Source organism: Luteimonas terricola (assembly GCF_004352845.1).
GTDB lineage: Bacteria > Pseudomonadota > Gammaproteobacteria > Xanthomonadales > Xanthomonadaceae > Luteimonas > Luteimonas terricola.
The window spans coordinates 506,240-560,686 of the sequence record NZ_SJRX01000002.1 but is presented as its reverse complement, the minus strand read 5'-3'; the positions used below and the strand labels follow the sequence as shown (position 1 = coordinate 560,686).

General features: G+C 71.7%; 55 protein-coding genes (1 of these 55 running past the window's edge). 22 read left to right on the top strand and 33 right to left on the bottom strand.

All coding sequences use genetic code 11. The annotated features are described in order from the left end of the window. Positions 1-600: the 3' portion of a malonyl-ACP O-methyltransferase BioC gene (gene bioC / locus E2169_RS07330; protein WP_132985944.1), read on the top strand. It extends 303 nt beyond the left edge of the window; only the last 600 of its 903 coding nucleotides appear in the window; its start codon lies beyond the left edge, outside the window; the stop codon is at positions 598-600. A 127-nt stretch (positions 601-727) separates the two neighbouring features. Further along, entirely contained in the window at positions 728-1,345 is a 618-nt protein-coding gene (locus E2169_RS07325) for a hypothetical protein (protein ID WP_132985943.1), read from the top strand. Between the two features lie 52 nt (positions 1,346-1,397). On the opposite strand, the gene E2169_RS07320 is transcribed toward E2169_RS07325, so the two are convergent. Both E2169_RS07320 and E2169_RS07315 read right to left on the bottom strand, forming a co-directional pair. Beyond that, the gene (locus tag E2169_RS07320; protein ID WP_132985942.1) at positions 1,398-2,012 is read right to left on the bottom strand and encodes a YdcF family protein; all 615 of its coding nucleotides are present in this window, start codon (positions 2,010-2,012) and stop codon (positions 1,398-1,400) included. Beyond that, positions 2,009-2,965 (bottom strand): pyridoxal-phosphate dependent enzyme, encoded by a 957-nt coding sequence (locus E2169_RS07315; protein ID WP_132985941.1) that lies wholly within the window; start codon positions 2,963-2,965, stop codon positions 2,009-2,011. The genes E2169_RS07320 and E2169_RS07315 overlap by 4 nt, the downstream gene beginning before the upstream one ends. A 122-nt stretch (positions 2,966-3,087) precedes the next feature. Here E2169_RS07315 and E2169_RS07310 point away from each other — a divergent pair, with 122 nt between their 5' ends. Beyond that, positions 3,088-3,900: a hypothetical protein gene (locus E2169_RS07310; RefSeq protein ID WP_132985940.1), complete on the top strand. Its 813-nt coding sequence runs from the start codon at positions 3,088-3,090 to the stop codon at positions 3,898-3,900. 410 nt (positions 3,901-4,310) lie between these two features. Continuing rightward, on the top strand, positions 4,311-6,200 hold the full coding sequence (gene mnmG, locus E2169_RS07305; RefSeq protein WP_132985939.1) for a tRNA uridine-5-carboxymethylaminomethyl(34) synthesis enzyme MnmG: 1,890 nt from the start codon (positions 4,311-4,313) through the stop codon (positions 6,198-6,200). 28 nt (positions 6,201-6,228) lie between these two features. Here the strand turns inward: mnmG and E2169_RS07300 are convergent, their stop codons facing one another. The 5 genes from E2169_RS07300 to E2169_RS07280 all read right to left on the bottom strand — a co-directional run bounded on the left by E2169_RS07300 (position 6,229) and on the right by E2169_RS07280 (position 11,318). Next, a complete protein-coding gene (locus tag E2169_RS07300; protein WP_132985938.1) occupies positions 6,229-7,149 on the bottom strand; it encodes a cation diffusion facilitator family transporter in 921 nt (306 codons plus the stop codon). 83 nt (positions 7,150-7,232) lie between these two features. Further along, entirely contained in the window at positions 7,233-8,054 is an 822-nt protein-coding gene (locus E2169_RS07295) for a TlpA disulfide reductase family protein (protein WP_229659074.1), read from the bottom strand. 36 nt (positions 8,055-8,090) lie between these two features. Further along, entirely contained in the window at positions 8,091-8,273 is a 183-nt protein-coding gene (locus E2169_RS07290; protein ID WP_132985936.1) for an oxidoreductase-like domain-containing protein, read from the bottom strand. 138 nt (positions 8,274-8,411) lie between these two features. Next, positions 8,412-10,808 carry a Tex family protein gene (locus tag E2169_RS07285; protein ID WP_132985935.1) on the bottom strand — a complete coding sequence of 799 codons (2,397 nt, stop codon included), beginning with the start codon at positions 10,806-10,808 and terminating at the stop codon, positions 8,412-8,414. Positions 10,809-10,904: 96 nt separating this feature from the next. Then, positions 10,905-11,318 carry a putative signal transducing protein gene (locus E2169_RS07280; RefSeq protein ID WP_132985934.1) on the bottom strand — a complete coding sequence of 138 codons (414 nt, stop codon included), beginning with the start codon at positions 11,316-11,318 and terminating at the stop codon, positions 10,905-10,907. A 27-nt stretch (positions 11,319-11,345) separates the two neighbouring features. Between E2169_RS07280 and E2169_RS07275 the strand changes: the two genes are divergently transcribed. After that, entirely contained in the window at positions 11,346-12,635 is a 1,290-nt protein-coding gene (locus E2169_RS07275) for a sialidase family protein (RefSeq protein WP_132985933.1), read from the top strand. A 7-nt stretch (positions 12,636-12,642) separates the two neighbouring features. On the opposite strand, the gene E2169_RS07270 is transcribed toward E2169_RS07275, so the two are convergent. The 5 genes from E2169_RS07270 to glyQ are packed head-to-tail and all read right to left on the bottom strand — an operon-like array spanning position 12,643 to position 21,806. After that, positions 12,643-16,566: a translocation/assembly module TamB domain-containing protein gene (locus tag E2169_RS07270; protein WP_132985932.1), complete on the bottom strand. Its 3,924-nt coding sequence runs from the start codon at positions 16,564-16,566 to the stop codon at positions 12,643-12,645. A gap of 2 nt (positions 16,567-16,568) precedes the next feature. Then, the gene (locus E2169_RS07265) at positions 16,569-18,476 is read right to left on the bottom strand and encodes an autotransporter assembly complex protein TamA (protein WP_165942356.1); all 1,908 of its coding nucleotides are present in this window, start codon (positions 18,474-18,476) and stop codon (positions 16,569-16,571) included. Positions 18,477-18,527: 51 nt separating this feature from the next. Further along, the gene (glyS, locus tag E2169_RS07260) at positions 18,528-20,642 is read right to left on the bottom strand and encodes a glycine--tRNA ligase subunit beta (protein ID WP_132985931.1); all 2,115 of its coding nucleotides are present in this window, start codon (positions 20,640-20,642) and stop codon (positions 18,528-18,530) included. After that, positions 20,639-20,878, bottom strand: coding sequence for a hypothetical protein (locus tag E2169_RS07255; protein WP_132985930.1), 240 nt, complete (start codon positions 20,876-20,878; stop codon positions 20,639-20,641). Before E2169_RS07255 ends, glyS begins: the two co-directional genes overlap by 4 nt. Positions 20,879-20,894: 16 nt before the next feature. Continuing rightward, positions 20,895-21,806, bottom strand: coding sequence for a glycine--tRNA ligase subunit alpha (glyQ, locus tag E2169_RS07250; protein ID WP_132985929.1), 912 nt, complete (start codon positions 21,804-21,806; stop codon positions 20,895-20,897). Positions 21,807-21,915: 109 nt separating this feature from the next. Here glyQ and E2169_RS07245 point away from each other — a divergent pair, with 109 nt between their 5' ends. Next, complete coding sequence (locus E2169_RS07245) at positions 21,916-22,644, top strand: glutamine amidotransferase (RefSeq protein WP_132985928.1); 729 nt, start codon at positions 21,916-21,918, stop codon at positions 22,642-22,644. 81 nt (positions 22,645-22,725) lie between these two features. Then, positions 22,726-23,631 carry a hypothetical protein gene (locus E2169_RS07240; RefSeq protein ID WP_132985927.1) on the top strand — a complete coding sequence of 302 codons (906 nt, stop codon included), beginning with the start codon at positions 22,726-22,728 and terminating at the stop codon, positions 23,629-23,631. A gap of 10 nt (positions 23,632-23,641) precedes the next feature. Here E2169_RS07240 and E2169_RS07235 read toward each other — a convergent pair whose 3' ends face one another. The 5 genes from E2169_RS07235 to E2169_RS07215 all read right to left on the bottom strand — a co-directional run bounded on the left by E2169_RS07235 (position 23,642) and on the right by E2169_RS07215 (position 26,746). After that, entirely contained in the window at positions 23,642-24,358 is a 717-nt protein-coding gene (locus tag E2169_RS07235; protein WP_132985926.1) for an RDD family protein, read from the bottom strand. Next, positions 24,358-25,110, bottom strand: a complete 753-nt coding sequence (gene tatC / locus E2169_RS07230) for a twin-arginine translocase subunit TatC (protein WP_132985925.1) — start codon at positions 25,108-25,110, stop codon at positions 24,358-24,360. The genes E2169_RS07235 and tatC overlap by 1 nt, the downstream gene beginning before the upstream one ends. Next, positions 25,097-25,477, bottom strand: a complete 381-nt coding sequence (gene tatB, locus E2169_RS14535) for a Sec-independent protein translocase protein TatB (protein WP_132985924.1) — start codon at positions 25,475-25,477, stop codon at positions 25,097-25,099. The genes tatC and tatB overlap by 14 nt, the downstream gene beginning before the upstream one ends. Positions 25,478-25,504: 27 nt before the next feature. Further along, a complete protein-coding gene (tatA, locus tag E2169_RS07220) occupies positions 25,505-25,729 on the bottom strand; it encodes a Sec-independent protein translocase subunit TatA (protein WP_132985923.1) in 225 nt (74 codons plus the stop codon). Between the two features lie 78 nt (positions 25,730-25,807). Continuing rightward, a complete protein-coding gene (locus E2169_RS07215; protein WP_132985922.1) occupies positions 25,808-26,746 on the bottom strand; it encodes a lipid-binding SYLF domain-containing protein in 939 nt (312 codons plus the stop codon). A gap of 180 nt (positions 26,747-26,926) precedes the next feature. On the opposite strand from E2169_RS07215, the gene hemH reads away from it, so the two are divergent. Both hemH and E2169_RS07205 read left to right on the top strand, forming a co-directional pair. Beyond that, positions 26,927-27,892 (top strand): ferrochelatase, encoded by a 966-nt coding sequence (gene hemH / locus E2169_RS07210; protein WP_132985921.1) that lies wholly within the window; start codon positions 26,927-26,929, stop codon positions 27,890-27,892. Then, a complete protein-coding gene (locus E2169_RS07205; protein WP_370465086.1) occupies positions 27,883-28,749 on the top strand; it encodes an alpha/beta fold hydrolase in 867 nt (288 codons plus the stop codon). The genes hemH and E2169_RS07205 overlap by 10 nt, the downstream gene beginning before the upstream one ends. 15 nt (positions 28,750-28,764) lie before the next feature. On the opposite strand, the gene E2169_RS07200 is transcribed toward E2169_RS07205, so the two are convergent. The 4 genes from E2169_RS07200 to ttcA form a co-directional block, all read right to left on the bottom strand. Next, on the bottom strand, positions 28,765-29,271 hold the full coding sequence (locus E2169_RS07200) for a hypothetical protein (protein WP_132985920.1): 507 nt from the start codon (positions 29,269-29,271) through the stop codon (positions 28,765-28,767). 48 nt (positions 29,272-29,319) lie between these two features. Then, positions 29,320-30,123 carry a M48 family metallopeptidase gene (locus tag E2169_RS07195; protein ID WP_132985919.1) on the bottom strand — a complete coding sequence of 268 codons (804 nt, stop codon included), beginning with the start codon at positions 30,121-30,123 and terminating at the stop codon, positions 29,320-29,322. 67 nt (positions 30,124-30,190) lie between these two features. Then, positions 30,191-31,096: a recombination-associated protein RdgC gene (locus E2169_RS07190; protein ID WP_132985918.1), complete on the bottom strand. Its 906-nt coding sequence runs from the start codon at positions 31,094-31,096 to the stop codon at positions 30,191-30,193. Between the two features lie 109 nt (positions 31,097-31,205). Further along, positions 31,206-32,108: a tRNA 2-thiocytidine(32) synthetase TtcA gene (gene ttcA, locus E2169_RS07185; protein ID WP_132985917.1), complete on the bottom strand. Its 903-nt coding sequence runs from the start codon at positions 32,106-32,108 to the stop codon at positions 31,206-31,208. Positions 32,109-32,211: 103 nt separating this feature from the next. Here ttcA and E2169_RS07180 point away from each other — a divergent pair, with 103 nt between their 5' ends. Next, on the top strand, positions 32,212-32,427 hold the full coding sequence (locus E2169_RS07180; RefSeq protein ID WP_132985916.1) for a YdcH family protein: 216 nt from the start codon (positions 32,212-32,214) through the stop codon (positions 32,425-32,427). Positions 32,428-32,457: 30 nt separating this feature from the next. Here the strand turns inward: E2169_RS07180 and E2169_RS07175 are convergent, their stop codons facing one another. The 5 genes from E2169_RS07175 to E2169_RS07155 all read right to left on the bottom strand — a co-directional run bounded on the left by E2169_RS07175 (position 32,458) and on the right by E2169_RS07155 (position 37,948). Continuing rightward, positions 32,458-33,039, bottom strand: coding sequence for a hypothetical protein (locus tag E2169_RS07175; protein WP_132985915.1), 582 nt, complete (start codon positions 33,037-33,039; stop codon positions 32,458-32,460). A 156-nt stretch (positions 33,040-33,195) separates the two neighbouring features. After that, positions 33,196-35,862 carry a glycerol-3-phosphate 1-O-acyltransferase PlsB gene (plsB, locus tag E2169_RS07170; protein WP_132985914.1) on the bottom strand — a complete coding sequence of 889 codons (2,667 nt, stop codon included), beginning with the start codon at positions 35,860-35,862 and terminating at the stop codon, positions 33,196-33,198. A gap of 49 nt (positions 35,863-35,911) precedes the next feature. Continuing rightward, positions 35,912-36,844, bottom strand: a complete 933-nt coding sequence (locus tag E2169_RS07165) for a hypothetical protein (RefSeq protein WP_188726128.1) — start codon at positions 36,842-36,844, stop codon at positions 35,912-35,914. A 69-nt stretch (positions 36,845-36,913) separates the two neighbouring features. Next, the gene (locus E2169_RS07160; RefSeq protein WP_132985912.1) at positions 36,914-37,594 is read right to left on the bottom strand and encodes a hypothetical protein; all 681 of its coding nucleotides are present in this window, start codon (positions 37,592-37,594) and stop codon (positions 36,914-36,916) included. 36 nt (positions 37,595-37,630) lie between these two features. Beyond that, complete coding sequence (locus E2169_RS07155) at positions 37,631-37,948, bottom strand: hypothetical protein (RefSeq protein WP_132985911.1); 318 nt, start codon at positions 37,946-37,948, stop codon at positions 37,631-37,633. Between the two features lie 207 nt (positions 37,949-38,155). On the opposite strand from E2169_RS07155, the gene sctU reads away from it, so the two are divergent. Next, positions 38,156-39,214: a type III secretion system export apparatus subunit SctU gene (sctU, locus tag E2169_RS07150; RefSeq protein WP_165942354.1), complete on the top strand. Its 1,059-nt coding sequence runs from the start codon at positions 38,156-38,158 to the stop codon at positions 39,212-39,214. On the opposite strand, the gene sctT is transcribed toward sctU, so the two are convergent. From sctT to E2169_RS07115, 6 genes are read right to left on the bottom strand one after another with little or no spacing between them, the layout of a single operon-like run. Continuing rightward, positions 39,215-39,994, bottom strand: coding sequence for a type III secretion system export apparatus subunit SctT (gene sctT / locus E2169_RS07145; RefSeq protein ID WP_132985909.1), 780 nt, complete (start codon positions 39,992-39,994; stop codon positions 39,215-39,217). Between the two features lie 3 nt (positions 39,995-39,997). Then, entirely contained in the window at positions 39,998-40,267 is a 270-nt protein-coding gene (gene sctS / locus E2169_RS07140) for a type III secretion system export apparatus subunit SctS (protein WP_207918369.1), read from the bottom strand. Position 40,268: 1 nt separating this feature from the next. Beyond that, complete coding sequence (locus tag E2169_RS14530; protein ID WP_279432753.1) at positions 40,269-41,327, bottom strand: EscR/YscR/HrcR family type III secretion system export apparatus protein; 1,059 nt, start codon at positions 41,325-41,327, stop codon at positions 40,269-40,271. Between the two features lie 5 nt (positions 41,328-41,332). After that, entirely contained in the window at positions 41,333-42,472 is a 1,140-nt protein-coding gene (sctQ, locus tag E2169_RS07125; protein ID WP_132985908.1) for a type III secretion system cytoplasmic ring protein SctQ, read from the bottom strand. Continuing rightward, the gene (locus E2169_RS07120; RefSeq protein ID WP_132985907.1) at positions 42,459-43,064 is read right to left on the bottom strand and encodes a response regulator transcription factor; all 606 of its coding nucleotides are present in this window, start codon (positions 43,062-43,064) and stop codon (positions 42,459-42,461) included. The genes sctQ and E2169_RS07120 overlap by 14 nt, the downstream gene beginning before the upstream one ends. Next, positions 43,061-44,170, bottom strand: a complete 1,110-nt coding sequence (locus E2169_RS07115) for a sensor histidine kinase (protein WP_132985906.1) — start codon at positions 44,168-44,170, stop codon at positions 43,061-43,063. Before E2169_RS07115 ends, E2169_RS07120 begins: the two co-directional genes overlap by 4 nt. Positions 44,171-44,263: 93 nt before the next feature. Here E2169_RS07115 and E2169_RS07110 point away from each other — a divergent pair, with 93 nt between their 5' ends. From E2169_RS07110 to E2169_RS07055, 11 genes are all read left to right on the top strand, one after another. Next, complete coding sequence (locus E2169_RS07110) at positions 44,264-44,653, top strand: flagellar biosynthetic protein FliO (protein ID WP_165942353.1); 390 nt, start codon at positions 44,264-44,266, stop codon at positions 44,651-44,653. A 269-nt stretch (positions 44,654-44,922) separates the two neighbouring features. Then, complete coding sequence (gene sctV / locus E2169_RS07105) at positions 44,923-46,965, top strand: type III secretion system export apparatus subunit SctV (protein WP_207918368.1); 2,043 nt, start codon at positions 44,923-44,925, stop codon at positions 46,963-46,965. A gap of 61 nt (positions 46,966-47,026) precedes the next feature. After that, positions 47,027-48,214: a type III secretion system inner membrane ring subunit SctD gene (gene sctD / locus E2169_RS07100; RefSeq protein WP_132985904.1), complete on the top strand. Its 1,188-nt coding sequence runs from the start codon at positions 47,027-47,029 to the stop codon at positions 48,212-48,214. A gap of 77 nt (positions 48,215-48,291) precedes the next feature. Further along, positions 48,292-48,624 (top strand): hypothetical protein, encoded by a 333-nt coding sequence (locus E2169_RS07090; RefSeq protein WP_207918367.1) that lies wholly within the window; start codon positions 48,292-48,294, stop codon positions 48,622-48,624. A gap of 23 nt (positions 48,625-48,647) precedes the next feature. Further along, positions 48,648-49,073: a hypothetical protein gene (locus tag E2169_RS07085; RefSeq protein ID WP_132985903.1), complete on the top strand. Its 426-nt coding sequence runs from the start codon at positions 48,648-48,650 to the stop codon at positions 49,071-49,073. A gap of 17 nt (positions 49,074-49,090) precedes the next feature. Beyond that, on the top strand, positions 49,091-49,861 hold the full coding sequence (locus tag E2169_RS07080) for an EscJ/YscJ/HrcJ family type III secretion inner membrane ring protein (RefSeq protein WP_132985902.1): 771 nt from the start codon (positions 49,091-49,093) through the stop codon (positions 49,859-49,861). Between the two features lie 4 nt (positions 49,862-49,865). After that, the gene (locus E2169_RS07075) at positions 49,866-50,492 is read left to right on the top strand and encodes a hypothetical protein (RefSeq protein WP_132985901.1); all 627 of its coding nucleotides are present in this window, start codon (positions 49,866-49,868) and stop codon (positions 50,490-50,492) included. Positions 50,493-50,508: 16 nt separating this feature from the next. Next, on the top strand, positions 50,509-51,225 hold the full coding sequence (locus E2169_RS07070) for a FliH/SctL family protein (protein WP_132985900.1): 717 nt from the start codon (positions 50,509-50,511) through the stop codon (positions 51,223-51,225). 50 nt (positions 51,226-51,275) lie between these two features. Then, positions 51,276-52,577 (top strand): FliI/YscN family ATPase, encoded by a 1,302-nt coding sequence (locus tag E2169_RS07065; RefSeq protein WP_132986014.1) that lies wholly within the window; start codon positions 51,276-51,278, stop codon positions 52,575-52,577. Next, positions 52,574-53,056 (top strand): hypothetical protein, encoded by a 483-nt coding sequence (locus E2169_RS07060; RefSeq protein ID WP_132985899.1) that lies wholly within the window; start codon positions 52,574-52,576, stop codon positions 53,054-53,056. Before E2169_RS07065 ends, E2169_RS07060 begins: the two co-directional genes overlap by 4 nt. Before the next feature lie 16 nt (positions 53,057-53,072). Then, positions 53,073-53,759: a hypothetical protein gene (locus E2169_RS07055; protein ID WP_132985898.1), complete on the top strand. Its 687-nt coding sequence runs from the start codon at positions 53,073-53,075 to the stop codon at positions 53,757-53,759. Between the two features lie 98 nt (positions 53,760-53,857). Here the strand turns inward: E2169_RS07055 and E2169_RS07050 are convergent, their stop codons facing one another. Next, positions 53,858-54,433, bottom strand: a complete 576-nt coding sequence (locus E2169_RS07050; RefSeq protein WP_165942352.1) for a GNAT family N-acetyltransferase — start codon at positions 54,431-54,433, stop codon at positions 53,858-53,860. Between the last annotated feature and the right edge of the window lie 14 nt (positions 54,434-54,447).

The window sequence follows — 54,447 nt, the reverse complement described above, 5'->3', positions numbered from 1 at the left end:
ATCGACCGCGTCTGCGCCGACGTCCGCGCGCTGCCGCTGGCCGACGACAGCGTCGATCTCATTTTCAGCAACCTGTGCGTGCAGTGGGTCGACGATCTCGACGCGATGCTCGCCGGCTTCCGGCGTGTGCTGCGGCCCGGCGGCCTGTTGCTGTGTTCGACCTTCGGCCCCGACACGCTGCACGAGCTGCGCGCCGCCTTTTCCGCCGCCGACGACCGGGCGCATGTCTCGCCCTTCGGCGGCATCGCCGGGTTCGGTGATGCGCTGATGCGAGCCGGCTTCCGCGATCCGGTACTCGACCGCGAGGTCGACGTCCATGGCCACGCCGACATGGCCGGGCTGATGCGCGGCCTGCGCCAGCTCGGTGCCACCAATGCGCTGTCCGCGCGCCGTCGCGCGCTCACCGGGCGCGGCCGCTTCGCCGCCGCCCAGGCCGCGTACGAGCCGTGGCGCGGCGACGACGGCCTGCTGCCGGCAACCTGGGAAACCATCACCGCCCTGGCCTGGGCACCGGCCCACGGACAGCCGATCCGCGAAGGCGGCGAGGACGTGGCGCGTTTCCCGGCAGCGGGCATTCCGGTACGGCGGCGCAGGGGCTGACGCGCGCCGGCGCGGAGGCCGGAACCGGGCCGCTGCCGGGCAGGAACGCCGTCCTGCCGGATCGCACCGCCGCCGCAACGGGGCAGCGGTTCATCATGCGGCGCACGTGGCTGCCTACACTCGCGGCATGTCGAATCCGAACCTCCCGGTCCTGTCCGTTGCCTGCGCGCTCATTCTCTGCGCCGCACCGGCGCTGTCCGCATCCGCGCAGCGCTACGAGATCGACCTCTCGCAGTTCGATCCCGCCACGGTGCTTTCGCTGGGCGACGAAGTCCTCCTGCGCGCCCCGGATCCGGCCATCGACCGCCTGTTCAAGGCCGTGCACGCCAGCGCGCGCTCGGACACGGAGTCCGCGGCCCTGTGCGCGCTCTTCGAACCCGACGCCGCGCGTGACGTCGCCGCCTTCCAGCGCGCGGTCGATCGCCTGGGCGACGCCAGCCGCGAACGCTTCGCGCTGGCCTTCACCGACATCGCCGTGGCCGGCCTGCAGGGCCAGCCGCAGCACTACGACCCGGCACATGCGCGCCAGGTGCTGAAGTCGGCGGCGGTGAGCGCCACTTTCCTGCACGATGGCTTCATGCTCGGTCTCGCATCCGAAGGCGCGGACGAGGCCAGCCGCCAGGCGCGTTGCCGCTCCTTCCGCTGGCTGGTGGGCGTACTCGACGGCCTGCCGCAGCCCGACCGTGCCGCGGCCACGCGCTGGCTGCTGCGCGAAGGCCTGACCCTGGTGGGCAGCGAGGGCTGACCGCTCCGCCCCGGCGACCGCCGGGATCGACGCGGCGTGCGGCGCGACCACCTCAGTCCGGCGTCACCACCAGGTCGCGATGGAAGAAATACACCTCGCGCGCGAGGAATCGCCACTGCGTCCGGAAGCTGCGGAAGCGCGAGCTCGGCGTCGGCGAGCCGATGGCGTCGATGCCCAGCTGGCGGCACAGCCGCAGTGCCCGCGCCATGTGCAGGGGGTCGCTGACCACGATCACCCGCTGCAGGTTGTGGTCGGACAGCACATCGCGGGCGCGCAGCAGGTTCTGGTGGGTCGTGCGCGACAGGGTCTCGATCAGGATCGCCTCGTTGGGCACGCCTTCGCGCAAAGCGAAGCTCCGCGCCACCTGCGACTCGGAGAATCGCGCACCGTCGCCATAGCCGCCGGTGAACACCAGGGTCGGCGCGTAGCCGTGCTCGTACAGGTCGATGCCGTGGCGGATGCGCTCGGTGAACACCGGCGAGGGCCGGGTGTCGTAGGCCGCCGCGCCCAGCACCACGATCGCGTCCGCCGGCCCGGCCTGGTCGCGGTTGCCGACGTGCACGATCCACGCCGCGACGCCCAGCAGCCAGGCCGCCACCAGCAGCACCAGCCACAACAGCCAGCGCAACCGGCGCCGCGGCCGCGCGTGGCGTCGCCGCCGCCTCATGCGGCCCACGGCAAGGCGTCGAGGTCGACGTTGCCGCCCGACAGCACCAGGCCCACGCGCTGTCCGGCAAAGCGTTCGCGGTTGCCGAGCACGGCGGCCAGGACGATGGCCGAGGAGGGTTCGACCACCTGCTTCATCCGCTGCCAGAGCAGGCGCATCGCGGCCACGGTGTCGGCGTCGTCCACCACCAGGACCTCGGCGCCATGGGCGCGCAGGATGTCGAAGCCGGGCTGGCCGAGGGTTCCCCGGAGGCCATCGCAGAGCGTATCGGGGGTGAAATCCGTGACCCGCTCGCCGCGCGCCAGCGAATCCCGGGTCTCGGCCGCGCCGGCCGGCTCGGCCAGGTACAGGCGGCAATCCGGCGCGCAGGCGGCCAGCGCCAGCGCCGTGCCCGCGGCCAGGCCGCCGCCGCCCACCGGCACCACCAGCGCATCCAGTGGACCTGCCGCGGCCAACAGCTCGAGCGCCGCGGTGCCCTGGCCCGCGATCACCGCCGGGTCGGCATACGGGTGGACGAGGTTCCCCCCGGTGGCTGCGAGTACCTCCGCACAGGCGGCCTCGCGCGCCGTGATCCCGGGAGCGCAGCGGTGCATGACGGCGCCATGGCTGGCGATCGCGGCCAGCTTGGCCCGCACCGTGCCGGCCGGGAGCACGACGTGGCAGGCCATGTCGCGGGTGCGCGCGGCCAGCGCCAGCGCCGCGCCGTGGTTGCCCGAGGAGTGCGTGACCACGCCGCGCGCGGCCTCGGCGTCCGACAGCCGCCAGACGGCGTTGCAGGCGCCGCGGAACTTGAATGCGCCCGTGCGCTGCAGGTGCTCGCCCTTGAAGGCCAGCGTGCAGCCCGCGATGGCGTCGAGGCCGCCCGAGCGCAGCACCGGGGTGACATGGGCATGCGGCGCGATCCGGGCCGCGGCGGCCAGGATGTCGTCGAAATTGGCCACGGCGGCGGACATGGCCCCAGACTAACGGAGTTGCGGGTAGGGTTCAGCAGCGGGGACCGCGTTTCGAAGGGGTTAAGCCCCAATTCAATGGCCATGGCCGACTCTGGGGCGGCACCCACACAGGGGGACGCGACATGCGCAAGATCCTCATCGTCCTCGCCGCCTCCCTTTTCCTGGCAGGCTGCGCGACGGGCTACGGCTACAGCAGCCACGACCGCCAAGGCTACGGCGACTACTACTACGGCAACGCCTCGTCCCATGGGGCCTATGGCGATTACTACTATTCGCCCTACGGCTACTCGCCCTACGGCTATGGTGGCTACGGCTACGGCTACGGCTACGGCTACGGCCGCTATGGCGGGCCTGGTTACTACCGTGGGCTCGGGTACGGCGGCGGCGGATACTACGGCCGTCCGTGGTACGGCGGCTCCTACTGGTACGGCCGGCCCGGGTATGGGCACCGTCCGCCGCATCGTCCGCGCCCGCCGCGCCCGCCGCGCGACGATCATGATCGGCCCGACGTCACGCAGCCACCGATGAGCAGGCCCTTGCCTCCGAACCGGATGCGCTCGCAGGACGACATCCAGCGGCTCCGCGGCGCGGCGCCGCCGCGCGGCGGCAATGCACCGGCCGGTCGGATGCCCACGCCGCGGACCGCCCCGCCCGACAATCGTCTGCGGACGATCAGTCCGCGCGTTGGCGACGATGGTGCCCGCGTGTCGGCACCCGATCGCCGGACGCGGCCGCGGCTGTCGACGCCAGCGCCCGCGATGCGTACGCCGGCGCGGGTAGCTCCGGCGCGTCCGGCTCCGTCCCGGACTGTCCCTGTAACGCAGCCGCGTGCATCGGCTCCGGCACCGCGCGCCGCCCCGAGGCCGCGGGCTGCGCCGGCACCCAGGGCAAGCCGCTCCTCGCCGGCGTCCCGCGCGCAAACCCAGGAAGACTAGTTGGCGGAACCGTGTCTCGTTATGTGCGCCCTGGTGCTTGCACCGGGCGCGCAGTCGTCGCAAGCTTAGGACCGACTGACCGGTTGCGTCGCTTTCCGACGTAAACCGGGGTGACCAATGTCGACACCCGGCGGGGGAGCCCGGATCCCCCCTGTTCCGCTCCCGCCGGGGGTCGGCGCCATATCCCGCTTCGCAGGGCCCATGCGGCCGGCGGCAAAAAAACGGGGCCGAACGTCCCCCGACGTTCGGCCCCTTCGCTTCCCCGGGATGCGCTTGGCCAGCCCTGTTCCAATCTCCGGCCACGCCCCCCTAGGCGATTGCCATCCCGGGTGCGCCTGTATCGAACGCAGGATGCGTGCCAACTTCCCTCCGCTCACCGCAGACGCGCGCCCAGGCGCGATAATCGAGACATGCATCACGACTTCCATCGCCACGACGTCATCGTGATCGGCGGCGGCCACGCCGGCACCGAGGCGGCCCTCGCGTCCGCGCGCGCAGGGGCGCGCACGCTGCTGCTCACGCACAGCATCGAAACCATCGGTGCGATGAGCTGCAATCCCGCGATCGGCGGCATCGGCAAGGGGCACCTGGTGCGCGAGATCGATGCGCTGGGCGGCGTCATGGCGCGCGCGGCGGATGCCGCCGGCATCCAGTGGCGCCGGCTCAACGCGTCGAAGGGCCCGGCCGTGCGCGCCACGCGCTGCCAGGCCGACCGCGCGCTGTACCGGGCCTTCATCCGTCGCGCGGTGGAGGCGCAGCCGGACCTGACCGTGTTCCAGGCGGCCGTCGACGACCTGGTGATCGAAGGCGGCGCCGTGCGCGGCGTGGTCACCAACACCGGACTGCGCTTCGACGCGCCGTCGGTGGTGCTGACCGCGGGCACCTTCCTGGCCGGCCGTATCCACGTCGGCGAAGCGCAGCACGCGGGCGGCCGCATGGGCGATCCGCCGTCGGTGCGCCTGGCCGAGCGCCTGCGCGACGGCCCCTTCGTGGTCGATCGGCTGAAGACCGGTACGCCGCCGCGCATCGACGGCCGCAGCCTCGATTACTCGGTGATGGTCGAGCAGCCCGGCGACGACCCGCGCCCGGTGTTCTCGTTCATGGGTTCGCGCGCCGACCATCCGCGCCAGGTGTCGTGCTGGATCACCCAGACCACGCAGCGCACGCACGACATCATCCGTGGCGCGTTGCACCGCTCGCCGCTTTACTCCGGCCAGATCGAAGGCACCGGACCGCGCTACTGCCCGTCGATCGAAGACAAGGTGGTGCGCTTCGCCGAGAAGGCCAGCCACCAGGTGTTCGTCGAGCCGGAAGGCCTGGACGTGGCCGAGATCTATCCCAACGGCATCTCCACCTCGCTGCCCTTCGACGTGCAGCTGGAGCTGGTGCGTTCGGTGCAGGGCTTCGAGCGCGCGCACATCACCCGCCCCGGGTATGCCATCGAATACGACTTCTTCGATCCGCGCGGCCTGAAGGCCACGCTGGAGACCAAGGCCGTGGCTGGCCTGTTCTTCGCCGGCCAGATCAACGGCACCACCGGCTACGAGGAGGCCGCGGCGCAGGGCCTGCTGGCCGGTGCCAATGCCGCGCACCTGGTGCGCGGACAGGAGGGATGGGCGCCGCGTCGCGACCAGGCCTACATTGGCGTGCTGGTCGACGACCTCGTCACCCACGGCACCGTCGAGCCCTACCGCATGTTCACCTCGCGCGCCGAGTACCGCCTGCAGCTGCGCGAGGACAATGCCGACCTGCGGCTGACGCCGGTGGGACGTGATCTCGGCATCGTCGATGACGCGCGCTGGGATGCCTTCGCACGCAAGCGCGACGCCGTGGCCGCCGAGGCCGCGCGCCTGGGTGCGCTGTGGGCTTCGCCGAACAACGCGATCGGCCGCGACGCGTCGGCGGCGCTGGGCATCGACATCAATCGCGAATGCAGCGGCCTGGACCTGCTGCGCCGCCCGGAGCTGGACTACGCGAAGCTGGCCGCGGTGCCCTCGTTCGGCCCGGCCGTGGACGATCCCGCAGTGGCCGAGCAGGTCGAGATCGAGGCCAAGTACTCCGGCTACCTCGAGCGCCAGCGCGCGGAGATCGCGCGCCAGCGGCGCAGCGAGGATGCGGCCATCGGCGAGGGTTTCGACTACGCCGTCGTGCGCGGCCTCTCGGCCGAACTGCGGCAGAAGCTCGAGCAGGTGCGGCCGGAGACCATCGGCCAGGCGCAGCGCATCCCGGGCATGACGCCGGCGGCGATCTCGCTGCTGCTGGTGCACCTGGAGCGCCGCCGGCGCAGCAGCGCCGCCTGAGCCGCAATCGCTCCATATTCCTGTCCGGTTACAGGGTCATGTCCTCGTAGCTGCGGGGGTCGGAGACCGGCTCAAGGTGCCCGGTCACGCGCATGGCCGGGAACTCGGCCACGATTTTCTCCACCAGGTCTTCCATGGCGTCATGGCCGCGCAGCACCGTCCAGTCGCCGGGGACCAGCATGTGCATCTCCATGAACTGGCGGGACCCGGACTCGCGGGTGCGCACCGCGTGGAATTCGATCCGGCCGGTCTCGGCATGGGCGTCCAGGATGGCCTGGATCCTGGCGTTGTCCTGCGGGGACAGCGACACGTCCATCAGGCCGGCGGTGGATTCGGAAATGAGCCGGTAGCCGGTGACCAGGATGTTCACGCCCACCAGGATCGCGACCACCGGATCCATCCAGTTCCAGCCCGTCAGCCACGCCAGCCCCAGGCCCACCACCACGCCGATCGAGGTGTACACGTCGGTCATCAGGTGCTTGCCGTCGGCGCGCAGGGTGATGGAGCGGTGCCGGGTGCCGACCGCGATCAGGATCCGCCCCACGACGCCGTTGAGGACGGCGGCCACCATCGAAATGGCCAGGCCGAAACCGATCGACTCCAGCGGCCGGGGATTGAGCAGGCGCTCGATGCCCAGGTAGATGATCGAGGCCGCCGCGACGAACACCATGATCCCTTCCAGCGCGGCGGAGAAATACTCCGCCTTGCTGTGCCCGAAGTGGTGGTCGTCGTCGGCCGGCCTGGCGGCGATGGTCAGCGAGACCAGGGCAACGATGGCCGCCACCAGGTTGACCATCGACTCGGCGGCGTCCGACAGCAGGCCCACCGAGCCGGTGATGGCCCACGCGCTGCCCTTGAGCAGGACCGTCAGCACCGCGGTGGCGATCGCCAGCCAGGCGTACTTCCTCAGGTCCGGCGTGGTTGCGGCGGGTCTACCGGTATTTTCCATCCACCGTATTGTCCACTGTGCGCATCGGCCCGGCCAATCGGCCCCGGAGGGGCTTGCGAGGCCCGGGTTCTACACCGGGCGGGTCAGGGCCGTCCATGCGCGACCTCACCGAACCGGCGGCGCAGCGTATCGGCCAGGCTGGCGCGGGTCAGTTCGCCCATGTGCGTATCCACCAGCCGTCCGTCGGCATCGAAGAACAGGGTGGTGGGAAGTCCGCGCGTGTTCGTGTCGAGCATGGTGCGCGAATGCGGATCGAGCAGCATGTGTTCGAACGCGAGTCCCTGCTGGTCGAGGTAGTCGCGGATGGCGCCACGGTCTTCGCCCTGGTTGACCAGCACGATGGCGACGCCGGGGTAGCGTCCCTGCGCATCCTCGAGCACCGGCATCTCGCGCCGGCAGGGCGGGCACCACGTGGCCCACATGTTCAGCACCACGGGCTGCCCGGCGTGGGCGGCAAGCGTCGTGGGCGTGCCGTCGAGCGTGGCCAGTTCGAAGTCCGGCAGCGGTGGTGCCGAGTTCCGGAGCAGCGCCAGGGTGCCGCTGAAGGCCAGCCAGGCCAGCATGCCCGCGGCGATGCCGGCGAGAAGGGGACGCCGCAGTGCCCTGGCGCTGCGGCTGCGCCACCATGCGAAGGCGATGGCGGCCGGCAGTCCGCTCCACCACAGGAAGCCGCCATCGCCGATGGCGATGATCGATTTCGGCGCTGCGGCATAGTCCGGCCACCAGCGCAGCACGTAGCCGATGCGCGCCGCCAGCAGGCCGACGAACAGCGCATCGATGAACCAGGCGCCCGCCACCTTGTGCCGCAGCTCGGGTGCGTGTGGCGAATCCGGCAGGCGCCTGGCCCATGCGCGCACGACCAGCCATGCCAGCAGGGCCGCCAGCGCGACGATGACCGTCCGCATCGGAAAAGGACCCAGTGAGTTCATCCGGTCCGGGCTTCAGGCCTCGCCCGGGTGCCGCGCGAGCCACTTGGCCAGCCGCTCGCGATAGAGCTGCAGCTCGTCGCTGTAGCTGTCGTTCACGCAGGGATCGCAGCCGCTGTCGCAGCAGTCGCTGGGCAGGGGCGGCTCGGGCGGGACCGGGCGCGGATCGTTGTCGGGGAGGGAATGCGGCTGGCTCATGGAGCCGTATTGTCCCACGCGGTATCCGGACGAACGCCCCGCGCGGCTGAACAGCGCGTCCCGGCGACGGGGCTGGTGGGCCCGCGGCGGCATCGGGATTCCCGAAGTGAGCCGGCGGGCAGGGGCTGGCGAGGCCGGTCAGCTGCGCTTGGCGCGGGCGAAGGCGTCGGCCAGGGCGTTGTTGGCGGGTGCCGCGGACTGCTTCGGTGCGCCGGCAGCGCTTGGACGCCCGCCACGCGGGCCATTGCCAGGTCCGTTGCCGCGGGGGTTGCCGTCGGGGCGGTTGCGCACGTCGCGCCCGCCGCCGCCGCGGCGCGCGTCTTCTCGTGCCTCACGTGGCGCCGGGCTGTCGTCCAGCCGCCGCGTCAGCGCGATGCGCTTGCGGGCGACATCCACCTCAAGCACCTTCACCTTGACGATGTCGCCGGCCTTCACCACCTCGCGCGGATCCTTCACGTAGCGGTCCGACAGCGCGGAGATGTGGACCAGGCCGTCCTGGTGCACGCCGATGTCGACGAAGGCACCGAAGGCGGCGACGTTGCTGACCACGCCTTCCAGGATCATGCCTTCGCGCAGGTCCTTGATGCTTTCGACGCCGTCGGCGAACTTCGCGGCCTTGAACTCGGGGCGCGGGTCGCGGCCGGGTTTTTCCAGCTCGGCCAGGATGTCGCGCACGGTGGGCTCGCCGAAGCGCGCGTCGACGTAGTCGCGCGGCTTGAGCGCGCGCACGAAGCTGCCGTCGCCGACCAGCGCCTGGATCGGCCTGCCGGTGGCGGCGACGATGCGTTCGACCACCGGATAGGCCTCGGGATGCACGGCGGAGGCGTCCAGCGGCTGGTCGCCGTCGGCGATGCGCAGGAAGCCGGCGCACTGTTCGAAGGTCTTCTCGCCCAGGCGCGGCACCTTCAGCAGGTCCTTCCTGCGCTTGAACGGGCCGTTGGCGTCGCGGTGGATGACGATGTTCTCGGCCACCGTGGTCGACAACCCGGCCACCCGCGCCAGCAGCGCGCCCGAGGCGGTGTTCACGTGCACGCCGACCGCGTTCACGCAGTCCTCGACCCGCGCGTCGAGCGCGCGCGCCAGCCGGTACTGGTCGACGTCGTGCTGGTACTGGCCGACGCCGATCGCCTTGGGCTCGATCTTCACCAGCTCGGCCAGCGGGTCCTGCAAGCGGCGCGCGATGGAGACCGCGCCGCGCAGCGAGACGTCGAGGCCGGGGAACTCCTTCGCCGCAAGCTCGGATGCCGAGTACACCGAGGCGCCGGCCTCGCTGACCACGATCTTCTGCATCGCGAGCTCCGGCACGAGCTTGAGCAGGTCGCCGGCCAGGCGGTCGGTCTCGCGCGAGGCGGTGCCGTTGCCGATGGCGACCAGCTGCACGCCGTGGGCGACGCAGAGCTTCTTCAGCGCGGCCAGCGACGGGTCCCACTGCCGCCGTGGCTCGTGCGGGAAGATCGTGTCGGTGGCGACCAGCTTGCCGGTGGCGTCGACCACGGCGACCTTCACGCCGGTGCGCAGGCCGGGATCGAGGCCGAGCACGGCCCTGGGGCCGGCGGGCGCGGCCAGCATCAGGTCCACGAGGTTGTCGCCGAACACGGTGATGGCCTCGGCCTCGGCCTTCTCGCGCGCCTGCGAGAAGAGATCCAGCATCAGGTGCAGATGCAGCTTGGCGCGCCAGGCCAGGCGGCAGGCGTTGAGCAGCCAGGCGTCGGCAGGACGGCCCGCGGCGCGGATGCCGACGTGCAGCGCGATGCGGCCCTCGGCGTAGGCGTTGCCGGCTTCGGCGTCGGCGCCCGGATCGAGTTCCAGCTGCAGGAATTCTTCGCGGCGGCCGCGGAACAGGGCCAGCAGCCGGTGCGACGGAATCTTCGCCAGCGGCTCGGCGTGGTCGAAGTAATCGCGGAATTTCTCGCCCGCGGCCTCCTTGCCTTCGGCGACCTTCGAGCGGATCACGCCCTGCGCGGACAGCCACTCGCGCAGCTCGCCGACCAGGGTGGCATCTTCGCCCCAGCGTTCGAGCAGGATCGCGCGCGCGCCTTCCAGCGCCGCCTTGGCGTCGGCGACGCCCTTGTCGACATCGACGAAAGCTGCGGCGAACGCTTCGGGCACCTGGGTGGGATCTGCCAGCAGGCCGTCGGCCAGCGGTTCCAGCCCGGCTTCGCGCGCGATCTGGGCGCGGGTGCGGCGCTTGGTCTTGTAGGGCAGGTACAGGTCTTCCAGCCGCGCCTTGCTGTCGGCGGCCTCGATGTCGGCGCGCAGTTCGTCTGTCAGCTTGCCCTGCTCGTCGATGCTGGCGAGGATCGCGGCGCGCCGGTCCTCGAGTTCGCGCAGGTAGGCCAGGCGCGTTTCCAGATCGCGCAGCTGGGTGTCGTCCAGGCCCTCGGTGACCTCCTTGCGGTAGCGCGCGATGAAGGGCACGGTGGCGCCTTCGTCGAGCAGGCCGACGGCGGCTTCCACCTGGCTGCATCGTGCGCCGATCTCGTCGGCGATGGTCTGGGCGATCTTGCGCGCGAGCGCGGGCTTGGCGTCAGGCATCAGCGGTCTTGCATCGTGCGGCGCGGGCCGCGGGGCCGTCGATTGTGGCCCCGCACCGCGATGCGCGGTACCCGTTGACAGCGCGGCACGCGCGGGTCAGGCGCGACGCACGACCGCGTTGTCGTCGCGTCGACGTCGCCAGGGCAGCGGCAGGCCGAGCAGCATCAGCGCCGCCCAGGCGATGCGGCTGGAGAGGCTTTCGCGGTCCGGCGGCTGCAGCGCGCCGGCCTCGCGTCGGGCATCGCCGATGCCGTCGTCGCATTCACCGGACAGCGCCTCCTCGTCGAGCGCGTACTCACCCGCCTCCAGCGCCGCCAGCACGCGTCGCGCGTGCACGGCCTGCGCGTCCGGCACCCGCAGGCGCACGCCGCCGATCGCCAGCCGCCACTCCCAGTTGGCGATCGCGGTGCCGATGTCGTCCAGGCGCGCCGGGATGCCCTCGGCCTGCAGCAGGCCGGACGCGAGCTGGGCTTCGATCGGATCGATATAGGTGGCGACGGTGGTGAACATGGGCTGGGCCTACGGTACGCTGGCGCCATGCGCACCGCCATCCTTGCCCTTGCCGTGCTGGGCCTCGCCACCGGCTGCGGCGGCGAGGCACCGGCCCCCGTGCCCGTCGCGGCCGCCAGCGTCGATCCCGCCGCCGAGCGCGTGGTCGAGGACTGGCCGCTGCCCGCAATGCTTCCCGGGTCCGCGCTGCCCGACCTGGTCGGGGTCCAGGGGCGCCAGCTGCTGCTGGCCTGGACGAACTCGCAGGCCGGGCGCCGCCACGTGCTGCAGTTCTCCAGCTACGACGTGGCCGGCGCGCGCTGGGAGACGGCACCGGTCACGATCGCGGTCGGCAACAGCATGGTCGTGAACTGGGCCGACACGCCGCACGTCATGGCCACGCCCGACGGCGCGCTCTGGGCGCACTGGCTGCAGAAGAACGGCGATGCGCCCTATGCCTACGACGTCATGCTGGCCATGTCTGGCGACGGCGGCCGGCGCTGGAGCACCCCGGTCAGCCCGCACGACGACGGTACGCAGACCGAGCACGGCTTCGTCTCGATGTGGCCCGCGGCGCAGGGCGGGCTCGGTATCGCCTGGCTGGACGGCAGGAACACGGCGGGCGCGCATGACGGAGACGATGCGCATGGCGGGCATGCCGCCGCGGGCGCGATGACCCTGCGTGCGGCGCACTTCGATGGCGCCCTGCGCCGCGGCGCCGACGTCGAGATCGACGCCAGCGTCTGCGACTGCTGCCAGACCAGCGCCGCCGTCACCGCGCGCGGGCCGCTGCTGGTCTACCGCGGCCGGACCGGAGGCGAGATCCGCGACATCCTCGCCACCCGCCTGGATGGCGAGGCCTGGACCACGCCGCGGCCGGTGCATGCCGACGGCTGGCTGATGCCCGCCTGCCCCGTCAACGGACCGGCGGTGGCCGCCGAGGGCGAGGGCGCCGTGATCGCCTGGTACACCGCCGCCGGGGGCGAACCCGAAGTGCGCGCCGCATACAGCGCGGATGCCGGCGACAGCTTCGCGGCACCGGTGTCGATCGACATCGGTGACGCCGTGCAGGGCCGGGTGACCGTGGCGCTGGCCGACGGCCAGGCCTGGGTGCTGTGGCTGCGCGAAGACCAGGGTGGACAGTCGCTCTGGCTGTCGCGGCGCTCGCCCGACCTTGCCACCGAACACCAGCGCCTGCAGGTCGCCACGCTGGCCGGGCGCGGCCGCGGCACCGGCTTCCCGCAGCTGGCGGTGGCCGGTGGCATCGCACACGTGGTCTGGACCGACGTGGTCGACGGCGTTCCCGGCCTGCGTGGCGCGCGCGTCATCGCGCGCTGAGTCCTCCTCAGCGCTCGTGGCGGTAGTTGACCGAGCCGCGGCTTTCCAGCGTGCTTGATTCGATCTCGATGTCGAAGCCCTTGCGCAGCAGGTATTTCAGCGTCAGCACCTGGCCGGTGCCCAGCAGCGACACGCCGAAGCCGACGTAGAGCCGCGGCGACAGCTGCTTGCCGATCCCGAACACGCTGCCGCCGAGCGCGCGCGAGTCCATCACGCCGGCGTCGTCGAGGCCGATCTGCTTGCCCAGCTGCCCGGCCAGCAGGCTGCCACCGGCGTTGAGCGCCGCGGAAGCCGCGTCGAGATCGCTGGCCTGGCGTCCGCTCAGGCTCGACAGCGGCCGGCCCAGGGCGAGCAGGGCCAGGGCCTCGGACTCGTCGCTGGCGGGATTGGTCCACACCTGCGCGCGCGGCGCCGAGGCGCGGCCACTGACGTCGATGCCGGCGGTGACTTCGCCCACCTTGCGCTCGGCGCGGATGTCGAGCACCGGGTCGGAGACCGCCGTGTTCGACCACACCAGGCGTCCGCGCGTGATCGCAAGCTCCTGGCCGTAGGCTTCGTAGCGGCCACCGATCTCGAGCATGCCCTGGCCGGTCATTTCGCGGCCGGCGCGCGAACGCACCCGCAGGTCGCCCGTCAGCTCGCCCTGCAGGCCGAAGCCGTTGAGGTGGACGTCGTCGCCCATGGCCAGCGTGAGGTCGAGCTCCATCGGCATCGCCGGGCCTTCGTCCGGATCCACGGGGTCGAGCACCACCACGTCCGGCGATGCCGAGACGCCGTCGCTGAGCCGCTCCAGGTCCATGCGCGCGCTGGGCACGTGCACGCGGCCGCTGACCTGCAGCGGGCGCCCGCCGGCGTAGCGCACCTCGATGTCGGGGCTGGCCACCGCGCGCAGGTCGCGGGTGTCGGACAGCAGCACGTCGTTGCCGCTGATGCGCAGCTGCAGCGGCGCGTCGGCGCTGGCCCAGCCCAGGCTGCCGTCGATGGCCAGCCGGCCCTCGCCACCGGTGCCGAGGCTGCCGTTGATGCGCGCGCTGCCGTCGGGCCGCGCGTCCAGGCGCGCCTGGCCGTCGACGATCGCGATCGCCAACGACGGGATCTCGGCGCCGAAGCCGTCGAGCGTGGCGCTGCCGCCCAGCAGCGGTTCGGCGCGGGTGCCGGCGAGGCGGATGTCGGCGTCCAGGCGGCCGGTGGGCGCGACGATGTCGGGCGAGAACAGTTCCAGCCAGGTCAGCTCGCTGGTGGCCGCGGTGAGTTCGCCGTCCAGCGGCGCATAGGCATCCCAGCCGGTGCGCAGCCGCGCGTCGATGCGGCCCTCGCCGTTGAAGCCCAGGCCGAGGGTGGCATCGATGCGGTTGGCGTCGAATTCGGCCGCGAGCGCGAGGCCGCTGTACGACAGCACGTCGCGCCGTGAGCGCGCGCTGGTGCGCAGGGCGCCGCCGGCCGAGGCGATGGTGAAATCGCCCTGCCAGGCGTTGCCCGCCGGGCGCAGCTGGCCGTCGATGTCGATGCTGCCGTCGAGGAACCACGGCCGCCCGCTGTCCTGCGTCGGGAGGTAGGGCGCGACCAGGGCCAGCGGCAGCCCTTCGCCGTCGATCGCCAGCCCCTGCCGCGGCCAGTCGGCGCTGGCGCAGAGGTGGCCGCCGACGTCGGCTTCAAGACAGGTGGGCGACAGCGTGAAGCGTCCGCCGGGGGCCTGGACGAAGGCCGCGGCTGACTGCAGCCGCCAGGTGGCGCCGACCGAAGGTGCGGCCTCCAGGGTCTCCAGCGCGCCGCGCCACGAACCGTTTGCGCCACGTTGCGCAGTGCCCGACAGCGCCGCACGGCCGATGTCGCCCTGGGCGCTGGCCTCCAGGCGCAGGTCTTCCACCGCGCCGCGCGCGCGCAGCGCGAGGGTGTCCAGCGCCAGGCCGGCCTGCACGCCGCTGGCATCGACGTCGAGTTCGCCGCCGCCGCCGCGCCAGGGCAGCTGCCCGCGCAGGCGCAGGCTGTCGGCGGTGTAGTCGCCGTAGCGCAGCCCGCTGCCGTCGAGGTCGGCGCGGAGGTCGGGGCTGTTGCGGCCGCCGTCGACGCGCAGGGTTCCGTCCAGGCGCCCCGAGGCGCCGGGCAGCAGGTCTTCAAGCCGCAGCGGCGACAGCGATGCCTGGATGTCGATGCGCTCATCGACGCGGCCGCGGGCGTCGATCCGGCTGTCGCCGATGCCGAGCGCGGCCTCGCCTTCGTAGCCGGCGGACGCGGCGCTGCCGGTCGCGGCGCCGTGCATGGCGAAGCTGGCGTGGCCGGTGATGCGGCGGCCGCGCAGCTGGCCGCCGAGGTCGCTGGCGTCGACGGTGACTTCAAGCCCGCCGTCGTCGCGCGTGCTGCCCGTGCTCGCGATCCGCCCGTCGATCGCGCCCTTGAAGTCCGGCGCAAAGTACCCGGGGTCGAAGCCTGCAAGCCCGGCATCGAGCGACCAGCCCAGCGCCGGCGCCCAGGTGAGTTCGCCGCTGCCGTCCAGCCGGCCGCCCGGCGTGCGTGCGGCCAGGGTGCGCAGCTCCAGGCGCGCCTGGTCGCCGCGGCCGCGGAGTTCCACGTCGGCGGTCTCGCCATCACGCGCCAGCGTGGCCGTGCCGACCACCGCCCAGCGTTCCGCCGTGCCGGCAATGCCGATGTCGGCGTCGGCATGGACAGTGGCGGCTGGATCCGGCGCGGCGCCGGCGGCCGGCGTCGGCGCCCAGGCCAGGCCGCGGGCGAGCACGGCGTAGCGGACGTCCGCGGCCTGCGGATCCTTGAAGTCGCCGTGGCCGGTCACGGTGATCCGGCCGTCGAACACGTCGACCATCAGCGGGTCGAACTCCAGCACCTGTTCGTCAAGGCTGACCACCGAGGGCTGCACGGTGGCGCGCAGGTCGCCGTACGCGACGTCGCCCTGCAGTCCGGCACGGCCGCCCGTGCCGCTGGCGGCGACAGCGAAGGCGAGCGGCGTGCCGGGTTCGCCCGTTCCGGCAAGCAGCGCGGGATCCAGCGCTGCGCTCGATGCCGTGAAGGTCCACCGCGGCGCGTCGGCCCCGCGCAGCCCGAGGCGCGCGCGCAGCGGCGCCGGCGCGTGGCCGGACAGCGCCACGTCCAGCGCCGACACGTCGCCGCGGGCCACCAGGCCCAGGCGCGGCCGCGTCGTGCCCGCGGGCGCCGGCAGCAGCGCCGAGGCGGTGAGGTCCATGCGGTAGTCCTGGCCCGGCGCGTACTCGCCGTGCGCCCTGAACAGGCCGCGGTCGCTGTCGACCACCACGTCGTGCAGCCGCAGCAGGCCGCTGCGCGCGTCGAACCCGCCGCGGACGCTGGCGATGTCGATCATCGCTTCGCCGCCGCGCAGCACGCGGAAGCCGTCGATCTCGACGGTGTCCGCCTGCAGGCCCAGCGGCGGCTCGACCTGCGGCAGCACCTCGGGCCAGCGCGGCAGCGAGAACGGCTCGCCGTCGTCGGCCGGCGGCAGTTCGAGCACGGCGCCGTCCACCCGCGCCGCGTCCAGGCGCAGCAGGCGACCGAGCAGCGGGCGGATCGCCGGGTCGATGGTGATGCGCTTTGCGCTGAAGCGCAGCGCGTTGGGCGACGCGCACTGCCCGTAGGGCACGGGTTCGTCGTCGACGTCCGGACACACCAGTTGCTGGAAGGCGACGTCGTGCAGCGTCAGCGGCCCGGATGCGGGCCCCTCGGCGTCGCGCCATTCCAGGGTGGTCCCGGCGGGCAGCCGCGAGACCACCTGCATCAGCAGGAAGTCGCGGCCGGCAAGCGTGGACAGCAGCCAGTACGTCACCACCAGGAGCAGGAGCACCAGCGCCGCGATGCCGATGGCGCTGCGCAGCGCGAGTTTGCGCACGCGCGCCTTGCGCCGCGCGCGCAGGTCGGCGATCCGCGCTTCGCGCTCTTCCGGACTGATGTCGGATGCGTGCGCCATGGTCAGAGGCTGGTGCCGATGTTGAGGTGCAGGGTGAAAGGCGAATCCGGATCGTCCAGGCCGCGGGCGATGTCCAGCCGCAGCGGGCCGACCGGCGTCTGCCAGCGCAGTCCCACGCCGACGCCGGTGCGCAGGTCGGGGGACCCGTCGAAGGCGCTGCCGGTGTCGACGAAGGCGCCGACGCCCCAGGGGCCGCCGCTGAAATAGTGCTCGTACTCGGCGCTGGCGGTGAACACGTGGCGCGCGCCGAGCGCGAAGCTCTTCTCGTCGTCATCGACCACGCGCGGGCCGACCTCGCGCCACTCGTAGCCGCGGATGCTGCCGTCGCCACCGGCGTAGAAGCGCAGGCTGGGCGGCATGTCGACCAGGGCGCTGGTCTCGGTGCGGCCGTACTCCCCGCGCAGGATCAGCCGGTCGCTGGCGCCGATGCCCATGTACCAGCTCGCGCGGGCGTGGAACTGGAGGAAGTTCGCCTCCGAGCCCGCGCCTTCGACGCCGCCGCGCAGCAGCAGGCTGCCGTTGTAGCCGCCGCGCGGGAACAGCGCGTCGTCGAGATCGACATAGGTCGCGCGCAGCGATGGGTAGGTGAAGGTGGCATAGCGGTAGAGCGGCGACGTCGACGGGTCGTCGTCGTCCTCGTACTCGTAGGCCCAGCGCTCGCGCAGCGCGTGCACCGAGGCCACCAGGTTGAGGTGGCGGCTGTACTGGCCGCTGCGGCTGGCTGCGAACTCCACGCGCCGGGTGTCGATGTAGTCGGTCTGCTCGTCGGCGGCCTGCAGGCTGGCCGTGTACCAGCCGTCGAGCCAGCGGAAGGCGGGGATCCGGTACTGCAGGGTGAGCGTCTTGCGGTTGCGGGCGTAGTCGAGCTGCGACAGCGCCTTGTGCCCGCGCCGGTTCACGTAGCGCCGCTCCAGTCCCAGCCGGATGCCGGGGCCGCTGTCGGTGCCATAGCTGAGGCCGGCGGTGTAGACGTCGCGCTTGGCCGGGGTGAGGTCGACCTGCACGGGCACGCGCCCGTCCTCGGCCTCCTCCGGACGCGTGGTGATGTCGATGCGGCTGAAGTAGTCGAGGCTGTTGAGCGAGGTGCGCAGGCGATCGAGGCGGCCCTGGTGGTAGTACTGGCCTTCTTCCCAGTACACCAGGCGTTCGAGCAGGCTGTTGTCGACCACTTCGTTCGGCGCCTGCACGAAGCGCGTCCGGCCCATGGCGTAGCGTTCGCCGCTGCTCCACACCAGCTCGATGTCGGCGGCCTGCTCGGCGCGGGTGACCGCGACCCGGCGCGCGCTGAAGTCGGCGTCGAAGTAGCCGCGCTCGGCCAGGCGCCGGCTGATGCGTGTCTTGCTGGTCTCGTAGGCCGCGTGGTCCAGGATCGAGCCCTGGCGCGGGATGAAGTCGTCCACTTCGTCGCTGAGGTAGGGATCGTCGTGGCCATCGCCGAGGATGGCGATGTCGGCGCGGCGCACGCGCACCGGTTCGCCCGGCTCCACCGTGATCACCACCGACACCGGGAGCCGGGCCGCGTCGCGCGCGCGCGCGGCACCTGCTTCGCGCACCACCTCGGCGGTGGCAGCGGCGCTGTCGCCGCTGGCGGTATCGGCTTCGGCGGCGGTGTCCAGCACCACGCGGCGATCGTCGCCGCGCACGCGCTCGACCACGATCCGCGGCGAGTAGTAGCCGAAGGGCTCCAGCGCCTCGCGGGTCTCGTCGCCGGCGGCGCGCATCATGTAGGCCAGGCGGCGCCAGGACACCTCGTCGTCCATGGCGTCGAGCAGCGACAGCGAGGTGCGGACGTTCTCCTCCATCTCCTCGTCGAGGCCGCGGATCTCGACCGCGGCGACGCTGGCGGCATGGGCGCTGCCGGCGATGGCGAACAGGAGCACGGCGACGGCGGCGCGGTGGGACGTGGGCATCAGCGGAGGATACCGATGACGCGTCGACGGACCATTAACGCCCTCCGCAAGTCAGACAGAAAGCTGCCCAAGCTCCGCCACGGCACCCAGCCGCCGCGCCAGTCGCTGCAACAGCGCCAGGCGGTTGTTGCGCAGCGCCAGGTCCTCGGCGTTGACCATCACCGCATCGAAGAACGCATCGACCTCGGGCCGCAGTCGCGCAAGGCGTGCCAGCGCGGCCACGTAGTCGCCGTCCTCGAGCGCGGGGCCGGCATCGACCCAGGCGGCTTCCATCGCCGTCGACAGCGCCTGCTCGGCGGGTTCGACCAGCAGGGACGCGTCCACGGTTTCGGGAATCGCAGCGTCCGCCTTGCGCAGGATGTTGCGGATGCGCTTGTCGGCGGCGGCCAGGGCCTCGGCCTCGGGCAGCCTGGCGAAACTTGCGATGGCGGCGATGCGCTGGTCGAAGTCGGCCAGTGAGGCCGGACGCAGGGCCGCGACGGCGCTGAAGTGCTGCGCGGGCACGCCGCGGTCGGCGTAGTAGCCGCGCAGGCGGTCGAGGATGAAGTCGTAGAGGTCGGTGGCAAGCGCGGCGGCAGGATCGCCCAGTGGGCGCACGCCCTCCGGCAACGCCGCGGTCGCGGCCGTCAGTGCCGCCGGCAGGTCGATCCCGGGCCCGCCTTCGATGACCGTGCGCGCCAGGCCCAGCGCGGCGCGGCGCAGGGCGAAGGGATCCTTGTTGCCGGTGGGCTTGAGCCCGGCGGCGAATCCGCCGGCCAGCGTATCGATGCGCTCCGCGATCGCCAGCACCCGGCCCAGCGGCGATGGCGCGATGGCGTCGCCGGCGCCGCGTGGCTGCCAGGCTTCGTCCAGCGCCGCGGCCAGCGCGATGCGATCGTCGTGCGCGAGCTCGGCCAGGGCGGGATCCTGCGCCGCGTAGTAGCGCCCGGCGATGCCCTGCAGCTCGGGAAACTCGTTGACCATGCGCGACTGCAGGTCGGCCTTGGACAGCAGCGCCGCCCGCTGCGCCAGCGCCGCGTCGACGCCCGCGGCGGGCGCCAGCGTTCCGGCCAGCGTCGCCACGCGCGCCGCCTTGTCGGCCACGCTGCCCAGCTTCGCTTGGTAGGTCACGCCGGCCAGGCCTTCGTTCATCGCCGACAGGCCCTGCTTCATGTCTTCGACGAAGAAGAACTTGGCGTCGGCGAAGCGCGGGCGGATCACGCGCTCGTAGCCCTTGCGCACCTCGGCCTCGTCGCGCGACGCGATGTTGGCCACGCCGATGAAGTGCTCGGTCAACCGGCCGTCGGCGTCGAGCACCGGGAAGAACTTCTGGTTGGCCTCCATCGTCGCCACCAGCGCTTCCGGCGGCACGGCGAGGAATTCGGCTTCGAACGAACAGGCGACGGCCGCGGGCCACTCCACCAGGCATTCGACCTCGGCGAGGTTCCCGGGGTCGATGCGCGCGACGCCGCCGGCGGCCGTGGCCGCGGCCTGCACGCCGGAGACGATGGCGTCGCGGCGCTCCTCGGGATCCACCAGCACCTTCGCCGCGCGCAGCGCGTCGACGTAGTCGCGGGGATTGCCGATCCACACCGGCTTGTCGTGCATGAAGCGGTGGCCGCGGCTCATGCGGTCGGACGCGATGCCGAACGCGGTGGCCGGCACGACCGCATCGCCCAGCAGTACGACCAGCCAGTGCACCGGCCGCGCGAAGGCGTGCGCGTGCGCGCCCCAGCGCATCGCCTTGGGCACCGGGATCGCCGCGATGGCTTCCTCCACGACCGCGGGCAGCAGGTCGCGCGTGGCGGCGCCGGGCGTCACCGACCGGTGCACGAAGCGCTCGCCCTTCTGGTCGCTGGCGCGCTCCAGCATGCTCCAGTCCACGCCCGCCTTCTGCGCGAAGCCCTGCAGCGCGCGCGTCGGCTGGCCGTCGGCGTCCAGCGCGATGTTGACGTAGGGGCCCAGGACTTCGGACGGGCGGTCGGGCTGGACGGTGGCCACCGCGTCCAGCAGCACGGCGAGCCGGCGCGGGCCATAGAGCGGTCGCGCGCCTTCGGCGAAGCCGATGCCGCGGCTGGTGAGCGCGTCGCGAACGCCATCGAGGAACGCGCGTGCCAGGCCGGGCAGGGCGGCGACGGGGAGCTCGTCGGTGCCGAGTTCGATCAGGAGCGGTGCGGTATCGGTCACGGAAGATCCTTGTTGACCGCGATGAGGTGGCCCAGGTCGTTGCCCGGACTGGCGGGCTTGCGGTCGCCGTTGAGCATCAGCAGGGCGATGCCGGCCAGCGGCATCAGCAGCATGCCGAACAGCAGCCACAGCCAGGGATTGCGCCCCGTCTGCTGCGCCCAGTACGCGGCGAAGAGCCCGAATGCCACCGGTGCGGACCAGCCGAATGCGAATACTGCGGAGAAGATTTCGATCATGCGCTGTGACTCCCTGTCAGGCGGCCTTGTGCGGGACGGGTTCGAGTCCGGGGAAGCCGAGCTTCTCCCGCTGTGCGCGATAGGCCTCGGCCACCGCCTGCGACAGCTTGCGCACGCGCAGGATGTAGCGCTGGCGCTCGGTGACGCTGATCGCGCGGCGGGCGTCGAGCATGTTGAAGCTGTGGCTGGCCTTCATCACCTGCTCGTAGGCGGGCAGCGGCAGGTCGAGTTCGACGAGCTTCATCGCCTCGGCCTCGCAGGCATCGAAGCGGTGGAACAGCTCCGCCACGTCGGCATGCTCGAAGTTGTACGTGCTCTGCTCGACCTCGTTCTGGTGGTAGACGTCACGGTAGGTCACCGGCCTGCCGTCGGGACCGTGCGTCCACACCAGGTCGAAGACGTCGTCGACGTTCTGCAGGTACATGCACAGCCGCTCGAGGCCGTAGGTGATCTCGCCCAGCACCGGGCGGCACTCGATGCCGCCGGCCTGCTGGAACCAGGTGAACTGGGTCACCTCCATGCCGTTGAGCCAGACCTCCCAGCCCAGGCCCCAGGCGCCGAGCGTCGGCGATTCCCAGTTGTCCTCGACCAGGCGCAGGTCGTGCACCAGCGGGTCGACGCCCACGCTTTTCAGCGACTCGAAGTACAGCTCGACGATGTTGTCGGGCGAGGGCTTCATCACCACCTGGTACTGGTAGTAGCGCTGCAGGCGGTTGGGGTTCTCGCCGTAGCGGCCGTCGGTGGGGCGGCGGCAGGGCTGCACGTAGGCGGCGTTCCACGGCTCCGGGCCGATCGAGCGCAGGAACGTCGCCGGGTGGAAGGTGCCGGCGCCGACTTCGAGGTCGAGCGGCTGGATCAGCACGCAGCCCTGCGCGGCCCAGAAGTCGTTGAGCCGCTGGATCAGCTGCTGGAAGGTGGGTGCAGTCATGCGTGTTCCGGTCCGCCGGGGAGCGGCGGCGCGATAAATGGGGACGCGTTAGTATACCGGCCCCCTCCGCGCAACCTGCGCGTGTGCGGTGACTTTCCCGGTGTACTGCATGAGTCGAAACGCGCGTCCTTTCCTGGTCGTGGAGACCGGCCGTCCCATTCCTTCGATGCGTCGCCACGGGCGCTTCCCGCACTGGGTCCGCACCGCCGCGGGACTGGCGCGCGACGAAGTCGAAGTGGTGGACGTGCTGTCGGGCGAAGCGCCGCCGTCGCACCGAGGCTATGCCGGCATCCTCGTCACGGGCTCGGGCGCGATGGTCAGCGACCGCGAACCCTGGAGCGAGCGCACTGCCGACTGGCTGCGCGACGCCGCCCACGCCGGCGCCGCGGTGTTCGGCATCTGCTATGGCCACCAGCTGCTGGCGCACGCGCTGGGCGGCGAGGTCGCCGACAACCCGCGCGGGCTCGAAATGGGCACCATCGACCTCGACCTGTCCGCGCATGCCGCCGACGATCCGCTGTTCTCGGGGCTGCCGGAGCGGATCCAGGCGCAGGCCACCCATACGCAGAGCGTGCTGCGCTCGCCCGAGGGCGCTGTCGGGCTGGCCGCCTCGACGATGGACGATTGCCACGCGTTCCGCTGGGGCGACGCGGCCTGGGGCGTCCAGTTCCATCCGGAATTCAGCGCCGGCCACATGCGCGGCTATGTCGCGGGACGCGCCGAACGCCTGGTCGCCCATGGCCAGGACCCGGGGGCGATCCACGCCGCCGTGCGCGCCGCGCCGGACGCGCGCCGGGTGCTGCGCCGCTTCGTGCGCAGGGCGCGTCGCCACGCTTGAGGCGGTGCGGCCACAGCCATCAGTTACGATGGTTCCGCGTGGCGCGGCCACCGACTTACACCACTACCCGGGGATGACTGGATGACGACTCGCACGATGGGCCCGGTTTCGGGCTGGCGCTGGTTCAAGAACGCGGTGAACCTCGGCGGAAGCAACCCAAAGGCGATCTTTGGCGGCGCCGCCCTGCTCGCGCTGGTCATCTTCGTGGTCGCGGTGGTGATGAGCCTCGCAGTCGGCCTGGTCGCGCCTGATGGCGGGACGGCCCAGTTCGCGCTGAGCATGGCGATCTCGCTTCCGCTGCTCGTGCTGATGGGCGCGCTGCTGGTGGGCTACCTGCGCGTGATCGATGCGGTCGAGAACGGCCGCCCCGCGACGGCCACGCAGATCTTCAGCGGCTTCGCCGACACCGGTACGTGGCTGCGCGCGATCGTGATCCTGCTGGCGCTGGCCCTGCTGCAGTACGCGCTGATCGGCGGCCTGGTGGCGCTGGTCGCGCCGGAAGCCGGACGCTGGTACCTCGACAACATGGCCGCGACCGCGGACCCGGCCGCACAGGTGGCGGTGCCGGCCGGCTTCGGCCGCGCCTTCGCGGTGACGATGGTGGTGGGCGTGCTGGTCTACGCCGCACAGGCCATTGGCCTGGGCCAGGTGGCACTCCGGGGCAAGGCGACCGGCGCGGCGCTGGCCGACGGCCTGACCGGCGCCCTCCGCAACGCGCTGCCGCTGGCGCTGCTCCTCCTGGTCGCCATGGTCGCCATGTTCATCGTGGCGCTGGTGGTGGGCGTGCTGGTGATGCTGTTCACCGCGCTTGGCGCCGGCAGCGGCATGCTGCTGGTGCTCGGCATCGTGATCGGGGTGCCGGTCTACCTGCTGCTGGTGGTGGTGATGATCGTGGTCAGCTGCGGCGTGATGTATTCCATCTGGCGCGATGTCTGCGCTGTCGATGGCGATGCCCACGACGGCGACGACCGCCACGTCGTTGCCTGAGGCCTGACGCTCAGCCCCGGAGCGCGCGGTCCAGCGCCGCCTGCATCGCGGACGCCATTGCCGCCGAAGCCCAGGCGGTGGCCAGCAGCAGCGCCACGCCCTGCAGCGCGAGCCAGGCCGCGGCCCATCGCGGCATCCGTTCCGCCGCGCCGGCCGCCAGCACCACCCGGGTGCGGCTGATCCGGTCGTGCAGCGCGGCGTGGTCGGGCGGGACCGCGGCCAGCATGTGGCCGACGTTGAGGCTCAGCCAGGACAGCGCGCCGGCCACGAAGCGCAGCAGCACCGCGCCCGCGCCGGGATCGCCGCCGCCGGCGGCGGCCACGCGCAGGCCGAGCGCGCGCTTGCCGGGCGTGGCCCGCAGCGCCGAGCGTTCGAAGGCCACGCACCAGGCGAAGAACACCGCCACGAACGCGCCCAGCGGCGGGCCGGCCAGGGTCAGCAGCGCCGATTGCAGGTCCGCGGCCGCGGCCAACAGGGCAGGGTCGCGCATCGACCCCCGCACCAGGCCGAGCAGCACGCCGGGATCGGGTGCCGCCACCGCATCGGTGGCCATGATCGCCGCCGCCATGCGCTGCGCCACGGCGTCGACCAGCGCGCTCCACGCCTCGACCAGCGTCGCCGCGGCCGCCTGCAGGCGCTTGCCGCACAGTGCCAGCACCGGCAGCGCGACCACCGCCGCATCCAGGGACCATGCCGCACTGCGTCGCCAGAACCCGGCGGGGCGCATCAGCCGGTGCCGTTGTCGCCGGCGGCGGCCTCGCGCGGCGCCAGCATGCGCGAGGCGATGATGCCGGCCTCGTACAGCAGGCACATCGGGATCGCCAGCATCAGCTGCGAGATCACGTCGGGCGGGGTGATGATCGCGGCGAGGATGAAGATGCCGACGATCGCGTAGCCGCGCGACTCCCGCAGCTGCGCCGGCGTCACCCAGCCCAGCAGCACCAGGATCACCAGCGCCACCGGCAGCTCGAAGCTGATGCCGAAGGCGAGGAAGATCACCAGCACGAAGTCGAGGTAGGCGTTGATGTCGGTCATCATCGACACGCCTTCCGGCGTGACCATGGTGAGGAAGCTGAACACCGAGGGCAGCACCACGAAGAAGGCGAAGGCGCAGCCGGTGTAGAACAGCACCAGCGAGGTCGCCAGCAGCGGCATCGCCAGGCGCTTCTCGCGCCGGTACAGGCCGGGTGCGACAAAGGACCAGGCCTGAAACAGCAGCCACGGCATGCTCACCACCATCGCGGCGAAGAAGGCGAGCTTCAGCGGCGCGAAGAACGGCGAGGCGACTTCGATCGCGATCAGGTGCGCGCCCTCGGGCAGCTTGTCCACCAGCGGCTGCGACAGCCGGGAATACATCTTGTTGGCGAAGGGCAGCATCGCCGCCAGGACCACGGCGAAGCCGACCAGCCCGCGCAGGATGCGGCTGCGCAGCTCCAGCAGGTGGTCGAAGATGTGGCCCTCGCCCTCAGCGCCGGCCATCGTCGTCTCCGGTGGGCGGGGGCTTGGCGCCGGGCTCCGCGCCCGCGGTCAGTTCGTCACGCAGCGCCTTGAGCTCGCTGCGGGCGGCCTCGCCCTTCTCGCGCACGTCGCTGTCCAGGTCGGTGACCGCCGTGCGCACGTCGCGTTCGAAGTCCGTGGTCGCGGTCCGCGCGGCGTCGAGGTTGCGCTTGAGTTCGTCGGCGGCGAGATCACGCTCGAGCTCGGACTTCACCGAATACCACTGCGCACGTGCGCGCCGCACCCACAGGCCGGCGAAGCGCGCGGCCTTGGGCAGGCGCTCGGGGCCGAGCACCACCAGGGCCACGAGCGCGATCATCGTCAGCTCGGTGAAGCCGAGATCGAACATGCCCGCCGCCTGCCTGCCGCGCCGCGGTCAGCGCTGCACGGAGTCGTCGTCGCGCTCGGCCTTGCGCTCGCCCTCGCGGGTCTGGTCGCCGAGCTGGCCGGCCGGCTTGTCGTCTTCGTCGGCCATGCCCTTCTTGAAGCCCTTCACCGCTTCGCCGAGGTCGCGGCCCGCGCCGCGCAGGCGCTTGGTGCCGAAGATCAGCAGCACGACCACCAGGACGATGATCCAATGCCAGATGCTGAAACTGCCCATGCCGCGAGTCCTGGATGTGTTCGGGGGCTCAGGATACCAAGTCGCCCCGGCCGTAACCGCGGGCGCGGATGCCGGGCCTCAGTCGATGGGGTCGGGGAGCGGCGCCGGGAGATCGTCGGCGGGGAGCGGCTCGGAGGTCACCGGGGAGTCGTCGACCGGCTGGAAGCCGCCCTGCGCCTGTGCGGGCGTGCCGCCGTGGCCGACCGGCGTGGTCTCCACCTGCGGCATCCGTGCCGCGTCCAGAGCGTTGGCCCCGGCATCGGCGGTGCCCGCGACGGCCTGGGCCGCCGTGCCATCGGTGCCGCGGTTCAGGCGCGCCAGCGCGGTGGCCTCCTCGATGGTGTCGCGGAAGTCGACGACGGCGGTCGAAGGCTGGCCCTGCGCACGGCCCTCGAAGATCATCCGCGGCGTGGTGTCGCGGCCATAGACGGCCTCGTTGGCCGCGTCATCGATCGACAGCACGGCGCCGTCGAGCGCGACGCCCGCGAACAGCCCGCGGGCCCGCGACCACGACCAGATCTCGGCCTTGAGCTGGCCGTCGGTGGCGGTGGCCGCGCTGCGGCCCAGCGGCCCGGCGGCCACGCCGGCGTCGGCGCCCAGGGTGAACTTGCCGTTGACGATCGACTCCAGGCCGCGGTCGCTGCGGAACACCAGCACCACGTCGGCCGACTGCACGCCGGCCTGGAAGCCGATGCTGCCGCCGGTGAGCTTGACGAAGACCGGGTTGGACCAGGTGCCATCGGGGTTCTTCACCGACATCAGGCCGTGGCCGCGGCGGCCGCCGATGATCAGGCCGGCCTTGATGGTGTCGGGCACGACCACGATCGCACGGCCCTCGTCGAACAGCTTCTCGGGGATCCCCGCTTCGGGAATCTGCTGGATCTCGGCAAGCACGCGCACCGCGTTGAGCGCGCGCGCATCTTCCTGGGGACCGGCCAGGGCGGGGGCGGCGACCAGCGCCAGGCAGAGCGCGGAGGCAAGGACGGGCAGGCGGAGCGGATGGCGCTTGGCGGACATGGGGGACTCCGTGACGGAATGCTTGGAAGGATGCGGCGCGGGGCGGACGCTGTCGACCGCGCGTGGTGGCTCAGGCTATGCGCGGCGCGATGAATCGGCGGTGAGCCTTGCGTGCCCTCGCCCGTACCGGACCGTACACTGGACGGCCGCTGTCCGCCCGCCACCACGCCAGCACCGACCATGACCGACTCCACGCAAGCTGCCCGCGACGTCCTGCTGCTGGCCAACCTCGGCACGCCCTCGGCACCGACCGCGTCGGCGGTCTCGCGCTACCTGGCCGAGTTCCTGTCCGACCCGCGCGTGGTGCAGCTGCCGCGCCTGTTCTGGCTGCCGCTGCTGCGCCTGGTGGTGCTGCCGCTGCGCTCGCGCAAGGTCTCGCACAACTACGCCGCGGTCTGGATGGACGGCGGCTCGCCGCTGGAAGTCCATACCCGCAGGCTGGCGGCCGCGGTGCAGGAACAGATGCCCGGGGTGCACGTGGAGCACGTCATGCGCTATGGCGAACCCGCGCTCACGCGCCGGCTGCGCGAACTGCGTGGACAGGGCGCGCGCGTGCTGGTGCTGCCGCTGTATCCGCAGTACTCGACCACCACGACCGCATCGGTCGGGGACGTGGTCGCGCGCGAGCTGCCCGACGCGCGCATGGTCGACGACTACCACGTCGATCCGGCCTGGGTGCAGGCGGTCGCCGGTTCCATCCGCACGCACTGGGAGCGCCACGGCCGGGGCGACCGCCTGCTGTTCTCCTTCCACGGCATTCCGCAGCGCCTGGTCGACCAGGGCGATCCCTACGAGCGCCAGTGCCTCGCCGGCGCGCGCGCGATCGCCACCGCGCTCGAGCTGCCCGACGACGCATGGCAGGCGACCTTCCAGTCGCGCTTCGGCGGTGGCAAGTGGCTGTCGCCGGCCACCGACGCCACCGTCCGCGCGCTGCCCGCCGAAGGCGTCAAGCGCATCGATGTCGCCTGCCCGGGCTTCGCCGCCGACTGCCTGGAGACGCTGGAGGAGATCGCCATGCAGAACGCCGGCTTCTTCCGCGAGGCCGGCGGCGACGAGCTCTCCTACATCCCGTGCCTCAACGACGATCCGGCGCACGCGCGCGCGATCGCCGGGATCGCAACGCGGGAGTTCGACGCATGGCGCTGACGCACGCCCCGCCGATGCGCGACTTCGAAATCGCCCTGCCGATGGGCACCGTGCGCGGCCTGCGCACGGGCGATGCCGGCGCGACGCGCGTGCTGGCGCTGCACGGCTGGCTCGACAATGCCGCGAGCTTCATCCCGTTGGCGCCGCACCTGTCGGGCCTCGACCTGGTCGCGGCGGACCTGCCGGGGCATGGTGCCAGCGACCACCTGCCGCGCGGCATGGACTATTCCTTCGCGGGCGCAGTGCACACCGTGCTCGACATCGCCGACGCCCTGGGCTGGGAGCGCTTTGCCCTGCTTGGCCACTCCATGGGCGCGGGCATCGCCAGCCTCGTGGCCGCGGCCTGCCCGGAGCGCGTCGAGCGCCTGGTCGCGATCGAGGCCCTGGGCGCGCTGGCCGAAGAGCCCGGGCGCACCGTGGAGCGGCTGCGCGACGCGGTCGCGGCCACGCGTGCCCTGCCGGACAAGCGCCTGCGGGTGTTTGCCGACATCGAGCCTGCCGTGCGTGCGCGGATGCGGGCCAACGGCCTGGGCGAGCCGGCCGCGCGCCTGCTGGTGGAGCGCGGGATAGTCGCCGTCGACGGCGGCTGGAGCTGGAGCAGCGACCCGCGCCTGACGCTGCCGACGATGGTGCGCATGACCGAGGCCCAGGTGGAGGACCTGGTGGCGGGCATCACCTGTCCGACCCGGGTGCTGTTCGCCGATCCGGCCCAGCCCTACCTGCCCGATCCGCTGCGCCGCGCACGCGCGGCCTTGCTGCCCGCGGGCGAACTGGTCGTGCTGACCGGTGGCCACCACCTGCACATGGAGCAGCCCGGCGAGGTCGCCGCCGCGATCGGCAGCTTCTTCGCCGGCTGAGGTGCCGGGTCCCGGCTACTGCTGCCCGGGCCGCTCGCGCAGCTGGATGCCGACCATGAGCTGTTCGCCGCCGCGGCGGGTGAAGGTGTAGGTCGCCTCGCGTTCGCCATGGCTGAAGCCGAGCATGGCGCTGTCGGCCTGCTGCATCGCCAGGGTCTGCGTCCAGCCGCTGCCTTCCATGGCCGCGCGCGCGGCGTCGAACATCGACGACACCGAGCCGTCGGACTCCAGGCTCAGCAGGCGCGCGCCGCCGATGTCCATCACGCTGCTCACGCCATAGCTCGGCGGCAGGAACAGGTCGTCCGGGAAATCCGCCGGCAGAGCGACGCCGTTGCCGGTGGCGATGCTCACTTCGCCTTCCGCGGTGCGGACACGCATGCGGTTGCCATCGCGGTCCACTTCAACCTGGTGGCCGCTGGCGCGCTCGATGGCTGCTTCCGCCGCGGCATCGGCGGCGCGCTGGCAGCCGGTGGCGGTGGCAACGAGGCCGGCGATGAGCAGGGGAAGCAGAAGATGGCGCATGGGTCTCCCGGAACTCGTCGACATGGATGCCTGACCCGTACAACGCCCTCAGGCAACCGGACCGGACAGCAGCCTCAGCATCGCCTTCAGTCGCCGGCCGTGGTCCCGGAAGTAATCGCGTTCGGCGCGCCAGCCCGGGCAGCGCGCGTCGACCTCGGCCCAGAACGCCGGCGAGTGGTCGGCGTGCACCAGGTGGCAGAGCTCGTGCACCAGCACGTACTCGAAGGCCGAAGGCCGGCCCAGCACCAGGGCCAGGTCCAGGGCGACGGTGCTGTCGGGCGCCAGCGAGCCCCACTGCGAGGACATGGCCTTCAGGCGGACGCGCACCGGCGCGCGCGGCAGGCCGGGCAGGTAGCGCGGCAGCCAGGCGCCGATATCCGCACGCGCCTCGCCCTCGTAGAAATCGCGAAGCGCGCGGCGCAGGGCAGCATCGCCGCCGCGTCCGGTGTGCCGGAACACCAGCTCGCCGCCGTCGCGGACGACGCAGGCGTAGCGGCCGGCTTCCCAGTGCAGCGGGAGCATGATCCCGCGCAATGGCAGGGCCGTCGTGGCGTCGCGCTCCAGCGGTGCCAGCAGGTCGTCGATCGCATGCGCGCGCAGCTGCGCGAGCACCCAGTCACGGTGCTGTTCGAGGAAACGCTCGCCGGAGATCGCGCTCGCGCGCGGCGGCAGGGTCAGGCGTGCACCGCGTTCGTCGACGGACAGCCGCAGGCGGCGTGCGCGCGGATCGCGCACGCGCATCACTTCGACGTGGCTGCCGTCGTCCATCGCAAGCGCGACCGTGTCGCGCTGGATGTTGCGGGTGCCCGGTGCATTGGACTTCGTGAGCAGCAGGCGGAGCAGGGACGACATGTGGCGATTCTACCGGCGCGCACCCGCACAGCGCGCATCCATGCGCGGAGTTTCGATGGGTCTGCGTTCAGGCGTCGACGCGCGACAGCTTCAGTGCCGGCTCGAGGATCTCGAACAGCCGCCGCACTTCGGCCGACATCAGCGCGAAGCGCGCATCGAGCTCGGCGCGCAGGTCGTCGCGGTCGGTGCCTTCCAGCTGGTCCACCGCGCCGTCGAGGAACTTCAGCTTGCGCACCACCAGGTCCTCGCCGAGCACGAAGGAGACGTGGTCGTCGAGCACCAGCGCAAGCCGCGTGACCTGCTTGCCGGCTTCCAGGTGGCGGGTGATCTCCTCGCTGCCCAGGTCCTGGCGCTGGCACTTCACGATCGCGCCGGTGTCGTTGCCGTCCTTGAGCTCGCACTCCTCGCCCAGCGACAGGCCCTCGGGCAGCGGTTCGCCAGCGATCCAGCCGGTCAGCACGCTGCGCGGCGCGACCTCGGCATTCGCCGGCAGCGCGGGGAAGCTGCCCAGCGCCTGGCGCAGCGCCGAGACCACGGCCTCGGCGTTCTTGCGCGACGAGGTATCGACGATGCACAGGCCGTGCTTGAGGTCGAGCAGGGCGTCGGTGCGCGAGGGGCGGACGAAGGCGCGCGGCAGCAGCTCGTGCACCAGCTCGTCCTTCATGCGCTTGCGTGCGCGCCCGCCCGGGCGGCGGCCTTCGCGCTCCTCGGCCTCGTCGAGCTTGCGCGCGAGCATGTCGTTGACCACCGCGGCGGGCAGCAGGCGATCCTCGCCGCCGACCGCCACCCAGGCGGCGTCGCCGATGCGGTGGCAGAAGGCTTCGGAGTCGCGGCCCAGCGCCGGCACGAAGCCGCGCGAGGACAGCTCCAGCGGGCCGACGGGCTTCAGCGGATGGGTGGCGAGGGCGTCCTCGAGGCCTTCGAGATCGAGCGAGGTCGGGAAACGGAACAGGGTCAGGTTGCGAAAGAACATGGGTATCGGAGGCCGTGGTCGTGGAAGCGGGAAAGGATGCGCGCGCGCTGTCTCAGGGGACGCGGTGGCGTCCCGCGCGGGCGGGATGGGGAACTGCCGTGCTGCGGCATCAGGCGTCGTTGCCGGCGTGCGGCCTGTCGTGGGGATCGCCGGCCAGCCACCGCTGCGCGTCGGCCGTGGCCGCCGCGTCGCGATGGCCCAGGCCGAGGAAGTCGAACAGCGTCGGATCAGCCAGCTGCGAGGGACGGATGTCACCCAGCGCGCGCGCGATCTGCTCGACGCGCCCGGGTGATTCACGATCCCACTGCGCCATCATCCGCTGCACCTGTTTGCGCTGCAGGTTCTCCTGCGAACCGCACAGGTTGCAGGGGATGATCGGGAACGCCTTCGCCTCCGAGTAGGCCGCGATGTCCTCCTCGCGGACATAGGCCAGCGGGCGGATCACCACGTGCCTGCCGTCGTCGCTGAGCAGCTTCGGCGGCATGCCGCTGAGCCTGGCGTGGAAGAACATGTTGAGGAAGAACGTGGCCACCATGTCGTCGAGGTGGTGGCCCAGGGCGATGCGGGTGAAGCCGTGCTCGGCGGCCCGGGCGTACAGCGCGCCGCGGCGCAGCCGCGAACACAGCGAGCACATGGTCTTGCCTTCCGGCACCACGCGCGAGACCACCGAATACGTGTCCTGCTCGATGATGTGGAAGTCCACGCCGAGCGAGCGCAGGTAGTCGGGCAGCACCTGCTCCGGGAAGCCCGGCTGCTTCTGGTCGAGGTTGACCGCGGTGATCGAGAACGATACCGGTGCCTTCTTCTGCAGCTGCAGCAGGACATCGAGCAGCGTGTAGCTGTCCTTGCCGCCCGACAGGCACACCATCACCTTGTCGCCGTCGGCGATCATGCCGAAGTCGGCGATCGCGCGGCCGACCTGGTGGCGCAGGCGCTTGCCCAGGCGCTGGGCGTCGTGCGCGGCACTGCGCACGCGCGGCGCGGGTTCGGCGAGTGGAAGGACGATGCTCATGGACCACGCATTCTAACGGTGCCCGATCACAGGCGCCGGATCGGCGCGCCCCGTTGCCGGTGGATGGCCGATCGACGCGGGCAGCGTGTACTCTCGGGACGCCATGCACCCTTCCGATGCCGCCGAACAGGCCCGACTCGCCCAGCGCCTGGCGGCGCTGAAGGCCGAACATCGCGACCTCGATGCCGCGATCGCCCGGCTGCAGCTCGACAGCGGCGCAGACGAGCTCATGGTCAAGCGCCTGAAGAAACGCAAGCTGCAGCTGCGCGACGGCATCGAGCTGCTGGAATCGGCGCTGATCCCCGATGAGCCGGCCTGAGGCCGGCCCGCGCGAGGCGCGGGACGTAGCTCAGGGCAGCCAGATCTTCCTGCGGGTCAACGGGCTGGCGCTGGCGTCCACCACCAGGCCTGCGGCGTCGAACTCGACCTGGATCTCCTCGAAGCTGCCCAGCCAGAAGCGCCAGACGTCTGCGTCGAGGTCGGGATTCTCGCTGCTCACCGGCCAGCCCAGCGACATCGCCACCTGCTCGCGGTTCATGCCCGGCGTGATCCGCGCGCTGGCGATGGCTTCGCGGATCTTCTCCGGGAAGCCTGCGGCGGCGATGCGCGGGTCTTCCGCCACCACGTAGCGGGCCGCGAATTCGGCGTCCGACAGGTCGCGGCTGTAGTGGTTCTCGATCACGTGCTTCTCGCCGTCCACCAGCAGCCTGAGCTTGCGGCGGCCCTGCTTGGTCACGGTGAGCGGACTGCCGAACGGGACGATGCGCGCGCCCTCGTCGTCGTAATTGATGTCGTAGACCTCGCCGTCGAAGCTGCGCATGTTGCAGCAGAGGAAGCCCTCGGTCTTTGCGGCCTGGCGGGCGATGGCGGGCGCCATGGCGGTGGCGATGGCAATGGCGACGAGCGCCGGCACGGCGTTGCGGAAGCGCATGGAATGCTCCTGGTGTGTTGCGGCAGGGCCGCCGCGACTGCGGTTGGCAGGAGCGTGCCTGGACAGCGCCCCGCGCACGCCACTCCCCATGGCGCGCGGGCATTGTGCCGGGAGTGTCGCCCGCGGTGAAGCCCGAGGCCGGGCGGCCCGCGAAAGTCAGGCCTGGGTCGCGGCCGGCGGCGCGGCCTCCGGACTGATCTTCTCGATCGTGTGCCGCAGTTCGCGGCCCAGGATCACCTTGGCATCGCGTGCCCAGGTGTCCAGGCGCTGGTCGAAGGCCAGCTTGCTGTTGTGGTCCAGCTTCACCAGGCCGAGCTCGCGCAGCTTCTGGATGAAGCCGCGGAACAACGTCTTGTCGAAGAACTCCGGCGCCGCCGGCGCGTACAGCAGGCTCAGCCGCTGCGCCGCCAGCTGGCACAGGCCTTCGAGCTCGCCCGCGCCCAGCGTGCCCGAACCGTTCTTGGCCAGCACCGAGATCGCGATGTAGTAGCGCTCGAAGGCCTGCTGCAGCGGATGGCCGATCGCGCGCAGGCGGAAGACCTCGTCCGACTGCCCCGCCTGCCGGGCGAGGATGCCGCCGTCGTCCTCGCTGACGCGCTCCAACAGGCCTTCGCGCATGAACAGCGCGATGGTGGCGTCGATGCGCGCTGCAAAGCCGTCCTCGTCCCAGGGCAGGAACAGCTCGCCCTGCAGGAAGGGATACATGCTGCGGCCGATCCGCAGCAGGGTCTCGCGCGACATGCGCCGGTTGTGCAGGAAGCAGCAGGCGATCCAGGCCGAGGCCGTGAACAGGTGCACCACGTTGTTGCGGAAGTACGACAGCAGCACCGCGGTGTCGCCGTCCACGCGCAGGACGTCGCCCAGCGGATGCACCACGCGGTGCAGTACGCCGATCTCTTCGCCATGGGCGATGATCTGCTGCGGCGAGTGCGGGGAGACGGTGACCAGCGGGCTGTAGGGCACTTCCGCCAGCAGTTTCTTGGACAGCACGATCTGCGCGGTCAGGTCGCCTTCGCCCATGGCGTGCTTGGGCGTGGACAGCAGCGCCAGCGCCAGCAGGTTGATCGGGTTGACGTCGGCGGCGCTGTTGACGCGTTCCTGGATGCGCTGCGCGGTGGCATCGACCGTGGTCGCCAGCCAGTCGGGCTTGTCCTCGTCGGGCAGGGGCTTGCCGTCCCAGCTGCCGGCATGTTCGGCCAGCATGTCGGCCAGCGCGATCGGCTCGCCGAAGTTCACCACCACCTGGCCGTAGTTCTGTCGCAGCACCTTGGGAATGCCCCACAGCAGCGCCCAGATCGACTCCTTTTCCTTGGGCTTTCCCGACAGCTCGTCGAAGTAGCTGTTGCCCTCCATCAGCTTCTCGTAGCCGATGTACACCGGCTGGAACAGCACCGGGCGCGTGGGCTGGCGCAGGAAGGCGCGGACGGTCATCGCCACCATGCCGCCCTTGGGCTGCAGCAGGCGGCCGGTGCGCGAGCGCCCGCCCTCGATGAAGTACTCGATCGAATAGCCGCCGGCGACCAGCTTGGCCACGTACTCGGTGAACACCGCCGAATACAGTGCGTTGCCGCGGAAGCTGCGGCGGATGAAGAACGCCCCGCCCTTGCGCAGGATGGTGCCGATCACCGGCAGGTTGAGGTTGATGCCGGCGGCGATGTGCGGCGGCACGATGCCGCGCGTGTACAGCAGGTAGGACAGCAGCAGGTAGTCCATGTGGCTGCGGTGGCAGGGCACGTAGACGATTTCGTGGCCGGGCGCCGCGGCCTTGAGCTGGTCGAGGTGGTGCACCAGCACGCCGCGGAAGATCCGGTTCCAGACCGTGGTCAGCAGGAAGCTCGCCGAGCGCACCACTGGGTGCGAGTAGTCGGCGGCGACTTCGTAGGCGTAGCCGTGGGCCTTCTTCCAGGCCTCGGCCTGGCCCTTGGCGCCATCGCCGCCCTCGCGCCGGGCCTGGTCGGCGATGGCGTCGCGCACCGGCGTCGATGACAGCACCTTGTCGACCAGCAGGCGGCGGGTGGACAGGTCGGGGCCGATGATCGCGGCGCGGATGCGGTTGAAGTGCGTGCGCAGCAGGCGCGAGAGCTTGCGGACCTCGCGCTCGCGTTCCAGGTCCTCGGCGACGATGTCGCGCACCGCGACCGGCGGTGCGAAGCGGACCTGGGTGTCGCGGCCGTTGAGCAGGATCGCCAGCAGCCGCCGGAAGCGGCCCACCAGCGCCCAGTTTTCCGAGAACAGCACCGAGAACCAGCCGCTGTTCTTGTCCGGCGCGCGGCCGACGAAGATCGATACCGGCACCAGCTGCACGTCGAGCGTCGGATCGTCGTGGTGCGCCTCGAGCAGGCGCGCCAGCGAATCGGAGTGGCTCTTTTTCCTTTCCGGCTTGCGCTGGGTGGCGATCTGGGTGGCCAGCGCCAGCGCGCTGCCGGCGTTGCGCCGCGACAGGGCCACGTAGGCGCGCTTGCGACCCAGCAGGTCGCCCGGCAGCGGCACCAGCGGCGACGGCAGGCCGGCCTCGCGGCAGGCGCGGTCGAGGATCAGCGCGTTGGACAGGCCGTAGTCCTCGAGCACGTAGCAGACCTGGCGGTCGTCGATGGCGTCGCCGGGCGCCTGGGGCTCGATGCTCAGGCCGATCCAGGGCGACAGCAGGCGCCCCAGCAGGCGTGCCCACCAGGGCCGCGTGCGTCGCGGCGGGCGGCCGGGGCGCGGCCCGCGGCCCGGCACCGCGGCTTCGATGCCCGGGCCGGATCCGGCCTCGGCGTCGGACCCGGCGTCGGGCGTCGGGCTGGAATCAAACAGGGAGGGCTGGTTCGGCATCGTCTGCATTATGCCCAAGGCGGTTCCGGGCCTGCTGCGCGCCCGGGGCATGTCGCGGTCAGGGAGCGGCCACCGGGGTGGGCGGCGTGCCGGGTGCGGGCGGCGGATCGGCCGGGAGTTCGACGGTGCCCGCGGCCGCGCGGGCGTGGCGCAGGTAGTCGGCCAGGTACCAGCGGCCGTCGATGCGCTCCATGTCGACCACGGTGTCGATGGCGCCGCCGGCCAGGACGTAGCGCAGGCGGACGGTGGCCCGGTCGCCCTGCTGGACCTGCAGGCTTGCCTCGACGCTGTCGAACGCGGCATCGAGGTCCAGGCCGTACCCGGCCAGCACCGCCCGGGCCTCGAGGGTGAAGGCGCCGATGCGCCCGAGCGAAGCCTCCATCCCTGCAGCGGCGATGTCCTCCGCCGACACGGCGCCGGTGGCGCGCGCGGCGGCGGACAGGCGCATGATCGCCGCCCTGGCGCGTTCGCGGTCGGTCAGCGGCGCCTGCGCGGCCCACTGCGCCACCGCCGACACCAGCTGCGCGTAGTGGTCGCGCTCGGAGTCGCTGAAGTCGCCCTGGTGCTCGACGTACTGGACGCCGAACATGCCCATGGTCGCGGCGGCGGCGCGGATCTCGCGCGCGGAACCGGCGAACTGGCGGTCGAAGCCGGCCACCAGGGCGGTTTCGGCATCGTCCGCCGCCAGCGCCTCGAGCACCTGCGGCAGTTGCTCGGAGAACGGCAGCTCGTCGAGCGGCCAGCGCGTGTCGCCGGCGCGCCAGGCCAGCTGCAACCGCGCATGCAGCGCCGGCGGCACCGCATCGCGCGCGAAGGCGGCGAGATCGCCGCTGCGCATGTGGCCGGTCAGCACCTGCACGGCCAGCGCGGGCCGGCTGAGGTCGCTGGCCGCGGGTGCCTGGGCATCCGGCGTGACAGGCCGGCAGGCTGCGAGCAGGGCGGCCACTGCGGCGGCGGCCAGCAGCGATCGCAGGAACGGTGGCATGGGCATCGCATCCCCTCCCCCGGGAAGCAGGGCGCATCTTGGCCGCCGCCCGGCAGCCGCGGCAAGCCTACGCGGTCACAGGTCGCGGACGACCCAGCCGTGGGCGGCCGCCGCGGGCGCGTCGATGGCGGCCTCGGCCACGCGCTCGGGCGGCTCGCCGGCGGCCCAGGCCGCAGCGATGGCGGCCAGCCTGTCCCGGGTGGCGCGGGTATAGGCGCCTTCAAGCTCGTTCTGGGCGTCGGCGGCCAGCTTCTGCGGGTACAGCGTGCGCGCGTCGTCGCTGCGGTTGAGCATGGCGATCATCCGCGCCAGGCTGGTGCGGAAACCGTCGGCCGACAGCGCCGTGCGCTGGGTGCGCTGCAGGTGCCACACCACCAGGTATTCCACCGGGCCGAGCATGCGCCGCGGGGTGGCGCCGAAGAAGTGGCCCGACAGCGCGCTGGCGGCCATCGGCGCGCCGCCGTGGTCGGGCAGTCCGGTGGCACCCCAGGAGCTGAGCGCGCCGCCAGGCAGGTCCATCCGCCGCAGGGCGACGCCGAAGGTCTCCGCCAGCAGCCGCTGCGCGCGTTCGTCGTCGCTTTCGGCCACCACCCCGACGATGCGCAGGAACAGCGGATAGCGCTCTTCGCCCAGGCGTCGCACGAGGCGCTTGAGCACCGCCAGGCGGTACTCGGGATCGGCATGGGCGGCCAGCGCCGAGACCAGGCGATCGGCGGCCGTGCGCAGGGCTTCGGGGGTGGGCAGGGAATCGGTCATGGCCGCGGCATTATCGCGGCTGGGGATGCCTGCAGGTCAGGCGAACGCGTCGAGCACCGAATCCACGGCGCCCTCGGCGGCCTGGGCCAGCGGCAGTGCGCCCAGCCGGGCCTCGAGCGCGAGGTCGCCGGCGAGCATGCGCGGGCCGGCGGTGTCCCAGGCCGGCGCGGCGAGGACCCGTTCACCCGCATCTGCCAGCGCGACCGGTGCCGCGTCCGCCTCGGCGGCGGGGCTGGTGGCCTGGACCTCGTGCGCGTCCCCGCCCTGCTGGCGACGGAGGTCGTCCAGCGGCCCGTCGATCCGGTGCAGGCCGGAAGCGAGGTTGAGGTGGGAATCGGGGCCGATGGTGCTCATGGCGTTGCTGCGGGACCTGGAGGGGGAGTCGGGGCGATGGGCAAACTGTATCGCCGCGGACCGCGCCTGCCACCTCGGGGCGACCCTAGCTGCCACCGTCCCGTTCAGCTGCCGGCGTAATTCGCCCGCGCGGCCGCCCATGCTTGCGTGGCCGCACCGGCAATATCGTGCATGGTAGCGTTCCCGCGCGAACCAGGCAGAGACGCGATGGCCAAGGACCAGGGCGCCGACAAGACCGAGCAGCCGACCCCAAAGAAGCTCCGCGACGCGCGCAAGGACGCCAACGTCAGCAAGAGCAAGGAGCTGACCAGCACCGTGCTCGTGCTCGGCTGGCTGGTGGGCGGCTGGATGATGCTCGGCTTCATGTGGGACCGGATGCGGGCGCTGTTCCAGGCGAGCCTCGACGCGGTGGGCACGCCCTTCCTGGAGGCTGCGCCCGCACTGGGGCTGCAGGCGTTCTGGACCCTGGTCGCACTGAGCGTGCCGCTGTTGCTGCTGGCGCTCTTCCTCGGCCTGGTCGTCGAGTTCCTGCAGGCCGGGCCGGTGGTGAGCATGAAAAAGCTCACCCCCGACATGTCGAAGATGAACCCGGCCGAGGGCATCAAGAAGATGTTCTCGATGGACAACCTGGTCGAGCTGGTGAAGGCCATCTTCAAGAGCGCGGCGCTGATCTTCATCGGCGGCGTGGTGCTCTACGGCATGCGCCACAGCCTGCTGCAGATGCCGCACGCGCCCCCCGGTGCGATGGGCACCGCGATCTGGCACGCCCTGGTGCGGATCGGCATCTGGACCATCGGCGTGTTCTTCTTCGTATCCGTGCTCGACGCCTGGTACCAGAAGTTCTCCTACCTCAAGCAGCTGCGCATGAGCCGCCGCGACATCAAGCAGGAGGTCAAGGACAACGAGGGCGACCCCTACGTGAAGCAGCGCCGCAAGCAGTTGCACCAGGAGTGGTCGCAGCAGAACATGCTCAATGCCGTCAGGGGATCCAATGTCGTCGTGACCAATCCCACACACATCGCCGTCGCGCTGCAGTTCGAGGCCGGGGTCACCGACCTGCCGGTGGTCGTCGCCAAGGGCGAAGGCCACCAGGCCGAGGAGATCAAGCGCGTCGCCGAGGAAGCGGGCGTGCCGATCCTGCAGAACATCCCGCTGGCCCGGGGGCTGAACGAGAAGGTCGAGGTCGACGACTACATCGGCAACGAGTTCTTCGACGCGGTGGCCGAGGTGCTGTTCTGGGCCGAGGGCATCCGCCGTGGCGAGTGATCAGCCCAGCGCGCCCTGCAGCAGGCCGAGCAGGTAGCGGTTGCTGCCCAGGCGCTCGAGCAGGATCTCCACGTACACGCCGATCAGCAGCAGGATCAGCGCGGTCGCAAGCCAGGCCTTGATCGGCATCGTGAGCGCGAAGACGTTGAGCTGGGGCGCGTAGCGGTTCACCAGGCCGAACGACAGGTCGATGACCAGCATCACCACCATCACCGGTGCCGCCATCACCAGCACGGTCGTCATCATGTAGTCGAACTGGCCGACGAACAGGTTCATGCCCGCCGCGGGCAGGTTCGGGAAGTACGAGGCCACCGGCCACAGCACGTAGCTGCCCATCAGCAGGTCGAGGAACACCAGGAAGGCGCCGCTGGCCATGAACAGCCAGGTCGCCAGCTGCGACAGGAATTCGCCGTGCAGGGTGACCTGGTGCCCCTGGATGGGATCGAAGACCTGCGCCATCGACATGCCCACCTGGGTGTCGATCACGCTGCCCACCGCGGCCACGGCCCAGAACACGATGCCGAAGCAGAAGCCGATCGCGACCCCGATGAAGATCTCCTTGAGCACGATCAGCGGCCACTCGATCGTGCCCAGGTTGTCCATCGGCAGGCCGGCCAGTGCGATCGGCAGCACGATGATCCCCAGGCTCACCATGAAGCTGTTGCGCACCATCGCCGGCACCGTCTGCTGGGTCATCAGCGGCAGCATCAGGAAGGCGCCGATCACCCGCGGCAGCACCAGCGCGAGCGCCAGCAGCGGGTTGCCGAGGAAGTCGAACACCCGTCAGTTCCGCACCGTCAGGCCCGGGAAGTCGCGGAAGATGCGGTCGGTGTAGCTGTACAGCGAGCCGCCGATCAGCGCTGCCGTCACGAACAGCATCAGCACGATCGCCAGGAACTTGCAGGCATAGGCGAACGTCTGCTCCTGCAGCTGGGTGGCGGCCTGCAGGAAGGCGATGATCAGCCCGACCAGCGCCGCGGCGCCGATCGGCGGTCCGGACAGCAGCATGACCAGGTACAGCGCTTCCTTGGTGAGCTCGAGGACCTCGTTCACGTCATCCGCCCCCGTAGGTCAGCACCAGGCCGTGGACCAGCTTCGCCCAGCCGTCGACCAGCACGAACAGCAGCAGCTTGAAGGGCAGCGAGATCGTGGTTGGCGACAGCATCATCATGCCCAGCGCCAGCAGGATGTTGGCCACCACCAGGTCGATGATCAGGAACGGCAGGAAGATCAGGAAGCCGATCTGGAACGCGGTGGTGAGCTCGCTCACGGTGAACGCCGGGATCACCACGATGAAATCGTCGACGTCGAGGTCGTCGCGGCGCTCGGCGGGCAGCAGGCGCTGCGCGCTGCGCAGGAAGAAGGCGCGCTCGGCGTCGTTGGAATGGCGGATCAGGAAGCCGCGCAGCGGCTCCTTGCCGGCCTGGAAGATGCCGAGCATGCGCGCGGCGTCCATCGACGTGCCGTCGGCGGGCGTGGGCGGGCGCGGCGCGCCGCTGGCGGTGATCACGACCGGACCCTCTTCTCCGGGGACCGTGCCGGCGTCGGGGCCGGCGGGGACCGCGGCGTCGCTGCCGTTGTCGACGTTGGCGAACAGCGGCGAGCGCCCGGCATCCACGGGGGCGGCGCCGGCCGTGCCACCGGCCGCGGCGCGGGCCTCGGCCTCGGCGCGCAGCGCGTCGGCGGCCGCGGGGCTCGCGGGCGGCGGGTCGGCGGGTGCACTGCCGGGTGCGGCCGACTTCGGTGTCCCGCCCGGGGTCGCCGTTGCCGGCGCCTGCGCGCTGCGTATGGCGATGCGCTCGGCGCGGGCGATCGCGCGGGCTTCGATCTGCGCCTGGATCTGCGGCGGCGGCGGCTGCCCGGCCAGGTATGCGCTGACCGCGGACTGGGTATCCAGGATCACCGGCGACATCACGTAGGCCGAGAGCACGATCGCCAGGCCGTTGATCACGACGTTCGGCGGCACCTGCTGCAGGCCCAGTGCGTTGCGCAGCAGGCTCAGCACCACCACGATCTTGGTGAACGAGGTCACCATCACCGCCACGAACGGTGCCAGCGCGATGAAGACGACGGTGACGAGGACGACCGCCGGCGAGAAAGTGGTGAAGTCCATTCCGCTCAGCTCCAGGACAGCAGGCGCACGCCGAGGGTGTCGCCGACGGCGACCAGTTCGCCGCGGCCGGCCACGCGGCCGTTGGCGCGGATGGTGACGTTGCTGCCCTCCAGCGCGGCGGCCAGCGGGAACACATAGCCGGGCTGCAGGTCGGCGAGCTCGCCGATGCTCATCTCGGTGCGGCCAAGCTCGAAACCGAGCTGCACCGGCAGGCTGCGCGCGGGGTCGGGGACGACGGGGGGTGCCTCGGGCGGCACGCCGCCTTCCTGCTCTGCTTCGCTCATCGGGACATCCTCGTTGAATGTGGGGGAGGGAACGGGCTGGCCCTGCACGGACCAGCCGCCGGGCGCGGGCGCCAGGGGCCAGTCGCGGCCGGCGGCGCGGGCGACGCAGGCAGGTGGTTGGCCGCGGTGGCCGGCGACGATCACGTCGCCGGGACGCAGCGCGCGCCACTCGCGCATCGCCAGGGTGGTCGGGAACTGCAGCAGGACCGTTGCCTGCAGCGCGCGCCAGCGTCCGGCGTCCGGCGCGGGGTCGTCCTCGTGCGGCGGTTCGGCGCGCGCGGCGATCGCCTGCAGCCACGCGGCAGGCAGGCGCAGGTGCGCGGTGACGGCCGGCGGGGACGCATCCTGTCCGCCTTGGGCGTCGGCGTCGTTCGCCGGCGCGTCCTCGATGCGGACCGCAAGCCACAGCGCGGGCGCGGGCGCGTCGCCACCGTCGCCGTCAAGCACGGGCAGCAGCGAGCTGCCCAGCCATTCGCTGAGCCGGCGCAGCGTGGTTTCGTGGGCCAGGCTCCAGGCGAGCACGCGCGCGCGGCCCGCATGGTCGCTCCAGCGCAGTCGGGCGTCGTCCGGACCTGCCGACGCGGGGCCTTCGACATGCAGCTGCAGCCGCGTGCCTTCGGCTTCGACCGCGAGGGCCGCGGGAGGCGTGTCCGCCGGCTCGGCCTGGATCGCCGCACCGTCGCCCAGCAGCCACCAGCGCGGCGCCGAGAAGAACGCGCGCAGCGCCTCGCAGGTGGGCGCATCGACCTCGGGCAGCAGGCCGCGTACCGGCCGTGGCGCGGGTGCGGGCGTGATCGGGGCCGCCGGCGTCCGCGCGCGGCGCGACTTCGCCTTGCGCGCGCCCTGCTCAGGCGTGGCCAAGCGCCACCTTCATCAGCTCCGGCAGGGAGCGCACGCCCAGCTTGCCCATCATGTTCGCCCTGTGCAGTTCAACGGTCTTGATACTGATGCCGAGGATGTCGGCGATGATCTTGTTCGGCTTGCTGGCCACCACCAGGTCCAGCACCTGGCGTTCGCGCGGGCTCAGCCTGGCCAACAGTTCGTTGGCCATGCCGCCGCCCGCGCCGCGGTTGCGCGCGTTGGCCAGGGCGGTGCGCAAGGCGTCGATCAGCGCTTCTTCGGAGAATGGCTTCTCCAGGAAGTTCGCCGCGCCCTTGCGCATCGCCTCCACCGCCAGCGGCACGTCGCCATGCGCGGTCACGAACACCACCGGCAGCTGGATGCCGCGGCGGCCGAGTTCGTCCTGCAGCTGCAGCCCGCTCATCTCGGGCATGCGGATGTCGGAGACCAGGCATTCGCTGGCGTCGCCGTGGCGATTGCCCGCGTAGGTCGCAAGGAACGCCGGGCCGGATGCGAAGGCCTCGACTTCGTAGCCGGCCGTCTCCAGCAGCCATGCGGTGGAGTCCCGGAAACCGTCGTTGTCGTCCACCAGGTAGACGCGTGTCACCGTCATTGCTGTCCCCTTCCTTCCGCGGGCGGCAGGGTGAATCCGAACACGCTGCCGCCGCCTTCGCGCGGCTCGAAGAACAGCCGCCCCTCGTGGTATTCGATGATCGAGCGGCAGATCGCCAGGCCGATGCCCAGTCCGTCGCTCTTGGTGGTGAAGAAGGGCGAGAACAGCTGCGCGCCCTGCTCTTCGCTGAGGCCCTCGCCGCGGTCGCAGACGCGCACTTCGACTTCGCCGTCCAGGTTCACCCGGCCCTCGATGCGCAGGCCGCGGTGCTGCGCGGGTATCTCGCGCATGGCCTCGATCGCGTTCTTCACCAGGTTCAGCAGCACCTGCTCCACCATGACCCGGTCGGCGTAGACCGCCGGCAGGCCGGGGGCGAGCGCGAGCTCGATGCGCAGCTGCAGGCGCTCGGCCTCCAGCCGCAGCAGTTCGACCACGGTGTTGGTGATCTCGACCAGGTCGCGCGCATCGCGCCGCGGTTCGCGGGCGCGGACGAACTCACGCACCCGCGAGATCACCGCGGCGGCATGTTCGGCCTGGGTGCGCGCCGCGATCAGGGCGCGCTCCACCTGCACCGGCCCGCCGGCCTGGTCCACCAGGCGCAGGCTTCCGTTCAAGTAGTTGACGATCGCCGCCAGCGGCTGGTTGAGCTCGTGCGCCAGCGTCGCCGCCATCTCGCCCACCGACATCAGGCGCGAGGTGAACAGCAGCTTCTCCTGTCGGCTCTTGTGCGAATCCAGCGCCTCGATGCGGGCGCTGATGTCGACTGCGGTGAGCAGGTCCAGGGCGGTGCCTTCGACGTCGGCCGCGCCCCAGTGCAGCGCGTACCAGCGGTTGCTGTGCGGCGCATTGACCTCGCGCGGCGCGGCGTCCGCATCGCTGCCGTCGGGGTCGCCGTCGGCCAGCGCGGCGAGCAGTCGGGCACGGTGGTCGTGGCCATCCAGCCCCGCGAAGGCTTTCCGGTAGCCGTCATTGGCGGCCACGAGGCCGCCGCCGTCGCTTGCGAACGCGGCGCAGGGGAAGGGAATCGCCTCGAGCATCGCGGCCACGGCGGCGTTGTCGCCGGCTGCGGCCTTCCTGCGACCGCCCGCGCCCCGGGCCGGCGTCATGCAGTGGCCCCGCCGCCACGCGCAGCGCAACGGCTGCGGTAGGCTGCGCCCGCGCCCTCCGCGCCACGACACACCAGGCCCATGCATCCGCCCATGTCCAAACGATCCCTGACTGCCATCACCGCCATCCTGTCCCTCGCAAGTGGCACCGCCATGTCGGCCGAAGCCGTTCCCGATGCTCCGGCGGCGTCGTCCTTCGCCGGGGAGCTGTTGGCCATCGTGCTTCCACTGGCCTTCATCATCGCGGGCCTGCTGGTCGTCCTTCGCCTGCTCCGGAGGCGTTACGGCCTGACCGGCCCCGATGCGCCGCTGTCGATCCTGCAGATCCTTCCGCTGGGTCCGCGTGAGCGCCTGGTGCTGGTGAAGTCGCGGTCGGGCCGCGTATTCACCGTTGGCGTCGCCGCGCAAAACGTGAGTTTCATCACCGATCTGGACCATGCCGACATCGCAACCCCGGACAAACCCGAGGGTGACGCGCCGTAGATCGGGATGGCGGTCACGGTTTCCAGCTGCCGAAAATTTCCCTTTTATTACAGGCGTTTGCCTTTACATCCATGAAGACGCCGAGGATGACCGAGGCGCCGTCCACTTTAAATTTTCCACGATTGCTCTTGTAGCGAGACTATCGTAATTTGCCACAAAGTGACGCATGGGGTCAGCGTTCGAATGCGGCAGGAAGATGAAGTGGCGGAAGACATGCGCGGGAGCGGCGAGAGCCTTCTCCAGGCATCGCCTGTGGACACGATGACGCCGTGCGCGCGCTGATCGCCAACCTCTTCGCGGCGCCGGCCAACACCAAGCGCGCGCGGCTCGGCTACAGCGACATCGTGCTCGCGGTGTCCGCGGTGCTGATCATCAGCGTGATGATCCTGCCGCTGCCACTGGTGGTGATCGACGCCCTGGTGGCGATCAACATCTCCATCGGCTTCGGCCTGCTGCTGCTGGCGATCTACATCCCCACGCCGGTGGCGTTTTCCAGCTTCCCCAGCGTGCTGCTGCTGACCACGCTGTTCCGGCTGGCGCTCTCGATCGCGATCACGCGTTCGATCCTGCTCGACGCCGAGGGCGGCCACATCGTCGAGACCTTCGGCGACATGGTCGCCGGCGGCAACCTGGTGGTCGGCCTGGTGGTGTTCCTGATCATCACCGTGGTGCAGTTCATCGTCATCGCCAAGGGTGCCGAGCGCGTGGCCGAGGTCTCGGCGCGCTTCACCCTCGACGCCATGCCCGGCAAGCAGCTGTCGATCGACTCCGACCTGCGCTCGGGGCTCATAGACAAGGACGAGGCCCGCGCCAAGCGGCGCCTGCTGGAGAGCGAGAGCCAGCTGCATGGCGCGCTCGACGGCGCGATGAAGTTCGTCAAGGGCGACGCCATCGCCGGCATCGTCATCATCATCATCAACCTGCTCGGCGGCCTCGCGATCGGCGTCCTGCAGCGCGAGATGGCCCTGGGCGACGCGACCCGCACCTACAGCATCCTGACCATCGGCGACGGCCTGGTCTCGCAGATCCCGGCCATCCTGGCGACCATCGCCGCGGGCCTGGTGGTCACGCGCACCACCGGCGAAGTCGACGACAAGCACCTGGGCGCCGCCATCGGCCGCCAGGTCAGCGGCCAGCCGCGGGTGATGCTGATCACCGGCATCCTGGCGCTGCTGATGACCCTGGTGCCGGGCTTCCCCAAACTCGTGTTCCTGGTGCTGGGCCTGGTCCTGATCGGCATCAGCGCGTGGCGCTACCGCCACGGCTTCCAGATGCTGCGGCGCGCCTTCCGCGTGCCCGAGGGCGAGATCGCGGAGTCCGAGCGCCCGGCGCAGGTCGACGACCTTGCGCCGCCGGCGCCGCTGCAGCTCGACCTGGCGCCGGACCTGGCGTCGATGCAGGAGGCGCTGCGGATGCGGGTGGCGGCGGTGGCGCAGGGCATGCGCGACGAATTCGGCGTGCCGGTGCCGGCGCCGACGCTGCGCACGGTGGGCGGCCTGGGTGACGGCGGCTATCGCCTGAGCGCATTCGGCGCCCGGCTGGCCTCGGGGCAGCTGCGCACCGACGCCGCGTTCCGGCAGGGCGCGGTGGCCGGCGACGGCAGCAACCGCCAGGCCGGCTTCTTCCCGGCGCTCGCGGGCGAGTGGGTCGCGCCCGGCAGCGACGGCGCGCTCGCGGCCGACGAACTGCTGGCCGCCCACGCGCGCGGCGCGCTGCAGCGCCGGCTCGGCGGCTTCATCGGCATCCAGGAAACGGCCAACCTGTTCGCGCGCATGCAGCGCGACTATCCCGACCTGGTCAAGGAAATGCTGCGCGTGGTGGCGCCGCAGCGCGTGGCCGACGTGCTGCGCCGGTTGGCCGAGGAAGGCGTGCCGATCCGCAACCTGCGCGACGTGTTCGAGGCCATCACCGACGTCGGCGGCCGCGAGAAGGACGTGGTGCTGCTCACCGAATACGTGCGCGTCGCGCTGAAGCGCGAAATCGCCGAGCGCCATGCCGATGCCGAGCGCACGCTGCACGTGCTGCTGATCCATCCCGAGCTCGAGGACAAGCTGCGGCAGTCGGTGCGCGTGGCCGGCGGCGCCAGCCAGCTGGCGATCTCGCCGGAGCTGGCGGCGCGCCTGGGCGGCGAAGTGCGCGCGCACCTGGCGCGGCAGGCGCCGGGCGTGCGTCCGGTGCTGCTGTGTTCGCTCGATGTGCGCAGGCATCTGCGCAAGCTGATGGAAGTCGATTTCTTCGAGCTCCCGGTACTGTCGTACCAGGAGCTCGCGCCCGACCTGCGCATCGTGCAGGCTGGGCAGGTGAACGCCTGAGCCGGTGGACTTCACCGCGAGGTAACGGGGCAGCTGCAGGATTCGATCAACGGAGGGTGGCATGGGAAGGGACAACGACATGGAGGCAATGGACGATCGCGGCATCGTGCTGCGCGTCGTGTCGGGCCTCCACGCCGGTGCCGAACGCGAGCTTGCCGGTGGCGAGATGATCCTCATCGGCAGCGGTGACGACTGCGACATGGTGCTGGCCGATGCCGGCGTCGCCGCGCGCCACGCGCTGCTGAGCTTCGTCAACGGCCGCTTCTCGCTGCGCGCGCTGGACGCGCCGCTGCATGTCGCCACCACCATGGTCCATCCCGGCGACCCGATCGAGCTCGACCGGGTCCAGCGCGTGGGCATCGGCGAGGCCGCGATCGCGTTCGGCGCGGCGGACGACGCCGGCTGGGAACGCCTGGTGCCCGGCGGCCTCGGTCCGCGCCCGGCGCCGGACCAGCCCGCGCGCCCGTACCTGCGCCGCCTGCCCGCGGTGGCGGCGGTGGCCGTGCTGTCGCTGGTTTCGCTGGCGATCTTCGCGATGGTCGTGCCGCAGCAGAAGGACGTTCCGGATCCGCGCGCCCAGTTGCAGCGCCTGGTGCCCGAGTACGGCATCGATGACGGCCTGGCCGCGATCGACCAGCAGGGCCGCCTGGTGCTGACCGGAACGGTCCCCGACGCCGCCACCCGCGAGCGCATCGCGCGGCGGATCGCGGAGGAACAGATCGAAGCCCGTCTCGAACTGCGCACCGGCGACGACATCGCAGGCGACGTCGCCGAGATCCTGCGCGGCCAGGGCATCAGCGCGCGCACCCGCTATCTCGGCAACGGCGACGTCGAGGTCAGGGGCGCGTTCGAAGACGGAGCCGCCCTGGAGGCCGCCTCGTACTCGCGGGCGATGCGGGAAGTGAAGGGCGTCGTCCGGGTCATCCCGGTGAACGTGTCCGAAAACGCCGTCGCCCGGCGCCGGCAACCCGCCGTGCCGGCCAGGCCGGTGCGCATCCGCGTGGCCGCCATCGTCCGCGGCGACGACCCGCACGTGGTGTCCGGCAAGGGCGACCGCTACCAGGTCGGCGCCGAGCTCCCGGGCATCGGCACCCTGGTGTCGATCACCGAGGGCACGGCGCATGCGCTGCGGCCCGACGGCAGCCTCGAACGACTGAAGGTCGAGGCGGCGCCGAAGCCCGGCGAGGACGCGCCGGAACCACAGGATTTTTCCAACGTGCGCAGCGACGTCAAGCCGCTGCGGATGTAGCAAGCGCCGCGGGGTTGGGGGCCCCGGGGCATCAACGATGCAAAACGACCAAGACCAAGCAACCCAAGGAGAGAAGCATGACCAATATCGCAGCAGGTGCGCCCGGAGTGGGCCAGTTCATCGCCGGCGCCGCCGCCACCAGTGGGGCCGGTGGCATCCGCGGCGGCTCGTCCGCCGGAGACCGCGGCAGCTGGTATGAAGCCATGTCGCGCGCCTGGGGCCAGACCCTGGACTCGCAGGCCGCCGTCATCACGGACATGTCCGCCAACATCAGCGGCGGCAGCGACCAGCCTTCGGACATGGTCCAGCTGACCGCGGCAAGCCTGAAGATGCAGTTCATGTCCAACAACGCCGCGACCTCGCAGAACAGCGTGGGCCAGGCGCTCGAGACCCTGGGCAAGCGCAACTAAGCGCGCAAGCGCGGGAGAAGCACATGATCGAAGCCATCCAGGTAGCGGCCATGGACCCGGCAATGTCCGGCCAGGCCGGCATGCAGGGTGCAGGGGGCGCCGGCCAGGCACAGGCCACGCCGTACGACGTCCGCGATTTCGCCGCCGCTCTCGAGCGTACCGGCGGTGTCGGCCCGCAGCAGCAGGCGGCCCCGGTGGATCTCACGCCGGCACAGCCGTCCGAAGGCACGCGGGCGCTGATCTCGGCCATCAACAACCTCAATGCCGGAGCAGACAACATCAACGCCCTGTCGCAGAGCATGAGCGGCAACATCGCCGAACTCACGCCGGGGCAGATGATGGAAATGACCATGAAGTGCCACCAGTTCCTGTTCCAGGCCGAGCTGACCTCGAACGTTGCCAACCGCACTTCGGACGGCATCTCGCAGCTGTTCCGGCAGCAGTCCTGACGGACAGGGGGCAGTCCATGGAACTTCAGCAACGGCCGCGTGCGCTGCGCGCGGCCCTGTTCGCACTGGCGGCGGCCACGCTGCTCGCCGCCTGCGGCGGCAAGCCCCTGTACAGCCAGCTCGACGAGAGCCAGGCCAACCAGATCATGGGCGTGCTCATCGCAGCGGGCATCGACGCCGACAAGAACCCGTCGCCGGCGAAGGTCGGCTGGGAGGTGCGCGTGGCCGCGTCCGACTTCCCGTACGCGATGCAGCTGCTCGGGGCGCACGGCCTGCCGCGCGCGCAGTTCGCCACGACCTGCGATGTGTTCAAGAAGGAAGGCTTCGCGTCCTCGTCCACCGAGGAGCGCGGCCGTGAGCAGTGCGGACTGCAGCAGGAGCTGGCCGACACGCTCAGCCGCTTTCCGGGCGTGGTCGACGCCCGCGTGCACGTGACCCTGGCCGAGCGCGATCCGCTGGGCGGGTCCAGCCAGGACTCGTCCGCTTCGGTGGCGATCTTCGAGTACGCCGGAGCCAGCGCGCGCGACCGCGAAGCCGACATCAAGCTGCTGATCAAGGATGCGGTCCCGGGCCTGGTCGACATCAACAAGGTCACGGTGAAGTTCGCCGAGGCACCGCCGCTGCCCGCGCGTCGGCCCCAGGGGCCGGCGCTGTCGGGGATCAGCCCGCTCACGCTGGCGATCGCGGCTGGCATCGTGGTGCTGCTCGGCCTGCTGGTCGCCTTCTGGGGTCGGCTGCGTGCCGCGGCACAGCCCAGGAAAACGCCCGACCAGGTCTGGAACGGCTGAAGGCATGTCATTGCGGGCACTGCTGGCGGAGGTCGACCCGGGATGGCTTGAAGATGCCGGCGCCCCGCTGGATGCGGCACTCGCCGCGCGTGCCCGCGACAGCGCGCTCGGCCGGCGCCTGCTCGCCAGCTGGCTGGCCGGGGGCCCGGCCGCGTCCCTGCTGGCGCCCGATCCCGCGCGCGTTCCAGGCGACATCCGCAAGCGTTGGCCGCGCCCGCGGCTGGACGCCCTGTGCCGCGACCTCGGCCTGCTGGCCCATGCGCCGCCGATCCGCGCCGAGGTGCGCCGCGAGCCGGTGCGGCGGCTGAAGGCGGCGCTTGGCCACAGCTACATGCTCGCGCTCGACCGGACCGTCTGGGAAGGAACGCTGCCGCCCGAGCGGCTGCAGGCGCTTGGCGCCAGCTTCAACACCGCGCTGGCCGCGACCATGGCCAGGGACGACCCGGCACCGCTGTTCGCGATCTTCGACCGCCAGGGTCGCGCGGAGCTGCGCGCCTGGGCCCGTCGCCGCGACCCTGCGCTGGCCGACTGGAGCGGCCTGCTGCACCCGCCCGCCGAGCAGCTGCCCCCGTACCTGCCAGAAAAGCCGGTGCTGCGGGTCTACACGCACCACGAGGCGCGCGCCGCATGAGCGCGCACGAACCGACATGAACACCGAAGCCGGAGCCCCCGTCACCCTGCCCCCCGATCAGCCGCCAGGCCGTGCCGATCCCGCCGGCGGCGTGGCGGTATTCGAGCAGCGGCAATTCACCCGCTCGCTCGGTGCCAGCGTGGTGCCGGCGAAAGCCTGGGCCCAGCTGGGTGAACTCGATGCGCTGCTGGAGCGCGTCAACGGCCTGTACGAAGAGGCCATCGCGGACATCGCCCGCGCCCGTGAGCAGGGCCACGCCGAAGGATTCGCCGAAGGCATCGCCGCGGCAAAGCTGCAGATGACCGAGCAGCTGGCCTCGCTCAACGAACGCCGTGCGCGCGTGCTTGGCGAGGCCAGCGGCCGCATCACCGAGCTCGCCTGCGCGATCGTCGATCGCATCGCTCCGGGCTTCGATGCGCGCAGCGTGGTGCCGCCGCTGGTGATGCAGGCGGTCGAGGCCGCTCAGGCCGAACAGTTCCTGTTGATCCGAGTGCACCCCAGCGTGCGCGACAGCGTCTCCGCCGGCCTTGGCGCGGTGCGCCAGGCGCATCCGGCGGTCGGCGTGATCGAGCTTGTCGACGATCCCAGCCTCGAGCCCACCAGCTGCGTGGTGGTGTCGGAAGCCGGCGAAGTCCGCGCCGGCGTCGCGCAGCAGATCGAGGCCATCCGCACCGCGCTGGCCGGCAGCGCCGCCCAGGCGGGCAGCGCGGCCCAGGCGGAGCGCCGCGCGTGAGCGCCACCGCGCCCGCACCGTTCACGGGCCTCGCCGGCGACCCTGATCCGCTGCTGCATGCGCTGGCGCGGGTCCAGTCCATCGAGCGCGTGGGCCGCGTCGCCGAGGCCTACGGAACGCTCATCCGCGCCACCGGCCTCAAGGCCGCGATCGGCGAACTGTGCGAGCTGCGAAACCCGCGCGGCGAGGGCGATGCGTCCTTCCGCCTCGCCGCCGAGGTGGTCGGGGTGTCGAAACAGCACACGCTGCTGACGCCGCTCGGTGCGCTCGACGGCGTGTCCGCCACCACCGAGGTCTACGCCAGTGGCCGCCAGGCGGCGGTGCGCGTCGGCCCGGGCATGCTCGGCCGCATCCTCGATGCCCACGGCGAGCCCATCGACGACCTCGGCCCGGTCGGCCACACGGTCGATGCGCCGATCTATGCCGCCTCGCCCAACCCGCTGGCGCGCAAGCTGATCGAGCGGCCGTTCTCCACCGGCGTGCGCGCGATCGACACCACCATGACCGCGGGCGAGGGCCAGCGCATCGGCATCTTCGCCGTCGCCGGCGGCGGCAAGAGCACCCTGCTGGGCATGCTCGCGCGCGGTGGCGACGCCGACGTCAACGTCATCGTGCTGGTGGGCGAGCGCGGCCGCGAGGTCAACGAGTTCATCCACGACAACCTCGGACCCGAAGGCCTGGCGAAGTCGGTGGTCGTGGTGGCCACCTCCGACCGGCCGGCGCTGGAGCGCAGCCGCGCGGCCTGGGTCGGCACCGCCATCGCCGAGCACTTCCGCGACCAGGGCAAGCGCGTGCTGCTGCTGGTCGACTCGGTCACCCGCTTCGCGCGCGCGCTGCGCGACGTCGGCCTCGCCGTGGGCGAACCGCCGGCGCGGCGCGGCTTCCCGCCCTCGGTGTTCAGCGCCTTGCCGCGGCTGTTCGAGCGCGCGGGCAACAACCATATCGGTTCGATCACCGCGTTCTACACCGTGCTCGCCGAGGACGAGGACGGCGGCGACCCGATCGTGGAAGAGGTGCGCTCGATCCTCGACGGCCACATCGTGCTCTCGCGCAAGCTCGCGGCCGCCTACCACTACCCGGCGATCGACGTGCTGGTCAGCCTCAGCCGCACCATGCCGCGCGTCGTCGACCACGCACACGTGCGCGCGGCCGGCCAGGTGCGCAAGCTGCTGGCGAAATACCAGGACATCGAACTGCTGCTGCAGCTGGGCGAGTACAAGCGCGGGACCGATCCGGATGCCGACGCCGCGATCGAGAAGATCGGACCGATCCGCAAGTTGCTGCAGCAGTCCGCGCACGAGCTGGTGCCGTTCACGCAGTCCGCCGACGCGCTCAAGGCGATGTTCCCGTGAAGCGCTATCCGCTGCAGACCCTCATCAGGCTGCGCGAGCACCGCACCGAGGCCGCGCGCCAGCGGGTGTTGGAGCGCCAGCGCGAAGTCGAGGCCTGCCGCGATGCCTGCCTGAAGGTCGAGGGCGAGATCACCGCGCTGGATTTCGAGCAGAAGCAGCAGCGCGCGCGCCTGCTGGACGTGCCGCCGCCGGGCGTGCCCTGGCCGAATGCGCTGGCGCAGCGGGAGGCGCACATCGCCCTGCTCGGCGAACAGGCCGAGGCCGCCCGCCAGCGCTTGATCAAGGCCCAGGAAACGCTGCGCGCCGCCGAGGCCGCGGTGGCCGAGGCGCGCACGGAGTTTTTCCGCGCGAAGGCGCGGCTGGATGCGCTGGAAAAGCGCCGCGACGTCTGGCGCGGCGAACAGAACGCACACGCGCTGCGCCAGGAAGAGGGCGCTGCCGAAGACCTGCTGCAGGCGCGCCACCTGGCCGGTGCCTGAGCGAAGGAGTAGCCGCATGTCGATCGAACGCAGCAGCCAGAGTTCCGCCGCCGACGCCGCCCGCGCACGCGAGGGCACGTCGGAGGCGCGCGAGCGCCCGCCCGCGAACCGCGAGCAGAGCGACCGCTTCCGCGATGCGCTCGACCACGCGCGCCAGGGCGTGCAACAGCAGCCGCAGCGCCTGGGCGAGGCCCAGGCCGAGATCGAGCATGGTGGCGACTCCGCCGAACTGCGCCAGGCCGCGACCGAAGACGCCGTGCACCGCGCCGGCGAGCGCGAGCGTGGCGATGGCGGTGGCCACGCCCATGACGGTGCCGAGGGCGAAGCCAGACTGCTCGACCCCGCCCTGCTGTGGCAGGCGCAGCACGCCCTGCGCGGCGATGCTCCCGCCGCCCTGCCGGCCCCGGTCGGCGCCAGCAACGCGGTGTTGGAGCTGATCGAACGCCACGTGCGCCAGCTCGCCGTGGCCGGTGGTGCCGCCGATGCCCAGGGCGATGGCCAGGTGCTGCTGCGCTTGGCCGACGCCACCCTGCCGGGCACCGACCTGCTGCTCAGTCGTGAGGGCGACGGCTGGGTCCTGCGCGCCGACGTGCGCTCGCGCGGAAGCTATGACGCGATCCGCGATGCGGTGCCGGAGCTGATGAAGCGCTTCGCCGAACGCAACCTGGGCGCGCTGCGCGTGGATCCGCACTTCCACGGCTGAGCGCGGCAGCGGGCATGCCACTCCTGCCTCGCCGGCGCCGACTGGTGGCTGTATGCCTAGGGCGACCGCGACGCGAAGGTGCGCCACGATGGTTCTGCCTACGTGGCGTCGTCCGTCGCCCCTGACTGACCGCGCCGCCGCCGTATGCCGCACCAGTCCGCGCGCTGCAGGCGCATCCGCAGCGCCGGCTTGCCGAACTGCTCGACCATGCCGTCGGACTTGAAGCCCAGGCGCCCCAGCAGCGGCGGCACCGAGCGGTTGGCCGGGTCGCACAGCCCCACCAGCGCCGGCAGCCCGAGCGTGTCGAAGGCGTGTCCGCACAGCGCCGCACCGCCCTCCAGGGCGTAGCCGCGGCCCCAGGCGCGCGGCAGCAGCCGGGTGCCGATCTCGACCTCACCGGGGGCGAGCTCCGCCATCAGCGAGAAAAAGCCGATGAAGCCCCTGGCATCGTCCGCGCGCCACAGGCCCAGGCCGGGGCGCTCGCCCTGGACGCGCCGGGCGGTTTCGATCAGGGCGCCGGCCGATGCGATGTCGTCCACGGGCGCATCCAGCAGCGCGCGCGCCACCCGCGGATCGCGCCCCAGCCGCTGCAGGTCGAAAACGTCGCCCGGGCGCAGCCCGCGCAGCACCAGGCGGCGCGTGCGCAGGAATCCATCGTCGGGTGCGGTCGCCATGGCTGGAGTATGCC

What these genes read in the sequence shown, in the direction of transcription:
- E2169_RS07270 (WP_132985932.1), bottom strand. Translation starts at nt 16,566, where the DNA reads ATGGCGCACGCATCCGACATCAGTCCGGAAGAGCGCGAAGCGCGGATC.
- E2169_RS07165 (WP_188726128.1), bottom strand. Translation starts at nt 36,844, where the DNA reads ATGCCCATGCCACCGTTCCTGCGATCGCTGCTGGCCGCCGCCGCAGTG.
- E2169_RS07155 (WP_132985911.1), bottom strand. Translation starts at nt 37,948, where the DNA reads ATGAGCACCATCGGCCCCGATTCCCACCTCAACCTCGCTTCCGGCCTG.
- ttcA (WP_132985917.1), bottom strand. Translation starts at nt 32,108, where the DNA reads ATGAGCATCGTCCTTCCACTCGCCGAACCCGCGCCGCGCGTGCGCAGT.
- tatB (WP_132985924.1), bottom strand. Translation starts at nt 25,477, where the DNA reads ATGTTCGATCTCGGCTTCACCGAGCTGACGATGATCGCGCTCGTGGCC.
- E2169_RS07200 (WP_132985920.1), bottom strand. Translation starts at nt 29,271, where the DNA reads ATGCGCCATCTTCTGCTTCCCCTGCTCATCGCCGGCCTCGTTGCCACC.
- glyQ (WP_132985929.1), bottom strand. Translation starts at nt 21,806, where the DNA reads ATGACTGCACCCACCTTCCAGCAGCTGATCCAGCGGCTCAACGACTTC.
- E2169_RS07110 (WP_165942353.1), top strand. Translation starts at nt 44,264, where the DNA reads ATGTCCAAACGATCCCTGACTGCCATCACCGCCATCCTGTCCCTCGCA.
- E2169_RS07310 (WP_132985940.1), top strand. Translation starts at nt 3,088, where the DNA reads ATGCGCAAGATCCTCATCGTCCTCGCCGCCTCCCTTTTCCTGGCAGGC.
- E2169_RS07080 (WP_132985902.1), top strand. Translation starts at nt 49,091, where the DNA reads ATGGAACTTCAGCAACGGCCGCGTGCGCTGCGCGCGGCCCTGTTCGCA.
- hemH (WP_132985921.1), top strand. Translation starts at nt 26,927, where the DNA reads ATGACCGACTCCACGCAAGCTGCCCGCGACGTCCTGCTGCTGGCCAAC.
- E2169_RS07245 (WP_132985928.1), top strand. Translation starts at nt 21,916, where the DNA reads ATGAGTCGAAACGCGCGTCCTTTCCTGGTCGTGGAGACCGGCCGTCCC.
- E2169_RS07195 (WP_132985919.1), bottom strand. Translation starts at nt 30,123, where the DNA reads ATGTCGTCCCTGCTCCGCCTGCTGCTCACGAAGTCCAATGCACCGGGC.
- E2169_RS07090 (WP_207918367.1), top strand. Translation starts at nt 48,292, where the DNA reads ATGACCAATATCGCAGCAGGTGCGCCCGGAGTGGGCCAGTTCATCGCC.
- E2169_RS07300 (WP_132985938.1), bottom strand. Translation starts at nt 7,149, where the DNA reads ATGGAAAATACCGGTAGACCCGCCGCAACCACGCCGGACCTGAGGAAG.
- E2169_RS07280 (WP_132985934.1), bottom strand. Translation starts at nt 11,318, where the DNA reads ATGTTCACCACCGTCGCCACCTATATCGATCCGATCGAAGCCCAGCTC.
- E2169_RS07255 (WP_132985930.1), bottom strand. Translation starts at nt 20,878, where the DNA reads ATGATCGAAATCTTCTCCGCAGTATTCGCATTCGGCTGGTCCGCACCG.
- plsB (WP_132985914.1), bottom strand. Translation starts at nt 35,862, where the DNA reads ATGCAGACGATGCCGAACCAGCCCTCCCTGTTTGATTCCAGCCCGACG.
- E2169_RS07075 (WP_132985901.1), top strand. Translation starts at nt 49,866, where the DNA reads ATGTCATTGCGGGCACTGCTGGCGGAGGTCGACCCGGGATGGCTTGAA.
- E2169_RS07050 (WP_165942352.1), bottom strand. Translation starts at nt 54,433, where the DNA reads ATGGCGACCGCACCCGACGATGGATTCCTGCGCACGCGCCGCCTGGTG.
- E2169_RS07160 (WP_132985912.1), bottom strand. Translation starts at nt 37,594, where the DNA reads ATGACCGATTCCCTGCCCACCCCCGAAGCCCTGCGCACGGCCGCCGAT.
- E2169_RS07175 (WP_132985915.1), bottom strand. Translation starts at nt 33,039, where the DNA reads ATGCGCTTCCGCAACGCCGTGCCGGCGCTCGTCGCCATTGCCATCGCC.
- E2169_RS07235 (WP_132985926.1), bottom strand. Translation starts at nt 24,358, where the DNA reads ATGCGCCCCGCCGGGTTCTGGCGACGCAGTGCGGCATGGTCCCTGGAT.
- E2169_RS07070 (WP_132985900.1), top strand. Translation starts at nt 50,509, where the DNA reads ATGAACACCGAAGCCGGAGCCCCCGTCACCCTGCCCCCCGATCAGCCG.
- E2169_RS07055 (WP_132985898.1), top strand. Translation starts at nt 53,073, where the DNA reads ATGTCGATCGAACGCAGCAGCCAGAGTTCCGCCGCCGACGCCGCCCGC.
- E2169_RS07180 (WP_132985916.1), top strand. Translation starts at nt 32,212, where the DNA reads ATGCACCCTTCCGATGCCGCCGAACAGGCCCGACTCGCCCAGCGCCTG.
- E2169_RS07275 (WP_132985933.1), top strand. Translation starts at nt 11,346, where the DNA reads ATGCGCACCGCCATCCTTGCCCTTGCCGTGCTGGGCCTCGCCACCGGC.
- E2169_RS07285 (WP_132985935.1), bottom strand. Translation starts at nt 10,808, where the DNA reads ATGCCTGACGCCAAGCCCGCGCTCGCGCGCAAGATCGCCCAGACCATC.
- E2169_RS07115 (WP_132985906.1), bottom strand. Translation starts at nt 44,170, where the DNA reads ATGACGCCGGCCCGGGGCGCGGGCGGTCGCAGGAAGGCCGCAGCCGGC.
- E2169_RS07325 (WP_132985943.1), top strand. Translation starts at nt 728, where the DNA reads ATGTCGAATCCGAACCTCCCGGTCCTGTCCGTTGCCTGCGCGCTCATT.
- mnmG (WP_132985939.1), top strand. Translation starts at nt 4,311, where the DNA reads ATGCATCACGACTTCCATCGCCACGACGTCATCGTGATCGGCGGCGGC.
- E2169_RS07085 (WP_132985903.1), top strand. Translation starts at nt 48,648, where the DNA reads ATGATCGAAGCCATCCAGGTAGCGGCCATGGACCCGGCAATGTCCGGC.
- E2169_RS07120 (WP_132985907.1), bottom strand. Translation starts at nt 43,064, where the DNA reads ATGACGGTGACACGCGTCTACCTGGTGGACGACAACGACGGTTTCCGG.
- tatC (WP_132985925.1), bottom strand. Translation starts at nt 25,110, where the DNA reads ATGGCCGGCGCTGAGGGCGAGGGCCACATCTTCGACCACCTGCTGGAG.
- E2169_RS07265 (WP_165942356.1), bottom strand. Translation starts at nt 18,476, where the DNA reads ATGCCCACGTCCCACCGCGCCGCCGTCGCCGTGCTCCTGTTCGCCATC.
- E2169_RS07215 (WP_132985922.1), bottom strand. Translation starts at nt 26,746, where the DNA reads ATGTCCGCCAAGCGCCATCCGCTCCGCCTGCCCGTCCTTGCCTCCGCG.
- E2169_RS07240 (WP_132985927.1), top strand. Translation starts at nt 22,726, where the DNA reads ATGACGACTCGCACGATGGGCCCGGTTTCGGGCTGGCGCTGGTTCAAG.
- sctD (WP_132985904.1), top strand. Translation starts at nt 47,027, where the DNA reads ATGGGAAGGGACAACGACATGGAGGCAATGGACGATCGCGGCATCGTG.
- E2169_RS07190 (WP_132985918.1), bottom strand. Translation starts at nt 31,096, where the DNA reads ATGTTCTTTCGCAACCTGACCCTGTTCCGTTTCCCGACCTCGCTCGAT.
- E2169_RS07315 (WP_132985941.1), bottom strand. Translation starts at nt 2,965, where the DNA reads ATGTCCGCCGCCGTGGCCAATTTCGACGACATCCTGGCCGCCGCGGCC.
- E2169_RS07290 (WP_132985936.1), bottom strand. Translation starts at nt 8,273, where the DNA reads ATGAGCCAGCCGCATTCCCTCCCCGACAACGATCCGCGCCCGGTCCCG.
- sctU (WP_165942354.1), top strand. Translation starts at nt 38,156, where the DNA reads ATGGCCAAGGACCAGGGCGCCGACAAGACCGAGCAGCCGACCCCAAAG.
- E2169_RS14530 (WP_279432753.1), bottom strand. Translation starts at nt 41,327, where the DNA reads ATGGACTTCACCACTTTCTCGCCGGCGGTCGTCCTCGTCACCGTCGTC.
- E2169_RS07205 (WP_370465086.1), top strand. Translation starts at nt 27,883, where the DNA reads ATGGCGCTGACGCACGCCCCGCCGATGCGCGACTTCGAAATCGCCCTG.
- E2169_RS07320 (WP_132985942.1), bottom strand. Translation starts at nt 2,012, where the DNA reads ATGAGGCGGCGGCGACGCCACGCGCGGCCGCGGCGCCGGTTGCGCTGG.
- tatA (WP_132985923.1), bottom strand. Translation starts at nt 25,729, where the DNA reads ATGGGCAGTTTCAGCATCTGGCATTGGATCATCGTCCTGGTGGTCGTG.
- E2169_RS07295 (WP_229659074.1), bottom strand. Translation starts at nt 8,054, where the DNA reads ATGCGGACGGTCATCGTCGCGCTGGCGGCCCTGCTGGCATGGCTGGTC.